The sequence below is a fragment of the Vibrio sp. YT-18 genome, assembly GCF_033337345.1.
GTDB lineage: Bacteria > Pseudomonadota > Gammaproteobacteria > Enterobacterales > Vibrionaceae > Vibrio > Vibrio alginolyticus.
This window is the reverse complement of the sequence record NZ_JAWOQO010000006.1, coordinates 230687-288357: the sequence shown is the minus strand read 5'-3', so window position 1 is coordinate 288357 and position 57671 is coordinate 230687. Positions and strand designations below refer to the sequence as shown.

General features: G+C 45.0%; 61 protein-coding genes (2 of these 61 running past the window's edge). 22 read left to right on the top strand and 39 right to left on the bottom strand.

Translation table 11 applies throughout. The features are described from left to right. The 3 genes from R7M72_RS11115 to R7M72_RS11105 all read right to left on the bottom strand — a co-directional run. Positions 1 to 158 carry the beginning of a flagellin gene (locus R7M72_RS11115; protein ID WP_053349786.1) on the bottom strand. 982 nt of this gene lie to the left of the window's left edge, so the window shows 158 of its 1140 coding nt (coding positions 1-158); the start codon lies at positions 156 to 158; its stop codon lies off the left edge, out of view. Between the two features lie 142 nt (positions 159 to 300). Beyond that, entirely contained in the window at positions 301 to 1203 is a 903-nt protein-coding gene (locus R7M72_RS11110) for a Dyp-type peroxidase (RefSeq protein ID WP_262631817.1), read from the bottom strand. A 46-nt stretch (positions 1204 to 1249) separates the two neighbouring features. Continuing rightward, positions 1250 to 1735 carry a DUF2919 domain-containing protein gene (locus R7M72_RS11105; RefSeq protein ID WP_025768263.1) on the bottom strand — a complete coding sequence of 162 codons (486 nt, stop codon included), beginning with the start codon at positions 1733 to 1735 and terminating at the stop codon, positions 1250 to 1252. Positions 1736 to 1879: 144 nt separating this feature from the next. Between R7M72_RS11105 and R7M72_RS11100 the strand changes: the two genes are divergently transcribed. After that, complete coding sequence (locus tag R7M72_RS11100) at positions 1880 to 2233, top strand: DUF2956 domain-containing protein (protein WP_005380437.1); 354 nt, start codon at positions 1880 to 1882, stop codon at positions 2231 to 2233. A gap of 3 nt (positions 2234 to 2236) precedes the next feature. Further along, on the top strand, positions 2237 to 2569 hold the full coding sequence (locus tag R7M72_RS11095) for a DUF4156 domain-containing protein (RefSeq protein ID WP_005380435.1): 333 nt from the start codon (positions 2237 to 2239) through the stop codon (positions 2567 to 2569). Between the two features lie 34 nt (positions 2570 to 2603). Here the strand turns inward: R7M72_RS11095 and R7M72_RS11090 are convergent, their stop codons facing one another. After that, on the bottom strand, positions 2604 to 2891 hold the full coding sequence (locus R7M72_RS11090) for a helix-turn-helix domain-containing protein (RefSeq protein WP_005380433.1): 288 nt from the start codon (positions 2889 to 2891) through the stop codon (positions 2604 to 2606). 291 nt (positions 2892 to 3182) lie between these two features. Between R7M72_RS11090 and R7M72_RS11085 the strand changes: the two genes are divergently transcribed. The 4 genes from R7M72_RS11085 to R7M72_RS11070 are packed head-to-tail and all read left to right on the top strand — an operon-like array spanning position 3183 to position 5601. Further along, complete coding sequence (locus tag R7M72_RS11085) at positions 3183 to 3533, top strand: ArsC family reductase (protein WP_005380431.1); 351 nt, start codon at positions 3183 to 3185, stop codon at positions 3531 to 3533. Positions 3534 to 3551: 18 nt separating this feature from the next. Beyond that, positions 3552 to 4688 (top strand): succinyl-diaminopimelate desuccinylase, encoded by a 1137-nt coding sequence (gene dapE / locus R7M72_RS11080; RefSeq protein ID WP_005380429.1) that lies wholly within the window; start codon positions 3552 to 3554, stop codon positions 4686 to 4688. Between the two features lie 14 nt (positions 4689 to 4702). Further along, positions 4703 to 5401: a M15 family metallopeptidase gene (locus R7M72_RS11075; RefSeq protein WP_193837306.1), complete on the top strand. Its 699-nt coding sequence runs from the start codon at positions 4703 to 4705 to the stop codon at positions 5399 to 5401. Then, positions 5398 to 5601: a DUF2897 family protein gene (locus R7M72_RS11070; protein ID WP_005380425.1), complete on the top strand. Its 204-nt coding sequence runs from the start codon at positions 5398 to 5400 to the stop codon at positions 5599 to 5601. The genes R7M72_RS11075 and R7M72_RS11070 overlap by 4 nt, the downstream gene beginning before the upstream one ends. A 106-nt stretch (positions 5602 to 5707) precedes the next feature. Here R7M72_RS11070 and bamC read toward each other — a convergent pair whose 3' ends face one another. Next, positions 5708 to 6727, bottom strand: coding sequence for an outer membrane protein assembly factor BamC (bamC, locus tag R7M72_RS11065; RefSeq protein ID WP_005380424.1), 1020 nt, complete (start codon positions 6725 to 6727; stop codon positions 5708 to 5710). 80 nt (positions 6728 to 6807) lie between these two features. After that, entirely contained in the window at positions 6808 to 7686 is an 879-nt protein-coding gene (gene dapA / locus R7M72_RS11060) for a 4-hydroxy-tetrahydrodipicolinate synthase (RefSeq protein WP_005380422.1), read from the bottom strand. A gap of 474 nt (positions 7687 to 8160) precedes the next feature. Here dapA and R7M72_RS11055 point away from each other — a divergent pair, with 474 nt between their 5' ends. Together R7M72_RS11055 and bcp are read left to right on the top strand one after the other, a co-directional pair. Beyond that, complete coding sequence (locus R7M72_RS11055; protein WP_005380420.1) at positions 8161 to 8703, top strand: glycine cleavage system protein R; 543 nt, start codon at positions 8161 to 8163, stop codon at positions 8701 to 8703. Between the two features lie 16 nt (positions 8704 to 8719). Then, positions 8720 to 9190 (top strand): thioredoxin-dependent thiol peroxidase, encoded by a 471-nt coding sequence (bcp, locus tag R7M72_RS11050; protein ID WP_005380418.1) that lies wholly within the window; start codon positions 8720 to 8722, stop codon positions 9188 to 9190. A gap of 77 nt (positions 9191 to 9267) precedes the next feature. On the opposite strand, the gene R7M72_RS11045 is transcribed toward bcp, so the two are convergent. Both R7M72_RS11045 and R7M72_RS11040 read right to left on the bottom strand, forming a co-directional pair. Then, a complete protein-coding gene (locus R7M72_RS11045) occupies positions 9268 to 10341 on the bottom strand; it encodes an AI-2E family transporter (RefSeq protein ID WP_238975041.1) in 1074 nt (357 codons plus the stop codon). A gap of 1 nt (position 10342) precedes the next feature. Further along, entirely contained in the window at positions 10343 to 10579 is a 237-nt protein-coding gene (locus R7M72_RS11040; protein WP_005380414.1) for a sulfurtransferase TusA family protein, read from the bottom strand. A 257-nt stretch (positions 10580 to 10836) separates the two neighbouring features. Here R7M72_RS11040 and R7M72_RS11035 point away from each other — a divergent pair, with 257 nt between their 5' ends. From R7M72_RS11035 to R7M72_RS11020, 4 genes are read left to right on the top strand one after another with little or no spacing between them, the layout of a single operon-like run. Further along, positions 10837 to 12288, top strand: coding sequence for a tetratricopeptide repeat protein (locus tag R7M72_RS11035; protein WP_005394337.1), 1452 nt, complete (start codon positions 10837 to 10839; stop codon positions 12286 to 12288). Positions 12289 to 12304: 16 nt separating this feature from the next. Then, positions 12305 to 12655, top strand: a complete 351-nt coding sequence (arsC, locus tag R7M72_RS11030) for an arsenate reductase (glutaredoxin) (RefSeq protein WP_005380410.1) — start codon at positions 12305 to 12307, stop codon at positions 12653 to 12655. Continuing rightward, entirely contained in the window at positions 12656 to 13225 is a 570-nt protein-coding gene (wrbA, locus tag R7M72_RS11025) for an NAD(P)H:quinone oxidoreductase (protein ID WP_005380409.1), read from the top strand. 22 nt (positions 13226 to 13247) lie between these two features. Beyond that, positions 13248 to 13688 carry a DUF2069 domain-containing protein gene (locus R7M72_RS11020; RefSeq protein WP_318056172.1) on the top strand — a complete coding sequence of 147 codons (441 nt, stop codon included), beginning with the start codon at positions 13248 to 13250 and terminating at the stop codon, positions 13686 to 13688. 140 nt (positions 13689 to 13828) lie between these two features. On the opposite strand, the gene R7M72_RS11015 is transcribed toward R7M72_RS11020, so the two are convergent. Next, positions 13829 to 15037: a DUF2066 domain-containing protein gene (locus R7M72_RS11015; protein ID WP_318056171.1), complete on the bottom strand. Its 1209-nt coding sequence runs from the start codon at positions 15035 to 15037 to the stop codon at positions 13829 to 13831. A 365-nt stretch (positions 15038 to 15402) separates the two neighbouring features. Here R7M72_RS11015 and R7M72_RS11010 point away from each other — a divergent pair, with 365 nt between their 5' ends. Then, positions 15403 to 16656 carry a uracil-xanthine permease family protein gene (locus tag R7M72_RS11010; protein WP_005389855.1) on the top strand — a complete coding sequence of 418 codons (1254 nt, stop codon included), beginning with the start codon at positions 15403 to 15405 and terminating at the stop codon, positions 16654 to 16656. A gap of 116 nt (positions 16657 to 16772) precedes the next feature. On the opposite strand, the gene upp is transcribed toward R7M72_RS11010, so the two are convergent. After that, entirely contained in the window at positions 16773 to 17399 is a 627-nt protein-coding gene (upp, locus tag R7M72_RS11005; protein WP_005380401.1) for a uracil phosphoribosyltransferase, read from the bottom strand. 179 nt (positions 17400 to 17578) lie between these two features. Between upp and purM the strand changes: the two genes are divergently transcribed. Together purM and purN are read left to right on the top strand one after the other, a co-directional pair. Then, on the top strand, positions 17579 to 18619 hold the full coding sequence (gene purM / locus R7M72_RS11000; protein WP_005389861.1) for a phosphoribosylformylglycinamidine cyclo-ligase: 1041 nt from the start codon (positions 17579 to 17581) through the stop codon (positions 18617 to 18619). A 151-nt stretch (positions 18620 to 18770) separates the two neighbouring features. After that, positions 18771 to 19427 carry a phosphoribosylglycinamide formyltransferase gene (purN, locus tag R7M72_RS10995; protein ID WP_318056170.1) on the top strand — a complete coding sequence of 219 codons (657 nt, stop codon included), beginning with the start codon at positions 18771 to 18773 and terminating at the stop codon, positions 19425 to 19427. 389 nt (positions 19428 to 19816) lie between these two features. On the opposite strand, the gene R7M72_RS10990 is transcribed toward purN, so the two are convergent. After that, the gene (locus tag R7M72_RS10990; RefSeq protein ID WP_005380394.1) at positions 19817 to 20662 is read right to left on the bottom strand and encodes a class II glutamine amidotransferase; all 846 of its coding nucleotides are present in this window, start codon (positions 20660 to 20662) and stop codon (positions 19817 to 19819) included. A gap of 50 nt (positions 20663 to 20712) precedes the next feature. Beyond that, complete coding sequence (gene lpcA / locus R7M72_RS10985) at positions 20713 to 21288, bottom strand: D-sedoheptulose 7-phosphate isomerase (protein ID WP_005380392.1); 576 nt, start codon at positions 21286 to 21288, stop codon at positions 20713 to 20715. 376 nt (positions 21289 to 21664) lie between these two features. Here lpcA and fadE point away from each other — a divergent pair, with 376 nt between their 5' ends. Beyond that, on the top strand, positions 21665 to 24109 hold the full coding sequence (gene fadE, locus R7M72_RS10980) for an acyl-CoA dehydrogenase FadE (RefSeq protein ID WP_005385392.1): 2445 nt from the start codon (positions 21665 to 21667) through the stop codon (positions 24107 to 24109). 202 nt (positions 24110 to 24311) lie between these two features. Continuing rightward, complete coding sequence (locus R7M72_RS10975) at positions 24312 to 26087, top strand: SulP family inorganic anion transporter (protein ID WP_005380390.1); 1776 nt, start codon at positions 24312 to 24314, stop codon at positions 26085 to 26087. A 73-nt stretch (positions 26088 to 26160) separates the two neighbouring features. Here the strand turns inward: R7M72_RS10975 and R7M72_RS10970 are convergent, their stop codons facing one another. The 5 genes from R7M72_RS10970 to dnaQ form a co-directional block, all read right to left on the bottom strand. Further along, entirely contained in the window at positions 26161 to 26571 is a 411-nt protein-coding gene (locus tag R7M72_RS10970) for a GNAT family N-acetyltransferase (protein ID WP_005391824.1), read from the bottom strand. A gap of 84 nt (positions 26572 to 26655) precedes the next feature. Then, complete coding sequence (locus R7M72_RS10965; protein WP_137282304.1) at positions 26656 to 27048, bottom strand: DUF1353 domain-containing protein; 393 nt, start codon at positions 27046 to 27048, stop codon at positions 26656 to 26658. Between the two features lie 51 nt (positions 27049 to 27099). Next, positions 27100 to 27657 carry a hypothetical protein gene (locus tag R7M72_RS10960; RefSeq protein ID WP_213972451.1) on the bottom strand — a complete coding sequence of 186 codons (558 nt, stop codon included), beginning with the start codon at positions 27655 to 27657 and terminating at the stop codon, positions 27100 to 27102. A 207-nt stretch (positions 27658 to 27864) separates the two neighbouring features. Continuing rightward, positions 27865 to 29115: a TIGR03503 family protein gene (locus tag R7M72_RS10955; protein ID WP_176311132.1), complete on the bottom strand. Its 1251-nt coding sequence runs from the start codon at positions 29113 to 29115 to the stop codon at positions 27865 to 27867. An 8-nt stretch (positions 29116 to 29123) separates the two neighbouring features. Beyond that, positions 29124 to 29846 carry a DNA polymerase III subunit epsilon gene (gene dnaQ, locus R7M72_RS10950; RefSeq protein WP_005380385.1) on the bottom strand — a complete coding sequence of 241 codons (723 nt, stop codon included), beginning with the start codon at positions 29844 to 29846 and terminating at the stop codon, positions 29124 to 29126. A gap of 59 nt (positions 29847 to 29905) precedes the next feature. Here dnaQ and rnhA point away from each other — a divergent pair, with 59 nt between their 5' ends. Continuing rightward, positions 29906 to 30370, top strand: coding sequence for a ribonuclease HI (gene rnhA / locus R7M72_RS10945; protein WP_005380384.1), 465 nt, complete (start codon positions 29906 to 29908; stop codon positions 30368 to 30370). On the opposite strand, the gene R7M72_RS10940 is transcribed toward rnhA, so the two are convergent. Continuing rightward, positions 30367 to 31113: a class I SAM-dependent methyltransferase gene (locus tag R7M72_RS10940; protein WP_017636046.1), complete on the bottom strand. Its 747-nt coding sequence runs from the start codon at positions 31111 to 31113 to the stop codon at positions 30367 to 30369. The two genes, rnhA and R7M72_RS10940, sit on opposite strands and share 4 nt — an antisense overlap. Positions 31114 to 31150: 37 nt before the next feature. Between R7M72_RS10940 and gloB the strand changes: the two genes are divergently transcribed. The 3 genes from gloB (at position 31151) to R7M72_RS10925 (ending at position 34430) form a co-directional block, all read left to right on the top strand. Further along, entirely contained in the window at positions 31151 to 31909 is a 759-nt protein-coding gene (gene gloB, locus R7M72_RS10935) for a hydroxyacylglutathione hydrolase (protein WP_005380380.1), read from the top strand. Between the two features lie 254 nt (positions 31910 to 32163). Beyond that, positions 32164 to 33747 (top strand): LysM peptidoglycan-binding domain-containing protein, encoded by a 1584-nt coding sequence (locus R7M72_RS10930; protein ID WP_017820746.1) that lies wholly within the window; start codon positions 32164 to 32166, stop codon positions 33745 to 33747. Further along, on the top strand, positions 33744 to 34430 hold the full coding sequence (locus R7M72_RS10925; protein ID WP_005380375.1) for a YIP1 family protein: 687 nt from the start codon (positions 33744 to 33746) through the stop codon (positions 34428 to 34430). Before R7M72_RS10930 ends, R7M72_RS10925 begins: the two co-directional genes overlap by 4 nt. Position 34431: 1 nt before the next feature. Here the strand turns inward: R7M72_RS10925 and R7M72_RS10920 are convergent, their stop codons facing one another. From R7M72_RS10920 to rpsB, 21 genes are all read right to left on the bottom strand, one after another. Next, complete coding sequence (locus tag R7M72_RS10920; RefSeq protein WP_258474743.1) at positions 34432 to 35277, bottom strand: endonuclease/exonuclease/phosphatase family protein; 846 nt, start codon at positions 35275 to 35277, stop codon at positions 34432 to 34434. Between the two features lie 140 nt (positions 35278 to 35417). Continuing rightward, positions 35418 to 35756, bottom strand: coding sequence for a nitrogen regulatory protein P-II (glnB, locus tag R7M72_RS10915; protein ID WP_005380372.1), 339 nt, complete (start codon positions 35754 to 35756; stop codon positions 35418 to 35420). A 188-nt stretch (positions 35757 to 35944) separates the two neighbouring features. Further along, on the bottom strand, positions 35945 to 36259 hold the full coding sequence (locus R7M72_RS10910; RefSeq protein ID WP_017636043.1) for a c-type cytochrome: 315 nt from the start codon (positions 36257 to 36259) through the stop codon (positions 35945 to 35947). A 70-nt stretch (positions 36260 to 36329) separates the two neighbouring features. Beyond that, complete coding sequence (gene tilS / locus R7M72_RS10905; protein WP_318056169.1) at positions 36330 to 37640, bottom strand: tRNA lysidine(34) synthetase TilS; 1311 nt, start codon at positions 37638 to 37640, stop codon at positions 36330 to 36332. A gap of 106 nt (positions 37641 to 37746) precedes the next feature. Further along, positions 37747 to 38706 (bottom strand): acetyl-CoA carboxylase carboxyl transferase subunit alpha, encoded by a 960-nt coding sequence (accA, locus tag R7M72_RS10900; protein ID WP_005380365.1) that lies wholly within the window; start codon positions 38704 to 38706, stop codon positions 37747 to 37749. A 46-nt stretch (positions 38707 to 38752) separates the two neighbouring features. Further along, entirely contained in the window at positions 38753 to 42232 is a 3480-nt protein-coding gene (gene dnaE, locus R7M72_RS10895) for a DNA polymerase III subunit alpha (protein ID WP_005385364.1), read from the bottom strand. A gap of 81 nt (positions 42233 to 42313) precedes the next feature. Further along, positions 42314 to 42949, bottom strand: coding sequence for a ribonuclease HII (gene rnhB / locus R7M72_RS10890; protein WP_017820749.1), 636 nt, complete (start codon positions 42947 to 42949; stop codon positions 42314 to 42316). Positions 42950 to 42958: 9 nt separating this feature from the next. Then, positions 42959 to 44098 (bottom strand): lipid-A-disaccharide synthase, encoded by a 1140-nt coding sequence (gene lpxB, locus R7M72_RS10885; protein WP_017636041.1) that lies wholly within the window; start codon positions 44096 to 44098, stop codon positions 42959 to 42961. 119 nt (positions 44099 to 44217) lie between these two features. Then, positions 44218 to 45006, bottom strand: a complete 789-nt coding sequence (gene lpxA / locus R7M72_RS10880; RefSeq protein WP_005380357.1) for an acyl-ACP--UDP-N-acetylglucosamine O-acyltransferase — start codon at positions 45004 to 45006, stop codon at positions 44218 to 44220. 1 nt (position 45007) lies between these two features. Further along, positions 45008 to 45460: a 3-hydroxyacyl-ACP dehydratase FabZ gene (gene fabZ, locus R7M72_RS10875; RefSeq protein WP_005380349.1), complete on the bottom strand. Its 453-nt coding sequence runs from the start codon at positions 45458 to 45460 to the stop codon at positions 45008 to 45010. Between the two features lie 232 nt (positions 45461 to 45692). Further along, complete coding sequence (gene lpxD, locus R7M72_RS10870; RefSeq protein WP_170894017.1) at positions 45693 to 46724, bottom strand: UDP-3-O-(3-hydroxymyristoyl)glucosamine N-acyltransferase; 1032 nt, start codon at positions 46722 to 46724, stop codon at positions 45693 to 45695. 6 nt (positions 46725 to 46730) lie between these two features. Beyond that, positions 46731 to 47240 carry an OmpH family outer membrane protein gene (locus R7M72_RS10865; RefSeq protein ID WP_005391804.1) on the bottom strand — a complete coding sequence of 170 codons (510 nt, stop codon included), beginning with the start codon at positions 47238 to 47240 and terminating at the stop codon, positions 46731 to 46733. Positions 47241 to 47253: 13 nt separating this feature from the next. After that, positions 47254 to 49668 carry an outer membrane protein assembly factor BamA gene (gene bamA, locus R7M72_RS10860; protein WP_005391802.1) on the bottom strand — a complete coding sequence of 805 codons (2415 nt, stop codon included), beginning with the start codon at positions 49666 to 49668 and terminating at the stop codon, positions 47254 to 47256. A 44-nt stretch (positions 49669 to 49712) separates the two neighbouring features. Further along, complete coding sequence (gene rseP, locus R7M72_RS10855) at positions 49713 to 51071, bottom strand: sigma E protease regulator RseP (protein WP_005380334.1); 1359 nt, start codon at positions 51069 to 51071, stop codon at positions 49713 to 49715. Next, positions 51071 to 52276 (bottom strand): 1-deoxy-D-xylulose-5-phosphate reductoisomerase, encoded by a 1206-nt coding sequence (gene ispC / locus R7M72_RS10850; protein ID WP_005391796.1) that lies wholly within the window; start codon positions 52274 to 52276, stop codon positions 51071 to 51073. Before ispC ends, rseP begins: the two co-directional genes overlap by 1 nt. Before the next feature lie 50 nt (positions 52277 to 52326). Next, complete coding sequence (locus R7M72_RS10845) at positions 52327 to 53169, bottom strand: phosphatidate cytidylyltransferase (protein WP_005385351.1); 843 nt, start codon at positions 53167 to 53169, stop codon at positions 52327 to 52329. Between the two features lie 12 nt (positions 53170 to 53181). Further along, positions 53182 to 53937 carry an isoprenyl transferase gene (locus tag R7M72_RS10840; RefSeq protein ID WP_005380331.1) on the bottom strand — a complete coding sequence of 252 codons (756 nt, stop codon included), beginning with the start codon at positions 53935 to 53937 and terminating at the stop codon, positions 53182 to 53184. A gap of 96 nt (positions 53938 to 54033) precedes the next feature. Beyond that, positions 54034 to 54591, bottom strand: coding sequence for a ribosome recycling factor (gene frr / locus R7M72_RS10835; RefSeq protein ID WP_005385348.1), 558 nt, complete (start codon positions 54589 to 54591; stop codon positions 54034 to 54036). Between the two features lie 100 nt (positions 54592 to 54691). After that, complete coding sequence (pyrH, locus tag R7M72_RS10830) at positions 54692 to 55417, bottom strand: UMP kinase (protein WP_005380329.1); 726 nt, start codon at positions 55415 to 55417, stop codon at positions 54692 to 54694. Between the two features lie 147 nt (positions 55418 to 55564). Continuing rightward, a complete protein-coding gene (tsf, locus tag R7M72_RS10825; RefSeq protein WP_005380328.1) occupies positions 55565 to 56410 on the bottom strand; it encodes a translation elongation factor Ts in 846 nt (281 codons plus the stop codon). Between the two features lie 132 nt (positions 56411 to 56542). Then, positions 56543 to 57271, bottom strand: a complete 729-nt coding sequence (rpsB, locus tag R7M72_RS10820; RefSeq protein ID WP_005380327.1) for a 30S ribosomal protein S2 — start codon at positions 57269 to 57271, stop codon at positions 56543 to 56545. Between the two features lie 385 nt (positions 57272 to 57656). On the opposite strand from rpsB, the gene map reads away from it, so the two are divergent. After that, positions 57657 to 57671: the 5' end (the start) of a type I methionyl aminopeptidase gene (map, locus tag R7M72_RS10815; protein WP_005380326.1), read on the top strand. Its footprint extends 864 nt past the window's final position; only the first 15 of its 879 coding nucleotides appear in the window; its start codon is at positions 57657 to 57659; the stop codon falls past the right edge of the window.

Below are 57671 nucleotides of genomic sequence, written 5' to 3'. Positions count from 1 at the left end.
CGGTTGGAGATTTGCAGACCCGCCGCGTCATCTTTTGCGCTGTTAATACGCTTCCCTGAAGACAAACGCTCCATGGATTGGTTCAGCATGTCAGTTGCACTGGTCAAATGACGCTGTGCGACAAGTGCTGCAACATTGGTATTAACGGTGATCGCCACGAATAAAGAGTCCTAAAGTTAAGGCTTTGAGTACTTATCGACCAAGTAACAGAAAAGTTTAGTGTTTTTTGAAAAGAGATTGGAATAGAAATAGAAAACAAAAGCCCTCCATTGGAGGGCTTAAGAAATAAAGTCTGAGAACTTACTTGATGGCTAGCTCTGCGAGCATTTCTTGCGAAGGCGCGAAGAAGTACGCACCAGTTACCGCTGTTGTGAAACGAAGCATTTGGTCTGTTTTACCATCTGTCACGCCGTACATACTTTCTAGCATCACTTTAATGTTATGAAGTGTATTGCAGTAAGAAATAAACAGCAGGCCATGAGGCCCTGTCACCGTCCCGTATGGTAAGCTGTGGCGAACAATCTTCAAACCTTTACCTTCTTCTTTGATATCAACGCGACCAACGTGTGATGCAGCAGGAACGTCTTCTAGCTCTATAGAGTCTGGTTTGGTACGACCAATCACTTTTTCTTGCGCTTTGACATTCAAGCGATTCCAAGCGGCAAGGTTATGTTCGAAGCGTTGAGCCATGACATAACTGCCTCCAGCAAATGGGCCCTCTTTTACTAGAGCCACATCAGCGCGAGCCTCCCCTTTCGGGTTTTCTGTCCCATCAATAAAGTCTGTCATATCACGAGCATCAAGGTAACGGTACCCATATGTTTCGTCCACAATGGTGACATCTTGTGCCGTCTCTTCTAGGAACTTACGCAACACGTAAAAATGCAAGTCGTGACGAGTCGAGTGACAGTGAATCAGTACATCTACGTCTGTTGCTGGAGCAACGATGTCGCCTTCGCCAAGTTGAGTAAAATCAATAAGCTCTTCTGGCGCGTCTACATTAAGGTGTTCCCAAAACGATTTTGTGAATGCGATAGAAAGCGTCAGCGTTGCACCCGGCTGGGTAATGTTTAACTCTTCCACCAACTTTGGCAGTGCTTTCAGTTTTTCTAATACGTTTTCACGGTTTTGGTTCACTTTGAGTTGAGTGTACAGTGCAAATGGCCCGGCTTCTGGCACGATCGCCGTTTGAGCTTGTGACATTGAGGTTTCCTCTATTACTTTGCCCCAGAGTGGGAAGTTATTGTTTTTAATTCTTTGAATGCTGCTGTTCATCGTGCGCCAATTGTGGCACATGAAAACAGTCTTTTACCCATCTTCCATTTAGAAGATAGATCATAAACCAAGCTAATAAGGTAATGGTAAGGGCGTTTGCCCAATTAAACACTCCATGTTCTAGGTACACATGATACATGGTCTGAGCAAGTTGAATACCGCACAAGATCAAAGTGATCTCGCGACCATAGCGAGTAATTCTGTTTACCCATCCTCTGTCGGGATGACGAAGCCCCATTAACCACATAAGAAGCAAACTTGGAATGCCCATCGCCAAACCTAAATACAACGTACTTGAATCTGGGTAAACAATAGCGAGTAGCTTACTGCCACTATCACGACTTACACCAGCCATGGCAAACACCACCCATGAACGCACAAGAAACATCCATCCCACCCATAAAATGATCGGCGCCTTTAAAAATCCATGAGCGTCATATTGGTCAAACGAATAGCGCACAACATCTTCTTCTTTATGTGATAAAAACGTCACTTTAACCTATCGTTTCAGAGTTGCAAGCCAACAAAGATGAGAACTGAAGTTCATTTCAGCACCTTACACAGGTAAACTAAACAAAGATTTACAGCGACGTTGATGAGAAACATGAAAAAAAGAACTCCTGCCACCCCTGTGCCTTCTCAAGAAACACAAGCCGAAGCGATGAGAATTGCTAAATCCACGCAAAAGCCCGGCCAAACCAAAGAGCAAACCAAGCTCATCGCTCAAGGTATCGAAAAAGGCATCGCGCAATATAAGAAACAACAAAAAGAGCGCAACCGCCAAGCCGATAAAGCGAAGAAAAAACAGCAACGTGAAAAACAACGTCAGCATGAAGAGATTATCGAACAAGACAATATCACCGACGATGCGCCAAACCATTCATCAAGCAAACTGCCTTGGACACTACTTGTCCTGAGCTGGATTGGCTTTGCTGCTTACATAGTATTGGGGAAATAGCTAATGAAACGCCTGTTACTTGGACTTTTTGTCGTGCTTCTAACGGGTTGCACGATGCCTTCTCACCTTACTCATGCTCAAAGTCAAGATGTTCATATTCGCATTGACGCGCAATTCGACCCTGAGCGATGCGAATACAAAGGCGAAGTCACCGGAAGTGAAGGCCATTGGTATAACTACATTTTCATGACTAATGACGCGATGATGCAAGGCGCGATGAACGATTTAAAAAACAATGCAGCGGCTATCGATGCGGACACCGTTTTTATGGTCTCCCCACAAGATTTTATCACTTCATTTAGCGTGCTGGGTTCCGCTTACCGCTGCAATGGATGAGGCCTGAATATGAAAAAAGCCAGCAATTGCTGGCTTATGCACGAAATCCAAGACTGCTAGCGATATCTCTCTCCCGCTCTAGAACCCATTGGCTATCAAAAGGCCCCCAATCTGAAAGTTGATAATAGCCGTCATTATGACGTCGGCCATCTTGAACGAATATGAGTTCAATGCCGATCCCAGGTAACGCCTTGAGTACATCTTGAATAGTACGACGAGGCCACCCCGTTTTTTCGATCAACTTTGGCACATTCGGCCTTTCTAGGTTTTCCACCAACAAGGCCAAATATAGCCGCCTTGCAAAAACAGGACTCAATTCCATTGACACCTCCTAAAATTGTGCTGATTCATTATTTCGTTTTTGCTCAGCGAGGTGTTGCGTTTGATCAATAACTCGACTTTTCCATTTGATTTAGACGAATTTTTATTCGATTTATAGCGCATTCATCGTAAATAAGTTATGTGACATTAGTTATCTCAATCTATCTGAAAATATTTTCCACCGCATTTTGTCAGTTTGATTGCTTCTTGATAGGATGCTTTAACAGCCCAAATCACTTAAGTGCGTCTTAACCGCGCCAGTGAAAAATAGAACAAAGAAAAAGGAAAGACTATGTCGATTACCATGTTTGGTATTCCCAACTGCGATACGATCAAAAAAGCCAAGAAATGGTTAGAAGCCGAGGATATTGCTTACGACTTCCATGACTACCGTAAGCAGGGCATTGATGCAGAAATGGTAAGTGAATTTTGTCGCGCTTTAGGTTGGGAACAGGTGCTCAATAAACGTGGCACAACCTACCGCCAATTAGCGCAAGAGCAGAAAGACACACTTAACGAGGAAAACGCCATCGCTCTTTTGGTAGAAAACCCTGCGATGATTAAACGCCCAATTTTAAAAGTGAATGATCAACTTCATATCGGTTTTAAAGCTGATCAATACGCTAGCATTTTCAACTCTTAAATAAAGGAATACTCAAGGATGACAGACAGTCCAGTATTGGCACTTGCTAAAGATCTGATCAGTAGACAGTCCGTAACGCCGGAAGACGCAGGTTGTCAGGATTTGATGATCGAGCGCTTAAAAGCACTCGGGTTTGAAATTGAAGTGATGGTATTTGAAGACACCACGAACTTCTGGGCTCGACGTGGTTCAGAAGCGCCGCTATTTGCGTTTGCTGGCCACACCGATGTGGTACCAGCTGGCAAATTGGAACACTGGAATACACATCCGTTTGAACCGACCATTATTGATGGTTACTTGCATGGCCGCGGCGCAGCTGACATGAAAGGGTCGCTAGCTGCTATGGTCGTTGCTGTCGAACGCTTCATTGAAGAAAACCCAGACCACAAAGGCTCAATTGGCTTTTTGATTACGTCAGATGAAGAAGGGCCATTTATCAATGGTACCGTTCGCGTTGTAGAAACGTTGATGGAACGTGGTGAGAACATCGATATGTGTATTGTTGGTGAACCATCCAGCACCGACGTGGTTGGCGATGTAGTGAAAAATGGACGCCGTGGATCCATCACTGGTGATTTAACGGTAAAAGGAACACAAGGTCACGTGGCCTACCCTCACCTAGCCAGCAATCCAGTGCACGAGTCTCTACTCGCGATTCATGAACTCGCGACGACAGAATGGGATAAAGGGAATGATTACTTCCCACCGACTAGTTTCCAGATCCCGAATGTATCGGCTGGCACTGGTGCGTCTAACGTTATTCCTGGCGAGTTCCATGTTCAGTTCAACCTACGTTTTAGTACTGAGCTTAACAATGACGCAATTGTTCAGCGTGTTACCGAAACATTGGACAAGCATGAGCTGGACTACGACCTAAAATGGACATTCAACGGAGACCCATTCCTGACCGATACGGGCGCACTGCTAGACGCAGTTGTAGCTGCTGTGGCCGAAGTCAATGATACGAAGCCAGCGCTACTTACAACTGGCGGTACGTCTGATGGTCGTTTTATTGCTCGAATGGGAGGCCAAGTCGTAGAGTTAGGCCCTGTTAACGCTACGATTCATAAAGTGAACGAGTGTGTGAAAGTCGACGATCTTGAAAAGTTGACGGACATGTACGAAAACACGTTGAAACACCTATTGGCGAAGTAATCAGCGAGAACACAATGACACCAGAGCAACTCACCGGAATCACTGATTCCCATCTTCAATCCACACTAGTGGGGCAAAAGGCATTTATGCTTCACCCTAAAGTAGTCAATGACTTATTGAAGATGATTAATGCCGCAACCGAAGCAGGTTTCAAAATGGAAATCGCCAGTGGTTTTCGTGACTTTAATCGCCAAAAAGCCATCTGGAACGGGAAGTTTTCTGGTGAGTTGCCAATTCTCGACATCAACTCCCGCCCTTTGAATAAAGCAGAGTTAAATGACAAAGAGAAATTGATGGCCATTTTGCGCTGGTCGGCATTGCCCGGAGGAAGTCGTCATCATTGGGGTTGTGATTTTGATGTCTATGCGCGCAATTTATTGCCTGCTGACACAAAACTCAAGTTGGAACCTTGGGAGTATCTTGAAGGCCACCAGCAGGCGTTCTACCAATGGTTAAAAGCCAACCTTGGTCGGTTCGGTTTCTTCTTTCCTTATCAGCATGATTTAGGTGGCGTTTCGATTGAGCCTTGGCACATTAGTCACCGCGCTGTCGGGCAGCAATGCCTCGAGCAGTTGACGCTTGATGTACTCAGAAGCCAGTTGATTAAACAAAATCAGACCGACAACATTGCAGGGATTGACGTCATACTGAATAATTTGGATAACGTCGTTGCCAAATTTATTCACAATATCACGCCGCCGGAGGCTCTATGATAGAAATACTAACCAATCCTTGGGTCATTATTATTGTAGTGTTGAGCGTGGTCATTGGTAATATTGCCGCACTCAAATATACCGCAAAAATGAAGTTTGGTCAGATGGATAAAAGCCGTAAGAACGATTTAGATAAGCTGAACACATTGGATAAACAGCGCTACGCTGAAGAAGATAAAAACAAAAACGAGCCTCGTTAGTTACTCACCAGCTTCATCTCGACACATTTAATCTAAACATCAAAAAAGGGACCACTAGGTCCCTTTTCTATCATTAAGTAAACACGCCGCGTTAAGCTCGCTTTGTTTACTGCTTCACTGTTGCAGCCAATACAGGCGCTAGTGATTTCAAAAACTCTTCTTCTACTGGCTTGCCAGAGGAGTCGGTGATATTGATAGACGTACGGTTGCCTAAATCACCAAGTAAGAATGTGTACTTACCAGCGGCTAACTCCACTGGTTTAACGCCGATATCGTTCCAGAATTCATCATCCGGAGATGCATATTTCGCAGTGATTGTGCCCTGAGACTGGCTACGCTCTTCAATCTTAAAGCCCATCTTAGGTAGAATATTAGGCAGACGTTGCCAAAGCATGTTGTATTGCGCACGCGCGATAATCACAGGAAGTCCGCTGCGGTCTTTACCCATTGTGATTGGGATCTGTTTAACCAACTCTTGCGCTTTACGCTGTGCTTCTTCACGCACTTCTTGATCGTAGCGAGCGGTGACCAAGTTCGTCATGAACACATTGTAGCGCTCACGGTTGGTCGCCGTTACTTCTTTCACTTGATTGCCTTCACGCCAGTCAATAAGGCTCACCTTAAAGCCGTGTCGACCGTTTGCTTCAGCGCGTACGATTTCATATCGGCTGCCAATTTCTAGCTCTTCATCTGGCGAATCCCAAGTCACCCACCCTGTCTCGATGCGAGAGTCTGTTTGGCTTTCAACTGGAATCTCGTTAGCCGCGACCATGTTTTGCACCGTTTGCCAAACTTTATCTAGTTCATCTTTACGAAGTAGCCAAAGTGTCACTTCACCATCACTGCTGCGGTCCAAACGTGCACCGGGAATAAGCTCTAGGACTTGTTGAGGTGGACGAATGTCGACATCTTTACCTACACCACCAGCGTAGTTACCCTGAGGGATCTCGTAGTTAGGGTAAAACTGAGGCTGTGCACCCTGTGGGACATTCCACTCACCCAAATTTGGGGAGTTCAAATACTCGAAGTCATCTTTTGCTTGACGACGTTGATTGGCACCACCTGAACAGGCAGTCAATACGAATACAGCTAATGAACTTAACACTAACTGGCTTGAAAGCTTCATCTATACTCCTAAAACACCGAGGGCGCTTTGGCCCCCAGTATGAACTTCAATCCTAGTAACTCAATCTTAATAGCTCAATCTTAATAAATATGGGCGTCTGTTAGCGCCTGCTCGACGATCGGCTGCGATTTTTCAGAAAGCGTAGTTAAAGGAAGACGCAAACCACCTTCTTCAATCAAACCAAGCTTTTGCGCTGCCCATTTTACTGGGATAGGGCTTGCTTCGATGAAAAGGTTTTTGTGTAGAGTCATCAAGCGTTGGTTAATCGCTTCTGCTTCTTCGTACTTACCTTCACTTGCCAAATGGAACATGTCTGCCATGTCTTTAGCTGCAATATTGTTCGTTACCGAGATAACACCATTGCCGCCAAGTTTCACAAAATCCAGCCCTGTCGCATCATCGCCACTTAGTAAGATAAAATCTTCGCCACAAAGTTCACGATGAATTGCAATTCGTTCCAAATCGCCCGTTGCATCTTTTAGAGCTACGATATTATCAAGCTTTGACAAGCGTGCCACTGTTTCTGGCTGCATATCAACAGCAGTACGGCCTGGTACGTTGTACAAAATTAGAGGCACATCACTCGCTTCGGCAATTGCCTTGTAATGTAGAAACAAACCCTCTTGAGTTGGTTTGTTGTAATACGGTGTCACACTCAGGAAGCCAGCAATACCAGAATCAGCCAGTAATTTGCTAAATGTTACTGCCTCATGGGTTGCATTTGCACCCGTGCCAGCAATCACAGGGATGCGACCGTCGGCAAACTCAACAGTTTTATTAACGACCTTTACATGCTCTTCAATGGTCAGTGTCGCTGACTCACCTGTTGTGCCTACTGCCACAATACCGTCTGTACCCGCTTCAACGTGGTACTCTACTAGCTTTTGCAGACCGTCAAAGTCTACTTCGCCATCTGCTTTGAATGGCGTAATCAGCGCTACGATACTTCCTGAAAACATGTTTATCTCCCTCATTTAACTCTTTCTGCATGGTACTGTAATGCGATTGAAAAACACAAGAGCGTAAACTCGCTTACAAAGTACAAATGAATGAATAATTACCAGTTGTTAGAGGTCTAGCAACTTAATTGCTCTATTTGGTTTGATTAACGGCAATATTGATAATCGTGTTGGGCTTTCGAGTGACTTTAGAATCTATCAGTGATTTGGAAAATACTGAAGAGCACAAGCAAGGAAAATATACTCTTTGGTCTTGTTAGCCAAGTCAGATCTAAGTGAATAAAACGGCCAGACAATAGGCAAGCACATCATGCAAACGTTTTGTTTATCCTACAGCCTGCATTTACTGTTTATTTCCCACCACTCCCCTCAACATCCTCCTGCTTTTTATAGACTAAAAAGAACTGGCTCGATATTTCTTCGCAATATCTGTGCTAACATCTCTCTATTGAATAAAGGACAAGAAGCTCATTTATGAAGCAACATCTGGTACTTACAGCAGTTGGAACGGACCGTCCAGGCATTTGTAACCAAGTCGTACAGCTCGTTACTCAAGCTGGTTGTAACATAGTCGATAGCCGTATCGCTATCTTTGGCAGCGAATTTACGCTGATCATGCTCCTGACTGGGAACGCCAGCAGCGTGACTCGAGTTGAAACGCAATTGCCCCTGCTTGGCCAAGAACATGACCTTATTACGATCATGAAACGCACAGCGGCGCACGAACTGCTCGATAACAGCTACACCATGGAAGTGTTTATTGAGTCTGAAGACCGCCCTGGGTTAACTGAAAAATTTACTAAGTTCTTCGCTGATCAGCAGATTGGTTTAGACTCTCTTAGCGCGCAAACCATCAGCAAGTCGAAAATTCAACTCGATTCTGACCAGTTTCACATTGCGATTACTGCATCTGTAAGCGCGGATTTTAATTTGATGCAGTTACAAGAAGACTTCGATGAACTTTGTAAGTCGCTCAACGTACAAGGTTCTCTGAATTTCATTAAAAACACACTATAAAGTAAAGGAAATCAAAATGAATACGCTGACAGCAGGCTCGCCAGCGCCAGCCTTCTCTTTGCTCGACCAAGACGGAAATACCGTTTCTCTTGAAGACTTTAAAGGCAAGAAAGTACTTTTCTACTTTTACCCTAAGGCGATGACGCCGGGTTGTACTACACAAGCAAAAGGCCTTCGTGACATCAAAGCTGAACTCGATGCACATAACGTGGTGGTACTCGGCGTAAGCATCGACCCTGTAAAGCGCCTAGGCAAGTTCATCGAGCGCGATGATTTAAACTTCACTCTGCTTTCTGATGAAGACCATGCCGTTGCTGACCAGTTCGGCGTTTGGGGCGAAAAGAAATTCATGGGCAAAGTATACGACGGTCTTCACCGCATTAGCTTTCTGATCAATGAAGAAGGCGTGATCGAACATGTGTTCAACAAGTTCAAAACCAAAGATCACCACGAAGTCGTATTAAACTACTTAAACGAAAACGCTTAAACGCTATTGTTTTTCTACAAACAAAAAGCCCAGCAAACTGCTGGGCTTTCTTTTAACCATCGTACCTTTGGTAACAACTACTCTTGATCGACAGGTTCGTTTTCTTCCGTGCTTGGTAATGCATGCCATACGGCTTTGACTAATGTCGCTAAAGGAATGGCGAAGAACACCCCCCAAAAACCCCACAGCCCACCAAAGACTAATACAGCCACAATGATAGCAACTGGGTGTAAGTTTACTGCCTCGGAAAACAGAACAGGAACCAACACATTACCATCCAGCGCCTGGATAATACCGTAAGCAAGCAACAACCAATAAAACGGAGGCGTTAAACCCCATTGGAACAAACCAACGATAGCAACAGGTACAGTAACAGCCGCCGCACCGATATAAGGAATCAAAACCGACAGACCAACGGCTACGGCAAGCAACGCCGAGTAACGAAGATCTAAAAGGGCAAAAGTCACGTAGCTCACACCGCCCACGATTAAAATCTCTAACACTTTACCGCGAATGTAATTTGATATCTGCTCGTTCATTTCATGCCAAACTTTATTCGCCAATTTACGGTTTTTCGGCAGAATACCGCTTGCGATTCGCAGCATTTCTTCTTTGTCTTTAAGCAAAAAGAAGATAAGGAGTGGCACTAAGATCAAATATACCGCTAGCGTTGCAATGCTAACTAATGAAGCAAGCGACCCTTTGACGACACTTTCACCCAGCCCCAGTGCTTGGTTTTTGGCGTTCGTCACCACGGTTTCTACTATTTCTAAATTGGCTAGTTCAGGATGGCGCTCTGGCAATGTGACAATAAACTTTTGTAGCCCGTTGTACATGTTCGGAATATCGTTAATTAGATTACCGACCTGAGTCCAAATCGTCGGAACCAAGCCAAACAACGCAATTAACATCAACCCGACAAAGACCAAGATAACGATAATAACCGACAAGGTGCGCGGCACGCCTATACGACACATTTTGACAACTGGCCATTCAAGTAGATAAGCCAAAACGATCGCGACAAGTAATGGCGCAATCAAGTGTCCAAAGAAGTAAATGGTGATAAAGCCAAACAGCAAGATCGCGACGAGACTTACTGCGTGAGGGTCAGAGAAACGTCGTTTATACCAACGACTAACCATTTCAAACATCTTATGCGGATTCCTTATTGAAGACAGTCAATGTGTAGTGCTCTGATGTAGATTGGCAATCAACTGAGTACCCTTGGGCACTAAGATAGTTCACAATGTCTCGTTTAGAGCTGTTGTCCACCACTTGAATGACAAGTTGATGATACTGCTTTGCTTCTCCTTGAAAGACCTCAGCAGCATGACGCTTTGCAAGTAACAGTGCCATAGGACAACGTTGCTCACGCAAATCAAGTAACATGGATTCCATTGTATTGCTCTGCACTTATGATAGGGTTGTATTGTAACGGCTTTTTGAGCTGGTGCTAGCACTTCTGACATGATTTAACCACATGCTGAAATAGCTCGGATATAAAATAATTTACGAAACCAATTCATTTATTTCCGGTCTTACTGTTAGCTTATATCCTCACGGATAACCAAAACGTATGTGGCGCTGTTAATAGGCTCTCGACCTGTAACCACATGCTTATGTATTTTGGAGAACCTTGTAAACGTATGTTAAAACGCACTCGCTCGCTAGTTTGCTTATGTCTTGCTGCTGCCATCAGTTCGCCGACAACTTATGCCAATAGCATTGACTTGCCAGACATTGGCACAGCTGCTGGTGGCACGCTTTCAATAGACCAAGAGTTGATTTATGGCGACGCCTATATGCGTATGCTCAGAGCCAGTAAACCTATCGTTAATGACCCTGTCATCAATGAATATATTGACTCTCTTGGGCACAAATTAGTAGCCAATGCGAATGATGTAAAAACACCGTTCCACTTCTTTATGATTCGCGACCGTAATATCAACGCATTCGCGTTTTTTGGTGGCTATGTAGCGCTGCATTCTGGGTTGTTTCTTCATGCTCGTTCAGAAAGTGAGCTGGCCTCTGTTGTCGCTCACGAGATAGCGCACGTCACACAACGTCACCTTGCTCGGAGTATGGAAGAACAAGCGCGTCGCTCTCCGGCCACATTAGCCGCACTTGCGGGGGCACTACTACTTTCAATTGCCTCACCCGAAGCGGGGATGGCTGCAATTACAGCAGCAACCGCGGGCAACATGCAAAGTCAAATCAACTACACTCGTGCAAACGAAAAAGAAGCGGATCGCTTTGGTATTTCGACACTAGCAAAAGCCGGCTTTGATGTTCAAGCAATGCCAAGGTTTTTTGGCCGTCTTGCTGATGAGTATCGTTATGCGAGTAAACCGCCACCAATGCTCCTGACTCACCCTTTGCCTGAAGATCGAATTACCGATAGCCGTGCGCGAGCAAGAACCTATCCTCCAATGCGTGTTGTGCCTTCAATAGACTATCATCTAGCTCGCGCGCGCATTGTGGCTCGTTACGCTGGCATTGATGGACAAGCCGCCCTGAGCTGGTTTGAGAGAACCCAAAAGAAAGCCTCTGCGGACATTACACCTGCTTTTGATTATGGTCGAGCACTCGTGCATTTAGACAATAAACGCTTATCTCAAGCGGAACCAATTTTGAAAAAGTTACTGGAACAAGACCCAAGTAACCCGTTTTACTTGGACGCTATGACGGATTTATACATCGAGAAGAAGCAGCCAGAAAAAGCAACCGAGATGCTCCGCAAAGCGTTATCTCGTAACCCTCAAAATAAAGTATTGACCATTAACTACGCCAATGCGCTACTTGAGGACAATAAAAACGATCAAGCCACGCGAGTTCTTCAAAGATACACTCATGACTATCCTGAAGATACAAATGGCTGGCACCTAATATCGAAGAGCTACCACGCGCTGGGGCGTAGCGATGAAGAGTTGGCTGCTCGAGCAGAAATTTTGGCATTGCGAGCAAATTGGAATAAAGCGATTCAATATTATAGTGAAGCAAGTAAAATGGCCAAGTTGGGCAGCTTAGAGCAAGCACGATACGATGCCCGTATCGACCAACTCATGATCCAAAGAGATCGATTCATGGCATTACAATAACGAAATGGAGAAAACCATGTCAGTCGTGATTTATCACAACCCTCGTTGCTCAAAGAGCCGTCAAACACTTGAACTGCTTGAGCAAAATGGTGTTACACCGGAAGTCGTCAAATACCTAGACACACCACTTAACGTGGATGAACTAAAAGCGCTGTACGCCCAGCTTGGCTTTTCATCTGTACGTGAAATGATGCGCACTAAAGAAAGTGAATATAAAGAGCTTGGCTTAGGCGAAGACTCCGTCAGCGATGAGCAATTATTCGAAGCAATGGCGAAGAATCCAAAGTTGTTTGAGCGTCCGGTTGTCGTTGCTAACGGCAAAGCAAAAATTGGTCGCCCACCAGAGCAAGTGTTGGATATTTTATAAATGGATTGCCAGATCCTTATTTTGTATTTCAGCCGTCATGGCTCGACAAAACAACTGGCAAGACAAATAGCAAGAGGAGTCGAATCGACTCCTCAATGCCAAGCAATTTTGCGTACAGTTGAAGAATTGTCACCTCACTCACACTCCCCTTCTGATCCAATTGTTACTCTAGAGGAACTAAAAACGTGCGACGGTCTAGCGTTTGGCAGTCCCGTCTGGTTTGGCAACATGGCTGCGCCTTTAAAGCACTTCTGGGATCAGACTACATCTTTATGGGTCAGTGGTGACTTAATCGATAAGCCTGCTTGTGTCTTTACCTCTTCGTCCTCGATGCATGGTGGTCAAGAAACAACGTTACAAAGCATGATGACCCCTTTATTGCATCACGGGATGATGGTTTTGGGCATTCCTTATTCCGAGCCAGAGTTACACACTACGCAGTCCGGAGGCACTCCGTATGGCGCCAGCAGTGTAGGCCATGAGGCAACCCTAAGCAGTGAAGAGATTCGCCTGGCACAACAATTAGGCAAAAGGCTGGCAACTGCAGCGTTAAAACTAAAAGTCTGTTAGTAAAATCAAGGATAGTTAATCGATGTCTGACTCTTTAGACCAAACACCACTCGGTACACAGGCTAAAACCTATCGTTACCTGGCTTTATTTGGCAACTTAGCCTTATTAGCCTGGGTCGCTATTTGGCAGCTTGCGTTATCCCCTCACCCTCACCTCAGCAGCACAACACTTGCTATTGCTTGGTGTATTCCGCTACTACTTCCGTTGCCTGGTATTTTAGCTGGTAAGCCTTACACTCATGCTTGGGCTAACTTTGTTCTTATGCTGTATTTCTTGCATGCGCTGACCATCCTTTATGTGGATGGGGGTGAACGCTGGCTTGCGGCAGTGGAGCTGATACTGACTTCACTCGGTTTCGCTGGCAATATTTTGTTTGCTAGAGCGAGAGGCAAAGAGCTAGGTCTTACGTTGAAACGCCTCTCTCAAGTAGAAAAAGAAGAAAAAGCGAAATTCAATAAATAACGCCAATCGCAGTCAATCACTGATCATTGGTTCGAATACGAATTTAGAAAACAAAAAGAGTCGCTATTGCGACTCTTTTTTATGCTTACCACATTGGTCTTTGATCCTTGCGTTTCACGCCTGGAACGCTACCAAGGCGATTACGATTCCGAGCGCCACTCGTAGATCAAGTCATACTGTTCTCGGACAGGCTCCACAATCATCGGCTGAGTTGGCTGTGTTTCGTCACTTGCTTCTGCCACAACATTTACTGGTACTTCAGGCTGCGCTTCTTTTGGCGTCGCGGCGTCTTTTGCTTCATTACTCTGAACCAATGGCTCTTCTTCTTGAGTTGAAGCTGGGGCATCAACTTCACCTAAAGGATCTTCAAAAACCATTAATTGAGAAATAGAAGAAGCTTCTTTCTCAAAAGCTTGTTGTGATGCCAAAAGGTGGATGTTGAGCGTTAACTCGTCCCCTTGAACACGCTTAATCTCTGTACCCGCAACCGAATTAAGTTGTTTTAACGCATTCTCTAAACGGAAGAAGTCCGTGGCAGAGGTTACATTAAGGACTTTCACTGCTAGCGCTTTTGAAGACTTTCCTGAAACCACAACTGCACTCTTACTTGCATAGTAGTCTGCGATGCCATCCACCATTTCTGCAATAGCATTAGCACCTGATGCAGACCCGCTGCGCGGAGAACGTTGCGCTTCTACAATTCTCGTTGGCGACTGGTCGTAGAGTGTCCAACGAATTTGTTCACCTTGAGCTCGTACAACCAAAACGGCGTCAGCTGGGTAGCGCTGGCTGGCTTGACCAATTGGCTCAATAAAGCCGCCCCAAAGATCAGAGACATTAACACCGGTTACATCATCAAAATCCCCAACCGGGATAGTGATTGGTAGGCCTCTTAATTTCGCTGCGCTACGAAGTGCTGCAACATTTGAAGATTCAGAATGCTCCCACGCAATGTTACGATCGTAACCCTGTTCTTCAACCATCCAAACTAAAATATTGGCACGATTTGGCGACCAAGATGGCAATTGTGCTTGTGTTAAAAGAGAGCTGATTTGGTCGTTGTTAAACAACATTTTTAGGCTCGCTTTTCCATCAACCTGCCCATAGCTCAGTTGAGAAATGTAACGCGCACTTGAGCTAAGTGCCTTTTTAATCACTGGATTGCTTAAAGAGGATTGAGAACCGGTCGCTCGAACAATCACATCCTGCATACCTTGTTGACGAGCCAAAGACTCACCGTCGTTCTGCTCACTGTCGATAACCACTTCGGCACGATAGATATCCACCTGAGTTAATGCATATACTGGTAGGGACAACCAACCTATCAGTAAGAGAGCTAAATAGCGCATAGTTTTTATAATCCTCTGAACAAGAACCCGAATAATAAGCAACTATCAAACCTTGAGCAAGGTAAGTACTGAGTAAATTGTCTGTATTATGACCAGCTTTGTTAACTCGGGCCTCAACCAGCGCTTCAGTGCTATTTTTTATAATAAACTCATTGCTTATTAAGCTATCTCAACAAGTTAGGCTGTCTATTTTTCATCTTCACGCAAGACACGTAAAAGAGGACAATTTGCAAGCAAGCAACTCTCAAAAGTGCTATTTATGAGAAAAATTCAATCGAAAGTTTGATCTATGCAACATTGCAAACGATTGCAGGATGATAGTATTCGCCGGATTTGTCTGCGTATCTTGAAAATAGGGAATTATTATGAAAAACGCGTTACAAGGCGCTCAAATGCTCTTTGTCGCTTTTGGTGCTTTGGTGCTTGTGCCGCTCCTAACTGGCCTTGATCCAAACGTAGCCCTCTTTGGTGCCGGTGTCGGTACTCTCCTCTTCCAGTTAATGACTAAACGTTCTGTTCCCATCTTCCTTGCCTCTTCTTTTGCGTTTATTGCTCCTATTATGTTCGGTATCCAAACTTGGGGTATCGGTGCAACGATGGGCGGCTTGATGGCAGCGGGCTTAGTTTATGTGGCTCTAGGGGCGATGATCAAAGTGCGCGGTGTTGGATTTATCCATAAAATTCTCCCGCCTGTTGTCGTTGGCCCTGTGATCATGGTTATCGGCCTTGGCCTTGCCCCAACAGCAGTGAACATGGCGGTAGGTAAAACTGGTGATGGAGCTGCACAGCTAGTTAATGGTGATGCTGCGATCATTATCTCGGCGGTCTCACTGCTCACAACCATTGTACTCAGCGTTTTTGCAAAAGGCTTTTTGAAGCTCGTTCCTATTGTTGGTGGTATTCTTGCTGGTTACTCTGTTTCTCTATTCTACGGTGTGGTTGATTTCACTCCCGTAGAACAAGCGGCTTGGCTAGCCATGCCAAACTTCACCGCGCCAGAGTTCAATATCAACGCAATTTTGTTCATGATTCCTGTCGCTATCGCACCTGCGGTTGAGCACGTAGGTGACATGCTTGCTATCTCAAACGTTACAGGTAAAAACTACCTGAAAAAACCAGGCCTTCACCGCACAATCGCAGGTGACGGGGTGGCAACTATCGCAGCTTCGATGGTGGGTGCTCCACCAAACACCACTTACAGTGAAGTAACAGGAGCGGTAATGCTAACCAAAGCATTTAACCCTGTGATCATGACTTGGGCAGCAATCACCGCAATCGTACTTGCATTGGTAGGTAAGCTAGGTGCGGTTCTTCAAACGATTCCAGTTCCTGTTATGGGCGGCATCATGATTCTGCTGTTCGGCTCCATCGCAACGGTAGGCCTCAACACACTGATCAAGAATAACGTTGATTTACATAAGTCTCGTAACCTAGTGATTGTTGCCGTAACACTTGTGTTTGGCATTGGTGGTATGGCTTTCGGTATTGGTGAGTTCAGTCTACAAGGTGTGAGCCTATGCGGTATCGTGGCAATTATTCTTAACCTTGTGCTACCAAACGATTTAGGTGAAAACCACGTTGTGGATAACGCACAAATGGAAGAAGAAAGCGCGAAATAGTTCGTTTGCGCCGCTTTATTAGTTGGCGTGTCTTACTCTTCTCCTCTTGTAGATACAAAAAAGGCTTGGTTTTCACCAAGCCTTTTTCTGTTCAGTCATAGTAATACATCAAAGAATTACTTAGTACCGAAGATCTTATCACCTGCATCGCCTAGACCCGGAACGATGTAGCCTTTGTCATTAAGCTTCTCATCGATTGCCGCAGTGTATAGCTCAACATCTGGGTGTGCTTTTTCTAGCGCTTCAATACCTTCTGGTGCAGCAACAAGTACTAGCACTTTGATTTGGTTACAACCTTTCTCTTTTAGGAGATCGATCGTAGCAATCATAGAACCACCTGTTGCAAGCATTGGGTCAACAACAAGCGCAATACGCTCCTCGATGTTTGAAGCAAGCTTGTTGAAGTAAGGAACTGGCTCAAGCGTTTCTTCATCACGGTAAATACCCACAACACTGATACGTGCGCTTGGCATGTGCTCAAGAACTCCATCCATCATGCCTAGACCTGCACGTAGGATTGGCACTACGGTTACTTTTTTACCTTTAATCTGGTCTACTTCTACCGGACCGTTCCAACCATCAATGGTCACTTTTTCTGTTTCAAAGTCTGACGTTGCTTCGTAAGTAAGTAGGCTACCGACCTCAGTCGCTAACTCACGAAAACGTTTTGTGCTGATGTCACCTTCTCTCATTAGACCAATTTTATGTTTTACTAGAGGGTGCTTTACTTCAACAACTTTCATGTCCATCTCCGGCTATAGTTGGCAATATTTAAACAAACCTTCAGATTATACATGATTTTCACAGGGATATCAGGATAAATCACTAAAGAAAAAAACAGACGCAAACGTTTGCTATCTATGTTTAAGCACTGTTAGAATAGCGCCGTTTTCATATCCAACTTAATACCGAGGACTTCCCTGTGAGTGGTAACAACTCTTCTCTTAGCTATAAAGACGCTGGTGTAGATATTGATGCAGGCAACGCGCTTGTGGATCGTATTAAGGGTGCGGTAAAACGCACTCGTCGCCCTGAAGTTATGGGTGGTATCGGTGGTTTTGGCGCGCTATGCGAATTGCCAACTAAATACAAACAACCTGTACTGGTTTCTGGTACTGATGGCGTTGGCACAAAACTTCGCCTAGCACTGGATATGAACAAGCACGACACGATTGGCATCGACCTAGTGGCAATGTGTGTAAATGATCTTATCGTGCAAGGCGCAGAGCCACTGTTTTTCCTAGATTACTACGCAACAGGCAAACTAGACGTTGATACCGCAGCGGATGTTGTTTCAGGTATCGCAGAAGGGTGTGTTCAAGCAGGTTGTGCCCTAATTGGTGGCGAAACTGCGGAGATGCCGGGCATGTATGAAGGCGAAGACTACGACGTAGCTGGTTTCTGTGTTGGCGTAGTAGAAAAAGAAGACGTGATTGACGGCACGAAAGTCGCTGCTGGTGATGCACTTATCGCTGTTGGCTCAAGCGGCCCACACTCAAACGGTTACTCCCTTATCCGTAAGATCCTAGAAGTATCTGGTGCAGATAAGAGCGAAGAGCTAGCAGGCCGCACTATTGGTGAGCACCTACTAGAACCAACAAAAATTTACATCAAGTCAGCACTTAAGATGATTGAGAAACACGACATCCATGCGATTTCTCATATCACTGGTGGTGGTTTCTGGGAAAACATCCCACGCGTACTGCCTGAAGGCACGAAAGCAGTTATCGATGGTAACAGTTGGGAATGGCCAGTTATCTTCAAGTGGCTACAAGAGAAAGGCAACGTCGACACACACGAAATGTACCGCACATTCAACTGTGGTGTAGGTCTAATCGTCGCACTACCGAAAGACCAGGCAGACGCAGCAGTTGCTCTTCTTAAAGAAGAAGGCGAAAACGCGTGGGTGATTGGTCAAATCGCACAAGCAGACGCGAACGAAGAGCAAGTTGAAATCCAATAATTTGCAAATCGAGCTCAAAAGATAAGAAGAATGAGGACACTAGATGACTAGGTCCTCATTTTGCTATCTAGAACACTAAAAACCATTCTATTAGTAGGTAGTTTAGAAGCTACATAACTCCAACCTACAATACCAAGGCGCTCTCGACATCATGAAAAACCATACCCTAAAAAACTTTGTGGTCCTCATCTCGGGTAACGGAAGTAACCTGCAAGCTATCTTGGAAGCTTGCGAAGACAGCATGCCAAACGCACGAGTGGCAGCCGTGTTCTCTAACAAAGCAGATGCTTTTGGTTTAGAACGTGCAAAAAAGTTTGATGTAGAGGGTCACTTTGTCGACCCTAAAGCATTCAGCTCGCGTGAAAGCTTTGATGCAGAGCTAATGAGTCAAATAGATGAATACCAACCAGACGTGATTATTCTTGCTGGTTACATGCGCATTCTGAGCAGCGCATTTGTTTCTCATTACATGGGTAAGATGATCAATATCCACCCTTCTCTTCTGCCAAAATATCCTGGGCTACACACACACCAGAGAGCAATTGATGCTAGCGACAAAGAACATGGTACGAGTGTGCACTTTGTAACGGAAGAGCTTGATGGTGGCCCTGTCATACTGCAAGCAAAAGTTCCTGTGTTCGAAGACGATGATGCTAGTGTACTTGCGGCACGTGTTCAGGCGCAGGAGCACCGAATCTACCCTATGGTGGCTAAGTGGCTGGTAGACGAGCGGTTGATCATGAAGGATGGTAAAGCCTATTTAGATGGCGCAGAGCTTGGCGTACATGGGTACGCCTCAGATGAGTAGCCCTGAATAATAAACTCCAAGCACAAAAGAGCAGCCTGAGGGCTGCTCTTGGTTGTTTTAATACTTATAAACTTGATTCAAGAAAGCCGTAGTGAGACTAGAAACCTAAAACCCAACATTCTAAAAAATCCCATAACCACTTGAGTAACATAACACTCGGAAAGTAGATTCTGAATCTGGTTCGTTCTTCACCGTTCAGACTGACGAGGTGTTTTATGAGAAATTTCTATCAGTTACGTCTTTACAGCAAGCCTTAGCGAGACTAGGACTCTACTACCAGCACTCTAGAAAGTAAGAATGCTCATCCGTATCCGCCCTCGGTTTAAAACGCATAAAAATAAAGCTCGCGATTAAGCGAGCTTTATTTTTATATTCAGAGTAAGAGACCATCACTCTAACGGTTCGGTTGGCGCTTGATTGCCCGGCTTAGCCGCCGCAAACGGCACATTTACCAGTTCAGAGGCATTATTTTTGACTAGTTCACCTAGGTGAAACAAGCCGTATTCGCCAGGTTTCATACGCTGCCAAGCTTCGTTGCCCGTCAAAGGTTGAGTTGCAATCACAGAAACGATGTCGTGTGGCGTTGTTTCTTCTTGGAAGTTAATTTCCACATCTTCATCAAGCAACGCGGCTTTTCCAAACGGTGCGCGTCTTGTGATCCAATACAAATGATTGGTGCAATACGTCATTACATACTCACCATCACTCAGAAGCATGTTAAATACACCCTTCTCTCTTAGCTCATCACAACATTTAGCAACATATAAGAATACCGACTCCATATCCTTTGGTGGCTCAGGATATCGATCTTCCATTTGCTTCAATAACCAGCAAAATGCCAGTTCACTATCTGTTTCACCGACAGGTCGATGTCGACCTGTATGCAAGTCTTGATAGCCAGAGAGCTGACCGTTATGCGCAAACGTCCAATACCTACCCCACAGCTCACGTGTAAAGGGATGAGTATTTTCTAAATTAACACCACCACGATTCGCCTGTCGGATATGACTAACGACCGCACGACTTTTGATGGGATAATTTTGTACCAACTCTGCTATTTTAGACTCACAACTTGGCTTGGGATCTTTGAAGGTTCGAAAGCCCTTCCCTTCGTAGAAGGTGATCCCCCATCCGTCACGGTGTGGGCCGGTTCGGCCTCCACGCTGCATGAGCCCAGTAAAACTGAAACAAATATCCGTTGGAACATTAGCGCTCATACCGAGCAATTCACACATGGTTTAAAAAACTCCCTAACAACACAGCTCGAAACGGTGGCCGTAAACGATTATTCCATCTCTTTTTCGATCAACTGAATGATGATATGAATAATCTTAATATGAATTTCCTGAATGCGGTCTGCATAACCAAAGTGTGGCACGCGGATTTCAATATCTGCAAGGCCTGCCATTTTGCCGCCATCTTTACCTGTTAGCGCAATCGTCTTCATGCCTTTCGCTTGTGCTGCTTCAATCGCTTTCAGGATGTTACCTGAGTTACCTGAAGTCGACAGACCAAACAGTACGTCACCTTTTCGACCAACCGCTTCTACATAACGTGAAAACACGAAGTCATAACCAAAGTCATTACTCACACAAGAAAGGTGGCTTGGATCTGAAATAGCAATACCAGCATAGCCAGGACGATTTTCTCGGTAACGGCCTGTTAGCTCTTCGGCAAAGTGCATTGAATCACAGTGAGAACCACCGTTACCACATGACAATACTTTACCATCTTGTTTGAATGAGTCAGCAATCATTTTCGCCGCTGCTTCGATTTGCGCAATGTTATGGTCATCGCTTAAAAATTTGTTGAGCACTTCAGCAGCTTCGTTTAATTCACTTCTAATCAGATCATGGTACATAAGACGTTCTCTTTATTATTTCGGCTTCAGTCAGCTCTTGACTCACTGAGCAAATTGTTCTGATACCAATTTGGTATCGGACATTTCATAAACCTGAACTCGGGTTTGATTACTCTGAGTTTACCCACAAACGAGAATTAGTGTCGATAGTGAACCAACAGATTTAGATTAGTGATGGTAATAAACTTGTCAACTTGCTCATGAAACCATCACTCAAATCTCAACTTTAGAATTTTAACTCTACTTAGATCACTTTTTATCCAATCTTATGTTTTACATTTCCTTAATATTTTGATTACACTTAAACCAACTGGTTAGACCTCTTACCTAACATACAGACGTACAAAACTTATAAAGTCTGAAAAGGAAAATACATATGGACATCTTGCTCTCAATCATCACGATGGCGATCGTGCTAGGCATTACGCTCTACCACCGCATGTCTCTCGTGAAATCTATTAGCTTACTCACCGCAGCCATGCTGGCTCTTACAGTAGCTGGTACTGTCGGCGTTATTGGTTGGGCTATTTACGTTCTCGCCGCAGCTGTGCTCGCGGTTCCTGGCGTACGTCAGTCTTTAATTAGCCGCAAAGCGTTAGTGCTTTTCAAGAAAGTGCTGCCAGCTATGTCTCAAACCGAAAAAGAAGCGTTAGACGCAGGTACCGTCTGGTGGGAAGCCGAACTATTTAAAGGCAAACCAGAGTGGCAAAAGCTACACGCAATTCAAGCACCTAAGTTAAGTGCGGAAGAACAAGCCTTTTTAGACGGCCCTGTGAATGAAGTGTGCGCCATGGTGAGTGATTTCCAAGTGACCCATGAACTCGCGGACTTACCGCCAGAAGTTTGGCAATACCTGAAAGATCATAAGTTCTTCGCCATGATCATTAAGAAAAAGTACGGTGGTCTTGAGTTCTCAGCATACGCGCAATCACTAGTACTACAAAAACTAACGGGTGTTTCTGGCGTTCTATCGTCTACCGTTGGTGTTCCTAACTCTTTGGGTCCTGGTGAACTACTGCAACACTACGGTACTGAAGATCAGAAAAATCATTACTTACCGCGTCTAGCTGAAGGTAAGGAAATCCCTTGTTTCGCCTTAACGAGCCCAGAAGCGGGTTCTGACGCTGGCTCTATTCCAGATTACGGTGTGGTCTGCAAAGGCGAATGGGAAGGAAAAGAAGTACTGGGTATGCGCCTGACTTGGAACAAGCGCTACATCACCCTAGCGCCAGTCGCAACGGTACTAGGCTTAGCATTTAAACTTCGCGACCCTGAAGGTTTACTTGGTGACAAAGAAGATCTTGGCATCACTTGTGCGCTTATCCCAACTGATGTCAAAGGTGTTGAGATTGGTAACCGACACTTCCCACTCAATGTGCCATTCCAAAATGGTCCAACGCGCGGTAAAGACATCTTTGTTCCTATCGATTTCATTATCGGTGGCGAAAAAATGGCGGGCCAAGGTTGGCGTATGCTGGTTGAGTGTCTGTCGGTTGGACGTGGTATCACGCTACCTTCAAACTCAACAGGTGGCATCAAAACTGCAGCAATGGCAACCGGTGCTTACTCACGTATTCGTCGTCAGTTCAAACAGCCTATCGGCCATATGGAAGGGGTTGAAGAACCATTAGCACGCTTGGGTGGTAATGCTTACGTGATGGATGCAGCAAGCAACTTAACCGTTGCGGGTATCGACTTAGGTGAAAAGCCTTCAGTAATCTCAGCTATCGTGAAGTATCACTGTACGCACCGCGGCCAGCAAAGCATCATCGATGCAATGGACATCGTAGGCGGTAAAGGTATCTGTATGGGACCTTCTAACTTCCTAGCTCGTGGTTACCAAGGTGCGCCAATCGCAGTAACGGTTGAGGGTGCTAACATTCTAACACGCTCAATGATCATCTTTGGCCAAGGCGCAATCCGTTGCCATCCGTACGTTCTTGAAGAAATGAACGCGGCGTATTCTGAAGCAAGTAATGCTGTCGAGAAATTTGATAAAGCGCTTGCTGGTCACGTGAGCTTTACAATGAGTAACCTAGTGCGCAGTATCTGGTTTGGTTTGAGCGATGGTCTGGGCTCTTCATCACCAACCAAAGATGCAACCAAGCGTTACTACCAACAATTGAACCGTTACAGTGCAAACCTTGCTCTGCTATCGGATATCTCAATGGCAGTGCTAGGTGGCTCTTTGAAGCGTAAAGAGCGTCTATCAGCACGTCTTGGTGACATTCTAAGCCAGCTATATTTGAGCTCTGCGACGTTGAAACGTTTTGAGCAAGATGGCCGTCCAGTCGAAGATTTACCATTAGTACACTGGGGTCTACAAGACAGTTTGAAACAAGCGGAAGTGGCAGTAGATGAATTCTTAGCAAACTTCCCGAACAAAGTAATTGGCCGTGCGCTACGCGTATTAATCATGCCATTTGGTCGCGTACGCAAAGCACCAAGCGATAAACTAGACAGTAAAGTGGCGCGCATTCTACAAACGCCAAGTGCAACGCGCTCACGCATTGGTCGCGGTCAATACCTTGAACCAACCGAGCACAACGCAGCAGGTAAGATTGAACTTGCACTATCAGTCATTCTTCAAGCTGAGCCTGTGTTTGACAAAGTATGTAAAGCGCAGGGTAAGCGTCGCCCATTCTTACGTTTGGATATGATTGCTCAGGAAGGGCTAGAGCAAGGCTTTATCACGCAAGAAGAAGCCGATCTACTCAGAGAAGCGGAGCAGCATCGTCTAGATACAATCAACGTTGACGATTTTGAGCCGGAACTGCTTGCCGCAAAGCCGCTATACCCTCAGATGGATAGTGTCGCGTAACTCTAGAATCTGAGATCACAAACGGGAGTATCAGCTCCCGTTTTTTATTGCTTCCAGAATCGGATTCATAACACCTCACACTACAAAGCCCCCCTGCGCAATAAAATCCTCGCACTCCAATCTTTTCCCCGATTTCCAGTGATAACTAACTCACAGACGTTCCAACTAAGCGGTGTATACTTTAAGTAACTCACTCACATATATGGTAAATCCGTTGGCTAAAATATTACTCGCACAGTGGTTCCCAGGGCTTGTTCAGCTTAAGCATTATCAAAAAGAATGGTTTGTTAACGACTTTAGAGCCGCCTTTTCTGTTGTCGCGGTTGCACTGCCAGTTGCCATAGCTTACGCACAATTAACTGGTGTATCCGCAATTGTCGGTCTGTATTCGTGTGTACTGCCAATGTTGGTTTACGCCATGATGGGCACATCTCGACAACTCATTGTCGGACCCGATGCAGCAACCTGTGCAGTGATTGCTGCTGTTGTGACACCACTTGCCGCAGGTGACCCCACAAAACATTGGCAGTTGGTTATGACCATGACAGCGATGACGGGGATTTGGTGTGTACTGGCAAGTCGTTTCAAGCTAGGGGTATTTGCAGATTTCCTTTCTCGTCCGATTCTTTTGGGTCTACTCAACGGTGTTGCTCTCACAATTATCGTTGGTCAGTTTGCGAAAGTAGTCGGTTTGAAATACGAGCAACGTTATTTACTGGAACGTTTATGGGAAGCTCCACAACGATTAACCGATCTTCATTGGCCTACTGTAACTCTGAGTATCGTGACAGTTGTCGTTTATTTGCTCACCAAACGCTACCGACCAACTTGGCCTGCTGCCATGCTGGCGATCCTCGTAACTACTGCGTCAGTTTGGTTTTTCCATTTACAAGAGATGGGCGTATCGGTTGTCGGACTCACTCAAGGTGGCTTCCCTCAGTTTCAAACACCGGAGTTTGAGCTAGGTGAAGTTCGTGAACTAGTGGTCCCGGCTCTCAACCTTGCGATTGTCAGTTTTGTTAGCATGATGCTCACCGCCCGCAGTTTCGCTGCTAAAAACGGTTATGATATTGATGCTAATAAAGAGTTTCAGGCGTTGGGTTTTGCCAACATTGCCTCAGCGTTTTCGCAAGGTTTCGCGATAAGCGGCGCTGACTCACGCACAGCCGTCAATGATGCAAATGGCGGTAAATCTCAATTAGTTTCGATTGTCGCCGCAATCACCATTGCCATTATTGCGGTATTTATTTACGAGCCTTTGCAGTTCATCCCTATCGCTTCACTTGGTGTTGTATTGATCATTGCGTCCCTATCGCTGCTCGATCTTAAAGCAATTTGGAAATTAAAATCTCGTGACAAAGATGCATTTTATCTGGCCATCATTACTTTTATTTCTGTGTTGATCGTGGGTGTAATACCGGGGATCACTTTGGCGGTATTGCTAGGGCTGTTTCAATTTTTACGGATTGTCATGCGACCGAGTGATCAGCTACTTGGCTTGGATGAAAAAGGTACCATTCGGACCATCGACGACTCAGGAAAAGCTTCGCCTATTCCTGGAATGGTGATTTACCGCTTTAACTCACCGCTAACTTACTTCAATGCTCCTTACTTTAAACGTAGAGTGTTAGAGCAGGCAGAGCATCACAAAGACGCAAGTTGCGTTGTCATCGACGCCGTATCGAGCTTTACTCACTTGGATCTCAGTGTGATGGCCACTCTGGCAGATATTCACAATACTTTGAAAAAGAGAGGCGTACGTTTAATCCTCGCAGGAAGGAAACGACGTCTTCGTCAATGGTGTGAGCTTACTGGTATCAGCACCAGTGAAGGAGGCATCTTACTGCGAGCTGATATGTACCTTGCCATTAAACTTAGTGGCTGTTACATCAGTGCTGTGGGTGAGGGACAGATTCCTACTGTTCAAAAAGAGCCTGATTTAGAGCAGCCACCCAAACCAATTCCAGAAGTGGCTTAAATAGAAATTTAATATAGAAAACAGGAAATTAAACTCCTGTTTTCTAGTGCTTATCTTCACAGCTGAATACGTGTTATGCCTTTGGCTTAAACTTTTTTGTCATCCCTTGGCTTTTAGGAGCCACCAGCCTATAACCAAGCTTTTCGTAAAAAACTGGTTCATCAGCAATCATAGAAACGTAAGAGCCTTCAAGTGCAACAGAAGAAAGATAACCGTCGATGTATTCCATGACTTTTCTACCTAAACCGTTACCTTGATAATCAGAATCAACGGCAACGTCGACAATTTCGAAGTTACACGCCCCGTCACCAACAACCCGACCCATTGCAATGAGCTTTCCTTCATCCCGAACAGATACGCCATATAACGAATTGGGTAGGCCAATTTCAGCAGCTTTCAACGATTTGGGTGATAGCCCGGCTTTGATACGCATATCACAGTATTCTTTCGGGCTTGGCACATGCTCTTCATATCTTATTGTCATTATGTACGACTCCTTTGTATCACCTTGGAGCTTACATAACTAAACTGTATAAATAAACAGTTAAACGTTAGAAAGATGTTCCCATTAAGCACACAAAGTATCGGGTCTAGAAAAGAAGCCACCGACAACTCTGACGCCATAATAGATATAAGTTGCTCTGAAGCTAGACATTCCTTTTTCTAAACACGTTTCTCTCAACAACGTATCCGCATGCTTTCGAGCACTTTGAGGCAACACCTCTTCCCTCATGAGTTGGTAAAGAGCATCATGCACTAAAGAAGCTTTCATAATGTTTTTTGTGTCTAACGCTGGCCCACTCGCTCCATCCCATGCATAGCCCTTTTTAATCGTTAACACGCCTTGTTTGGACAAACTAAGAAAAGGGCTGTCATACGCCTGACTCACTGAAATGTGCGTCTCAATCTTTTCTTCAGAATGGAGAGTGTATTTATACTTCTGACGCTTTTTGTATTTCATAACCTAACCGCCTAGCTAACTTCAGTGGGAGGAACGGAGATGACTCTCAAATTAGAGTTTCTTAGAGAGTTTTTTCAAGTAGGACTTAGCAAGCTCATGGTTATCTCTGCTCAACCACTTAATACAATCAAAGAGTTCCCAGATCAGGCCTTGATCACCACTGGTATAAACTGGGAACTCTTCATGCTTTGGCGCAGGTTCATCAGTAACCATGCCCGCAATCACATCAGCTTTATCAAATAAAGTCTTAAATGGCTTAGAAAGTTTGAAGGGGTCACAGAGATCTAAACAATGAATCTCTGCACTGGTTAGGTCATTAAAAATGTATTTTTTGAAACACGCATTTTCGTTGTGCTCTCCCTCAAGGCGATAAAAAATGTCTTTATTAGCTTCAAACTGGGTAAAGCAAGGCGCTGAGGCTTTATGGAAGTTGTTTTGAGTAAATACAACAACATCAGCGTCCGAAATACGGTCACCTTGTCCTGATGACAAGGAGCCAAGCAATACCGCGGCAACAACGTCTTTTTCAGAATAAAAGGCATCATAAGCTGACTCAACCAAGGCCTTTTGTCGTGGTAAATGTTCTAGTCCTAACTCTCCAATTGTCATAACTCACTCCGTCTATACGCACTAAAATCAAGTCGAAACGTAAACAGTATCATGCGAGCTTTATTATGATTAATCAACGTTAAATCATGGTGTTACTTTAAAATAAAATGATTAATGACCATGAGAAACATCAAACTCTGTCTCAAACTTAAACTGAAAAAAACGGAGCCGATTGGCTCCGTTTCTCGCTTTATGTGTGTGTTACTACTATTTCTTTGGTACTTCTAATTGCATCTCTGGCATGGCATCGCGCTTCGCTTTAATTTTGCGCCAGACTATCCATGCAATGATCACAATCAGCAGCATTATCACATTACCCACCGCAATAATAATCATGCTGCGCTTACGCTCAGCCTCCCGCTCAGCGATAATTTGCTTTTCCATTTCAATACGACGCTGCTCGGCTAATTCAGCTTCTTTTGCAATTCGAGCAGCTTCTAGATCAACTTCATCAACAACACTGAAGGTTTGCTCTGGGATAGGAAACGCCAACGAGCGCTGGGTTGCAAAATCAGTGGCAAAGATCTCGCCGCGCCAGGCGTACTTACCAAGTTCAGAATCGTTATTGAGGTTCAACGTAACTCTCATTCCATCTTTAGAGACCTGTCCTTGGCTGTAACTAATGAAACCATCGGGAGCGTCCTTTTTCACTGTGACTGCTATAGAGCCTGGTGCAATCATACCTTGCTCGCCACTCACCACTAATTGGTGTGGCTTATCGGAATTACGAGCCTGAATAAAAGTACGAGAGATTGGGTTCGGATAAACCAAGATGACTTGTTCTTGCGCTCGTAAGAATACGCCATTGCCAGACGTGATGCGCGCGCGGTACTTACCAGGCTCAACGTCTATTGGGAGCTGAACCGTAAACACACCATCCCCTGCTTTTTCATCCAAGCCTCGGCCGTCATCAGAAAACTCACCCACAACCATCGGCACTGGACGTGCTTCTTTGATCAGCTCATCTTCATTTTCGACAAACTTGGTAAATGTCACGCGCAGATTCACGCGATCAAGGAAGTCGCGCAGTACAAGAGGTTTGCCGTCGGAGGTCAGGCGAGCTGTAAACTTAAGCGCTTCCCCATTATATAATCGGTTTGGGAACAGATCCGTACTGAGCTTTAGGTGAGAAATTAAGCGGATGTTATTTTTAGGCGTAACTTTCCCCACAGCCTGCCATGGACCTGGCATAGGGTTATCAACGGAAATAATATCGAGTGAGGCTTCTTGATACCAACGTACATTGTCGTAAGAGCCCCAAGCATAGTATTTTTTACCGTCAGGACGGACTAAAACAACTGGCTGAGAACTTTGCTCACGATAAACCAAAAACGTGATCTGCTCGATGGTTGGATCAACTCGAAAGCGATTGTCTAACAAAGACATTGTAGATTCACTCGCAGCACTCGAGAGACTACTCCATATCGCTAAAAACGCGACCAACAAAGCCCTCAACATAGCTTCTCCTATTGATGCCAAATACAGTCGTTCACCAACTCTAATCTTTTTTGGTGAGCTTCTAGTTCATCGGCACTTGCGCGCAAAACCTTTAGCGCTTTTCTTCCTTCAATACGACGAATGGTTTCTACTCCACCCTCTTGTTTATTCGCGTTAAATTCTAGACTCGTTTGACCACCCGTCATAAAGAGGTAAACGTCGGCTAGAATCTCCGCATCGAGCAAAGCTCCGTGGAGAGTACGGTGCGAGTTATCAATACCGTAACGTTCACATAAGATATCAAGGTTGTTTCGCTTACCAGGGAAGATTTTCTTCGCCATAGCAAGGGTGTCGGTCACCTTGCAGTAGTCGTCCGTTTTGCCGATGTTAGGATCGAGCATGCCAAACTCGTAATCCATAAAGCCGGTATCGAAGGGCGCGTTGTGGGCAACAAGTTCTGCGCCTTTAATAAACTCAAGAAACTCTTGGTGCACGCTCGCGTATTCCGGTTTATCAACCAAGAATTCATCCGTAATACCGTGAACTTCAACCGCTTCTGGTTGGATTTCACGATCGGGTTTTAAATAAACGTGGAAGTGACGACCAGTCAGCTTACGGTTGATGATCTCCACGGCACCGATTTCAATAATGCGGTGTCCCATGTAGTGAGGACCACCCTCGCGGTTCATACCTGTGGTTTCGGTATCGAGAACGACAATGCGGTTATATTCAGAATTGCTGCTGGTATTCATAAGGTTATGTATGTCAGACTATGCTTTATTAAATGTTTCGGCTAATAGTACCAAAAAATATGACCAAACACGTTGAGATTTTCACTGACGGTTCTTGTTTAGGTAACCCAGGACCAGGTGGTTACGGCATAGTATTGCGTTACAAAGACGTAGAAAAGACACTTTCCAAAGGCTATACGTTAACTACCAACAACCGCATGGAAATGTTGGCGGCTGTCGTCGCGCTGCAGACGTTAAAACAACCTTGCAAAGTCACTTTAACGACTGACAGCCAATATGTGCGCCAAGGTATTACTCAGTGGATCCATAACTGGAAGAAGCGTGGTTGGAAAACAGCGGATAAAAAACCCGTGAAGAATGCCGATTTATGGCAAGCTCTAGACAAAGAAACCGCACGCCATCAAGTTGAATGGCATTGGGTAAAAGGCCACGCAGGCCATCGTGAGAACGAAATGTGTGATGAGCTAGCCCGTACTGCTGCAGAAAACCCAACTGAGGAAGATACAGGTTACCAACCCTCTTAGCGAGATTCTTTCCTCATAGTGTTACCCTCTCGATTCATCACCCCAAGTGGTGTGAGCTTTTTCTTCAAGCGCCAATGCGGTTTGATAGGCTTGAGAGGGTATGTCCGTTTCCGCGCGACTATGTAATACAAACTCCCAGCGGGTGATGCCCAATCACCAAGACTATTTTCCAACCATGTCCACATCGTACGGTAACGTTTCATCGGAAACAGCGCATAACGATCACAATGAATCACTTGATAATTAAGTAACCCTAACCAATCTTTGATGCGGTTCGACGTAAACATTCGTCCACTCCAAGGCAAATTATGTTTACGCCATGGAAGCAAACTCGCTAATCCAGTCAAGCTTAATGGGTTGAATCCAGTAATAATTACATAGCCATCATCCATCATCACTCTATCGACTTCACGCAACAAACGGTGTGGATCGCTTGCATAGTCGAGCTGATGAGCGAGTATCACAACATCAAAGCTTTTTTCCAAAAAGGGTAATTCGTAACCATCTGCAATCACATTATGCAACGGGTTCTGGATATCTACGTTGACTTGGTGTTGAATGTTACAATTACAGCTGGTTAGCTCACAGCTCAACCCGCCCAGTTTGAGCATATGGTAGCCGAAGAGTTTCGGGCACCATTCATCAAGTCGGGTCTGGATTGACTCAAGCACCCACGGACCGTTGTTCATTGCTGACCAAGTCGACGGGTGTGGTATAGTTTTGTTGCTGAGTGCTGGTTTCATTAACCACCTGACTAAAATGGGTGACGGAGAACGAATCGTGTTAGAGATCAAAAGCATACCCGCATTTAATGATAATTACATCTGGCTGATACAAAATAGCGATAAGCGCTGCGCAGTCGTTGATCCGGGCGATGCGAAGCCAGTATTAGAATTTCTGCAGGCTAACGAATTAACTTTAGAAGCGATTTTAATTACGCACCACCACAACGATCACATTGGTGGCGTTCCAGACTTAGTGCGTGCATTTCCTAACGTCGCCGTTGTGGGCCCAAAATCAGAGCCAATTCCAACCCTAACGACACCAATGGAAGAAGGCGACAAGCTAGAGTTGTTTGGTGAGATTTTCTTAGTACTTGGGTTACCCGGTCATACTTTGGGCCATATCGGTTACGTTGGGGACGGAAAACTGTTTTGCGGTGATGTGCTCTTTTCTGCTGGCTGCGGTCGTATTTTTGAAGGTACGCCTGAGCAAATGTTTGAATCACTGAGCAAACTAACGTCTCTACCAGAAGAAACTCAAGTCTTCTGCGCACATGAATACACGGCGAGTAACGTGGCGTTTGCTCTAGCGGTTGAACCTGACAATGAGCAACTTCGCCAATATCGCGACGATGTAAACCGACTGCGAGCACTCAACATTCCGACACTTCCAACAACAATACGCAAAGAAAAGTGGATTAATCCGTTCTTGCGAACCTCTAACCCTGACGTGGTTCAATCTGTTGCTAGTCGCATTAAAAATAGCGATCCATGCTCGGTTTTTACTGCTTTACGCGAGTGGAAGAACGAATTTTAACCATTTTCTGCTTGTAAGTTTGCAAGACCCCAGTATTATCAGGGACTGATTTTTCGAGAAGCGCCACTGGCGCTTCTCTTACGTTTGGGGTTGATATAAATCTATTTGAATTTCTCCCCATTGCATAATTAGAAGCTCTTTGCCTCTATAAATTAGTTAGTGTTTAAAAGATGTCTATTATCTTGCGACTGCCACGCACATTACGTTGCGCGACAGGCAGGTGAAGATAAACAGGCCCTAAATAGGCTGAATCCATGCGTTTGAAGTATACTTGGGCGTTGGCGTTGTTATTATCTGGCTGTCAATTGACTCAGTCAGATTCAACGTCTTCTACACCAGAAACCAATAAATCTGAGCAGACTGCAAAGCAAAATGCAGTAAAAGCTCAACCGGGCAATAAATCGTCACTAGCAAAAAAATCCGCTAACGACGCGCCTAAAGTTCTCTCCCCCCAAGAACAAGAAGATGTGTGGCAACGTATCGCCATGCAGCTGGACATGGATATCCCAAACCACAAGAAAGTGGACTACTACCGTACGTGGTATTTAAAGCACCCAAATCACCTTTACACGGTATCTAAGCGTGCTACTCCTTTTCTATACATGATCACAAAACGTATCGAAGAGCGCGGACTCCCAATGGAGCTTGCTTTACTTCCTGTAGTGGAAAGTTCATTCGATGCCTTTGCCTACTCACATGGTAGCGCGGCTGGGTTGTGGCAATTTGTCCCTGGCACCGGAAAAATGATGGGACTAGAGCAAAACTACTGGTATGACGGTCGCAGAGATGTGGCAGCAGCAACGGATGCAGCGCTGGACTACCTAGTACAACTAAACGAGCGTTTTGATGGTAACTGGGAACATGCAATCGCCGCTTATAACAGCGGTGGAGGCCGAGTTTCTAGCGCAATTCGTAAGAATAAAAAGCTCGGTAAACCTATCGATTTCTTCTCATTAGACTTACCAAAAGAGACCAGCAGTTACGTTCCTAAGCTATTGGCCTTGGCTGACGTTATCGCAAACCAAGACAAGTACGGACTTAATATTCCTGCAATTCCAAACAAGCCTGTTCTAACGCTTGTTGATCCAGAAGAGCAGTTAGATCTGGCTATTGCCGCAGATTATGCCGGCATTAGCGTAAAAGAGTTGCAGAGTTACAACCCAGCATACAACCAGTGGTCGACAGCGCCTGAGGGGCCGCACCAACTTTTGATTCCCGTAGAGAAAAAAGAGACTTTTCTCACCAAGGTGGAGAAAAATCGCGGTAAAGGGATGAAGGTCGCTCGCTACAAGGTGAAATCTGGTGACTCTTTAAGCGTGCTAGCTAATAAATACGGCACAACCACGAAAGTCATTCGACGTGCCAACGGCCTATCGAATAACAACATTCGTATTGGTCAATACCTATTGATTCCGACATCAACAAAAGACGATGCAAAATATGCATTAACGGCACAAAACCGATTAAACAAGACTCAATCTCGTGCTCGTGGTCAACTCAAGCTCACCCATGTCGTTCAGTCTGGAGAAAGTTTGTGGTCAATCGCACGTAACAATAAAGTGTCGTATAAATCGTTAGCTAAATGGAATGGTATGGGCCCTAAAGATCCATTGCGTGTGGGTCAAAAGCTAGTGATTTGGAAAGACTCAGACAAAGGTTCTGTGATCCGTACCGTTTTCTACAACGTTCGCTCTGGCGACACCATTAGCGGCATTGCAAGCAAGTTCAAAGTAAAAACGAACGACATCGTGAAATGGAACTCGCTACACAAGAAAAAATACTTACAACCAGGTCAAAAGCTTAAGTTGTACGTTGACGTAACGAAGGTAAGTGTATGAACCCATCAAGCAATCCACTTGTGATGCTGTTGGACATTTTTCGTTCTCCAACATCTTGTTTTCTTGCGCTTTATCAACGCGGTGGATGGGGATGGCAACCGTTCATCTTCCTGATGCTTAGTCCGTTTTTATTCTGGGGTGCTTACTTTTCGAATGTCGATTTCACGTGGCTCAGTGACCAACTTGCTGCGCAATTTCAGCAAATCGACCCGAAGCAGATTGAGCTATTAGAACCAAACACGCTAATGGCAAGCGCGATCATCAATGATGTATTCAACCGCTTTGCCACCTTACTATTGCTCGCGCTTTGGTTCTTTCTTGCAACAAAGGCAAGCAAACAACAATACGGTTACTGGAAATGGTTTGCCGCATCGTGTGCTATCTTATTCCCAGCAGTATTGGGCGATGTAGCAAGCTACGCGAGCTTGCTACTCAAGCATGGTCAGGTAATGACTTACGCTGCCGATTTAAATAGCCTCAATGGTCTATTAAAGCTGCCTCTTACTAACGAATGGTCTCATTTCGCTAGCTCGTTACCTTTGCTTCTGCCTTGGTACATTGTGCTCGGCTACGGCGTTGTACTGACGTGGACGGAGTTTGAACGTGGCCAAGCTTTGGTGATAGCAAGCCTGCCATGGGTATTCTTCTACGTTATTTGGGCACTTTATATTGTGGTAACCTAAGCTAGTTATTTAACGTAAATGACAATAACAATGGGTTATGATCGGAAGCGTCGCTCTGCGGCGCTTTTGCGTACTTAAGCGTCAGACCTCGGTAAAACACATGGTCCAGTGGTAACCCTGTTATAAATTGGACTCGATGATCCGGCAAGAACGTCACCTCTTGTAAGTCCGCAGCCTTTAAGGCCTGCCTCATCGCATTAACGCGAGATTCACTCCAGCTATTGAAGTCTCCAGCGAATAGGATTGGCCCCACATGATGCTTTAAAAGCATTTCAAGCGCCGTTAACTGAGATGTATACTCTTTTGTACCTACGGTGAAGTTAATCGCATGTACATTCACCACTGCGAGTTTCTCGCCATTACTCAAGTGATACTGGCTATATAATGCAGACTTAGGTAAGCGCAGCCACGGCTCTTTAGAGGTGTAAGCGCAGGCTTTTTCTGGTTGCCCTTGAGCAATACTAATTACACCTGCACCGCTACCCAGCGCCTTAAAAGCACTCACTTGATTACTAACCCAGCGACCATCCACCAACCACTGCTTAAATGATGGTGTCATGCTGGCTTCTTGCAATAAGAGCAACTGCTTATCAGCAGAAAACTCATCGAGTGCACGTTGCCAGTTAGCCCGGTTCTGTTTGTAGATATTCCAGACAAGTACATTGATTTCACCGCCCTGATCCAGAGCTTTTGAGCCGCTAAATTCGATACACCTAATATCCTGCGTCAACTCTGAGCCTGTTTGAGTAATGATTTGCGGCTGATCTGGTACGGTGAAAATAACCTGGAAGCCGACCAATACCGCCATAATAAGAAAAGCTAACGCCAGAAAAAAACGCTTAAACATACGACAAACCTGAATGTAGGCACCCGAAATCTAGAACAACAAATCTCGGGTTAAATGATTTCACTAATAAGCAAACAACAAAAAAGGAGCCACTTGGCTCCCTTTTAGCATAATAAATACGAAACAGGTGACAAGAAACCTTAGATCGCGTCTTCGTCTTCTTCACCAGTACGAATACGAACCACACGCTCAATATCAGTGACGAATATTTTACCATCACCAATCTTACCAGTTTGCGCGGTTTCAATGATTGTCTCTACGCATTTATCAGCCACATCTTCCGTTACAACGATTTCGAGCTTCACTTTAGGTAGAAAGTCCACCATATACTCTGCACCACGGTAAAGCTCTGTGTGACCTTTTTGGCGACCAAAACCTTTCACTTCAGAGACGGTCATCCCTGTAATGCCAACTTCAGCTAGCGCTTCTCGAACATCATCCAGTTTAAATGGCTTGATAATCGCTTCAATTTTTTTCATGTTCATCCCTTAAGCTTCAATCGATTGCGCTTATTATCGTTTAGCGTTTCGCAACATTCAATGTTTGTCTCTGCTCCACCAGCGAAAATCCAGGCTGAGCAAATTAACATAGCGAATATCGTGAGTTGATAAAACCCAATGAGGACTGCTCAATGCCCAATCGTCCAAGCTTTACTTCAGGCTCACGTTTACTTCAAACTTGCGTAGTAAGCCGCTAGGTTAGCGATGTCTTCATCAGACAACAATGAAGCTTGAGCTTGCATCACAGCAGCAAGTCCACCTGTTCGCTCTTTATTTTTATAAGCTTTAATTGAACTGATAATATATTGCTCATTTTGCCCTTTCAGATTTGGGTAACCCGGAATGACAGCAATACCATCAGCGCCATGACACGCCGCGCATACTCCCGACTTTGCTTGACCTGCTGCAGCATCTCCCGCAGCTAGAGCTTGCCCACTGAACATGGTTAGCGCCACCATTGCGCCCATGATTGTTTTCTTCATTGCTTCACCTAATCAATTATTATTTAAGGATTTTTATATTTTATAATCGACATTGTGGCATGAATTTTCATTACCTGCGCCAAATAAGTTCACAATCTTGACCATTAAACGCCTGATCAACGAACAGATCTGCCACAGCAACGACTCGGTCTTGATACATCAAAATCGGAATTTGACGACGCAGCCAGCTTGGCACATTGTATTCTTGGAACAACTTCTTCAGTTTTCGACTGTGATTACGCGTGGTTGGATGCGCTGATAAGCCTTCCGGATTAAAGGTCACGCGAAGCAATTCTGGCTGACTCGGAAGCGCAATCGTTGCGTTGCTAGAACTCGTCGTTAAGGTCAGCTCCCCTAGCCGCTCTGGAAGCGATAAAACGGTATCGACTTGAATCGTACTTTGCCACTCAGTGACGTCAGCGATTTCCGTTACCCAATAGAGACGATTTCGAAAACGGCGCACTTCACCTTGTTTAAGTTGTAGTTTGGGGTTGGCATCTTGCTGAGCTAATGCCACTTCATTCCAGATGAGATTGAGTTGTACCTGAGTCGGCATACTAGTATTAAGATTAGCTAGCCACATACGAATCAAGCGCGCACGAGCTAACTCACTGTGCTTAGCCAGCTCTTCAATACTCAAACTTAGATCCGTTTGTAAAGCGCGTTCAAACACCGCGCTCAATAGTTCATCCAATAGCGCTTCTTGTTGAGCACATAAACTTGCACTGCGCTGAACCGCTTGATGGATACTCGGCCAACGACCAGACAATTCAGGAATAACACAATGACGAAGAAAGTTACGATCATAACGGGTATCTTGATTGCTTTCGTCTTCCACCCACTCCAAGCCTAATTTAGTAGCGGCTTCTTCGATGGTCTTCCGCTTGATAGTAAGCAATGGTCGAACTAGAGATCCGCAAGAAAACGGCATACTCTCCGCCATCGAAGATAACCCTTTAGGCCCGCTGCCGCGCTTAAGCGCAAGGAGAAAAGTCTCTATTTGATCGTCGGCATGTTGACCAGTCAACAGTATATCGCCTTCTTGAATGTACTTAGTTAAGGCTTGGTAGCGAGCTTCACGAGCAAGAAGTTCAATACTTTCACCATTGCTGATGTCTAAGCTCACTCGCTCGATCGAGCACGATATCCCCACTTGTTGTGCCCAAAGTAAGCATTTATCGGCCCAATTATCGGCATTCGAGCTTAAACCATGGTGCACATACACAGCGTGACACTCTACAGAGTGCGCTTGTTGGTAGCGACTGAGTAATTCGAGTAAAAGACGTGAATCCACTCCTCCGCTAAACGCTAAGACAACCTTAGTGCCTAATTGATAGTAGCGGTCGAGAACTTGAGCAAAATGCGGGTAAAGCGATTCCATAAACGATCCGATAGGTGCAAAAAAGGGCTGGACTCTCATCCAACCCTTTCTATTTTAACTGTTATCAATTGAGATATCAGCTAACGCTTAACAGCAATCACCGAAATTAACAGTAACCGTAGCTCATTAGGCGCTGGTAACGACGTTCACGTAGCGTCTCTTCATCCAGTTGTTCTAGATCTTCTAGCTGACGAAGTAGTGTCGCTTTCATATTCGCTGCCATTTGAACATGATCGCGATGAGCGCCGCCTAGTGGCTCTTCGATGATTTCGTCGATCAGTTCAAGCTCTTTAAGACGCGGAGCAGTTAGGCCCATTGCCTCTGCCGCTTGTGGCGCTTTGTCTGAATCACGCCATAAGATTGAAGCACAACCCTCAGGAGAAATTACTGAGTACGTAGAGTACTGAAGCATGTTCACGTAGTCGCCTACACCGATTGCTAATGCACCACCAGAACCGCCTTCACCGACAACGTTACAGATTACTGGTACTTTAAGACCAGACATCACTTTTAGGTTTTTCGCGATAGCTTCAGATTGACCACGTTCTTCTGCGCCCACACCTGGGTATGCGCCAGCCGTGTCAATAAATGTGATGATCGGCATGTTGAAACGCTCTGCCATTTCCATCAAGCGTAGAGCCTTACGGTAGCCTTCTGGTTTCGGCATACCAAAGTTACGTTTCACCTTTTCTTTGGTCTCACGACCTTTTTGGTGACCAATGATCATCACAGGGCGGCCTTCAAGGCGAGCCATGCCACCCACAATCGCTTTGTCGTCTGCAAACGCGCGGTCACCCGCTAATTCATCAAACTCCTCAAAAGCGTGTTGGATGTAATCCAGCGTGTAAGGACGTAGTGGGTGACGAGCCAGTTGAGCTGTTTCCCATGCACCTAGGTCACTGAAGGTTTTTTTCTTCAGCTCTAAGCTTTTCTTCTCAAGCTGTTCGATTTCTTTATCCAGGTCAATCGCAGAATCACCACCGTGACGAGAGACATCACGTAATGCTTCAATTTTCGCTTCTAGTTCTGCAATTGGCTTTTCAAATTCAAGAAAGTTTAGGCTCATCTATGAATCCTTGTTTACTCAGCGTCTAACATATTGCGCTGAATTTTTAGTTAAATTCGAGTTCTACCTGGCTTTTGCCAAGCAACTGTTTTAAATCGTCGAGTAATGTATCACTTGGCGTAACTCGCCACTCGGTGCCCAATGTTAACCGCGCTCTGGCGTCGGCACGCTGGTAGTATACATTGACGGGTACGGTTCCGGCTTTGTGCGGTTCTAAAATACGGCTGAACTGCTCAAAAAACTGATCGTTGATCTGATTTGCATCTATCGATACCGACAAACCACGAGCGTATTTCTCGCGCGCACTGCCGAGATCCATAACTTCACGCGCCGACATTTTAAGGCCACCGTTGAAGTCATCAAAGCTGACCTGTCCAGAAACGACCAAAATTCTGTCTTTTTCGAGAAGTTCAGCGTATCGATCCAGCGCATCTGAGAACAACATCACTTCCATGCGACCACTTCGGTCATCCAGTGTCATAATACCAATTCGTGTACCACGCTTGGTCGTCATTACACGAGCGGCAATAACCAGGCCGGCTACCGTGACAGATTGATCGCGGCGAGTGGGCGTTGCGTCTTTTAGTCGACAACTGGTGTATTTGTTTAGTTCCTTTACGTAGGCGTTAATTGGGTGCCCTGTCAAATATAGACCTAGGGTATCACGCTCGCCCTCTAACCACACTTTTTCTGGCCAAGGCGGAACCTGCGTATACTTATGCTCTACTTCTTCAGGTGCATCCGTTAGCACACCAAACATATCCGTTTGACCAAACGCTTCAGCTTGGTGATGTTGACTTGCTGCTTTTACCGCATCATTGAGTGACGCCATCATCGCCGCGCGGTGTGGGCCTAGCCGATCCAACGCGCCCGCGTAAATCAGCTTCTCTATCACTCGTTTATTGACACGTTTTAGATCAACTCGAGCACAGAAATCAAATAGGTCTTTAAAGTGACCACCTTTATTTCTCGCCTCAAGAATCGCATCGATAGGGCCCTCACCAACCCCTTTTATCGCACCAATACCGTAAACAATTGCGCCATTTTCATCAACATTAAAGCGATATAGGCCAGAGTTGATGTCTGGTGGCAGCACGGTAAGCTTCATACGGAAACACTCATCGACCAAGCCAACGACTTTTTCCGTGTTATCCATATCGGCTGTCATTACCGCAGCCATAAATTCGGCAGGATAATGTGTTTTCAGCCAAAGAGTTTGATAAGAAACCAATGCATAAGCAGCAGAGTGCGATTTGTTAAAACCATAACCGGCGAACTTCTCTACCAAGTCGAAGATTTTCATCGCCAACTCGCCATCGATACCGTTCTTTATCGCACCTTCTTCAAAGATAGCACGTTGTTTTGCCATCTCTTCTGGCTTTTTCTTACCCATTGCACGACGAAGCATGTCCGCACCACCTAGCGTGTAACCTGCTAAGATCTGCGCAATCTGCATTACCTGCTCTTGGTACAGGATGATGCCGTAGGTTGGATCAAGCGTCTCTTTTAGCGACTCGTGTTGCCACTTTTCATCTGGATAAGAGATCGCTTCTCGACCATGTTTACGGTCGATAAAGTTATCTACCATGCCCGATTGCAAAGGACCCGGACGGAAGAGTGCTACCAATGCGATGATGTCTTCGAAACAGTCTGGCTGAAGTCGTTTGATCAGCTCTTTCATGCCTCGAGATTCAAGCTGGAATACTGCTGTCGTTTCAGAGTTTTGCAACAAACGGAAAGAGGCAGGATCTTCTAACGGTATGGATTCAATTTGAACCGGTTCTTTCCCTTCTCGCTCTAGGCGTGGGTTAATCAGTCCTAACGCCCAGTCAATAATGGTTAAGGTACGTAAACCCAAGAAGTCAAACTTAACTAGGCCAGCGGTCTCGACATCGTTTTTATCAAATTGAGTAACCGGGAAATGACCTTCAGCGTCTGCATAAATTGGCGCAAAATCGGTAATTGTTGTAGGTGAAATTACAACACCACCAGCGTGTTTACCGGCGTTTCGCGTACAGCCTTCCAAAATATGACACATGTCGATGAGTTCTTTAACTTCCTCATCAGCCTCATACAATTCAGGTAGTGCAGGTTCAGCTTTAAACGCTTTATCTAGCGTCATTCCTGGATCGGGCGGGATCAGCTTTGAAATACGATCAACAAAACCAAATGGATGACCCAATACGCGGCCAACGTCACGGATTACCGCTTTTGCCGCCATGGTACCAAACGTGATGATCTGAGACACCGCGTCGCGACCGTACATTTCTGCAACGTGGTCAATAACCTGGTCACGTTTATCCATACAGAAATCGACGTCGAAATCGGGCATCGAAACACGTTCTGGGTTCAAGAAACGTTCGAACAGCAAGTCGTATTCTAATGGATCCAGGTCGGTGATTTTTAATGCGTAAGCCACCAAAGAGCCAGCACCGGAACCACGTCCAGGACCTACAGGAATTCCATTATCTTTTGACCACTGGATGAACTCCATTACGATCAAGAAGTAACCAGGGAATCCCATTTGGTTGATAACATCTAGCTCTATCTGAAGACGTTCATCATATTCAGGGCGGCGACGTTTCCTCTCTTCCTCATCTGGAAATAGGAACTCTAAACGCTCTTCCAAGCCCTCTCGGGATTTCATGACTAAGAACTCAGTCTCTTTCATCCCTTCAGTTGGGAAGGCTGGTAGGAAGTACTCCCCTAAGCGTACAGTCACGTTACAACGCTTCGCTATCTCGACACTGTTTTCTAACGCTTCAGGAATATCAGCAAACAGCTCGCACATTTCTTCTTCTGTACGAAGATATTGCTGCGGACTGTAGTTTTTTGGCCTGCGCGGATCTTCTAATGTGTAACCATCGTGAATCGCTACGCGTATTTCATGAGCATCAAATAGGTCAGGACTCAGGAATACAACTTCATTGGTCGCCACTACTGGCAAGTCTTGCTGCTCTGCCAATTCAACTGCAAAGTGAAGATAAGTTTCTTCATCTGGACGACCGGTACGAAGTAACTCAAGATAAAAGCGATCTGGAAAATGCTGTTTATAGAAATCAACACACCCTTGCACTATTTGACGGTTGCCTTTCAAAAGGCCGCGACCAATTTCCCCGCTTTTACCGCCGGATAATACAATCAGGCCTTCAGACATTTCAGCCAACCAGGCTTTGTCAATCACTGGGTGGTGTTGAACATGTCCACGTAAGTACGCTTTTGATATCAATAACGTCAGGTTCTTATAACCTACATTATCCGCCGCAAGCAAAGTCACTTGTGTCAGCTCTTCACCAAACTCGTCCGACTGCATTTTAAAGTCAGCACCAATGATCGGTTTAACACCACTGCCATGCGCCGTACCGTAAAACTTCACCAAACCACATAGGTTGGTAAAGTCGGTCAACGCCATTGCGGGCATACCGAGCTCAGCAACTTTCTTTACGATTGGCGGAACTTTGTTGAGGCCATCCACCATCGAGAAGTCACTATGAACACGCAGGTGGATGAATTTGGGATCTGACATTAACAGGTACCGTGTAACTCTATTTTGTTGGGGATTCTAACCTAAAGAGGTTGGGTTTATAACACCAATTAGATCGTTTGATTATTCTATGCCTAACGCTTTTTTTACTGGCTTGAAACTCTTGCGGTGTTCACTGATCACTCCGTGTTGCTCAATCGCTTCAAAGTGCGCTTTAGTTGGGTAACCTTTGTGCTTCGCGAAGCCAAATTGTGGATGAAGTTTATCCAACTCTTCCATCTCTTGGTCACGCACGACTTTGGCAATAATTGAAGCCGCACTGATTTCGGCAACACGTAGATCGCCTTTTACTACAGCTTGAGCATCCATTGGCAGCTCCGGACAACGGTTACCATCAATCAACACCAAATCAGGTTGAACCTGTAACCCCGCCACTGCACGCTGCATCGCAACCATAGTCGCCTGCAAAATATTCAGTTGATCGATTTCTTCAGGAGAACAACGCCCGACCGCCCACGCCAATGCTTTTTCTTTGATTTCAGGAAGCAGCGCCATGCGTTTCTTTTCGGTCAATTTTTTCGAATCGTTCAACCCTTCAATAGGATTGTTAGGATCAAGGATAACCGCAGCGGTGACGACGTCTCCTACCAAAGGGCCACGTCCTACCTCGTCGACTCCGGCCACAAGCTGATAACCTTGCGGATATTCAAACGGAGGGAGTTCAACTTTGGTTTTGGTCACTTTTGGTTTAACAGCCATGATAAATCTCTATTTCTCAATCAGTTTTAGAACCGCGTTTGCGGCTTGTTGGTCCGCATCTTTACGAATCCAATGATGCATTTCCGTAAACTTATCTAACATCGGTTTATTGTCGCTTTCCAATAAGCGAGAAACCTCAGTAAACAAATTGTCTGGTGTGCACTCATCTTGTAGATATTCTTTGACGAGCTCATCATCCGCCAAGATATTCGGCAATGACACATACTTCGTTTTCAATAGACGTTTAGCTAAAAAAGCAGTAAATGCATTCACACGATAACCCACCACCATTGGACGCTTGAGAAGCATACACTCCAACGCTACGGTACCGGAGGCCAACATCACGGCATCGGATGCGGTGATGACGTTGCGTGCGGTGTCATCAACTAACTTGAAGTCCAACTCTGGCGCTAGCTCTTTCCATGCTTGTTCAAACTGCTCACGGCGTTTTTGATTAACAAGCGCGACAACAAACCCCAGTTCTGGAAATTTTTTATGGAGTAACTTGCAGGTTTCAATAAATGGCTCTGAGAGCATTTTTAACTCGCTACCACGACTGCCTGGCAGGACAGCAAGCCACTTTTTATCTTGTTCTAAACCAAGCAACTCACGTGCAGGCGCTTGTTCTGATTCTAGTGGGATGGCATCAGCCAAGGTATGACCAATGAACTCGCAAGGTACATTAAATTTGTCGTAGAACGCTTTCTCAAACGGAAGAAATGCTAGTACCAAGTTCGTTGCCGCTTCTATTTTAAAGATGCGCTTCTGACGCCAAGCCCAAACAGACGGACTCACGTAATGAACGGTTTTAATGCCCGCTTGCTTGAGGTCAAGCTCCAAGCGTAAGTTGAAGTCAGGAGCATCGATCCCGATGAAAACATCAGGCGGATTCTGAGTAAAATACTGAACGAGCTCAGCTTTCACTTTAAGAAGTCTCGGTAAGCGGCCTAAAACCTCGACTAATCCCATCACCGCAAGCTCTTCCATATCAAACAGAGACTCGCAACCTTGGGCTATCATTTTCGGACCGCCAATGCCTACGAACTCTGCGTCTGGATATTGCTGCTTTACTGCTTTGATAAAGCCTTCACCTAGCGTATCGCCAGACAATTCTCCGGCAATGATGCCAATACGTAATGGTCTTTCCATATCTACTTCGCTATTTTTCCTGTGCGCTATGGATAACGGTTTGCCTTATCCATAAAACACAAAAAGATCGTAACCTCAAATTCGGTCACGATCTTTTTATTTATTGGTTCATTCGCCAATTAACGAATAATGCCACGTTCCGTCGTTTCCAGAATATCTGAGAAACGCTTCACTGCTGGCCACTCTTGAGCCATTTCAGCTAGAATAGGCTTCACTTCTTCTAGCGTCTTACCTGAACGGTAGATTTCTTTATACGCTTTTTGTAGCGCACGAATCTCTGGTTTCTCAAAGCCATTACGCTTCAAGCCAACAAGGTTCAAGCCGAAAGGTGTGGCGTGGTTACCTTGCGCGAGTACGTAAGCTGGGACATCTTGCACCACTGCTGAACAGCCGCCAATGTACGCGTAAGCGCCCACTGTACAAAACGGATGAATCGCAGACAGTGCCATCACACCGGCATAATCATCAACAGTAACGTGACCACCAAGAATCGAGTTATTACCGATATGAGTGTGGTTACCAATAACAACATCATGCGCAACGTGTGCATTCACACACAATAAGTTGTCATCACCAATGATCGTGGTTGCTTTGTCTTGCACTGTGCCGCGGTGAACTTGGACCGCTTCACGAATGACGTTACGATCACCGATAACCACAGTTGTGTCTTCACCACCGTATTTTTTGTCTTGGTTTTCTTCACCAATGACAGCATGTGGGAAAATACGGTTATCTTTGCCAATAGTTGTGTGACCTTTGATCACAACGTGAGACATCACTTCTGTGCCTTCACCAATTTCAACCGTAGAGGTGATGTACGTAAAAGGACCTACTGTTACGTTAGCACCAATTTTGGCGCCCTCTTCTACCACCGCTGCCGGGTGGATTTTAGCGGTTTCATGAATCATATTAAAACTCTCGACGAGCACACTTCAGTTCTGCAGAACATACCACTTCGCCGTCAACTTTTGCTACACCGCTAAATGCAGCAATGCCGCGACGTTCTTTCAGAAATTCTACCTCAATAACCAATTGGTCGCCCGGAACCACTGGTTTACGGAATTTCGCGCCGTCTACGCTTGCAAAGTAGTACAGTTCATTTTCTGTTGGTGCACCAAATGATTTAAATGCAAGTAAGCCTGTTGCCTGAGCCATTGCTTCTAAAATCAAAACACCTGGGAATACTGGTAGTTGAGGAAAGTGACCTGTGAACTGAGGTTCGTTAACCGACACGTTTTTAATCGCGTGAAGGTACTTCTCTTCTTGGAAGTCTATCACTCGGTCGATCAATAAGAATGGGTAGCGATGAGGTAGTAGCTCTTGAATTTCAGAGATGTTCATCGTTTTCTTTTCAGTAGTCAAAGTCGTCTTCCTATATCAATTTTTTGCCGCCAAGATGGCAAACGTGGCAACAGGTCGTAAAGCCGAATCGCTTTGCAATATACTAGCAAAATACGCACCATCTTGGAGTTAAATCTACTTAGAGCGCGTCATTATAGAAGAAAAAGACCCGCATTTCGCGAGTCTTCTTACAGAATATGGAACTAGAACTTGTTAGCTTTCACGTTAAATACAGAGCGAAAGATAACTTGTTCTAAATTTCTTCTTTCTGTTCCAGCTGTTTTTCAACCGCTTTCAGGCGCTTATTCATCTCATCAATACGGTGAACTCGAGTTGCAGTTTTACGCCACTCTCTGTTCGTTTGTAGTGGAATACCTGATGAGTAAAGGCCTTTTTCTTCGATACTGCGCATTACCATGCCCATACCTGTAATCGCCACACCATCTGCGATAGTGATATGGCCATTCAGAACAGACGCGCCGCCAATCTGGCAGTACTTACCAATTTTTGTACTGCCCGCGACAATAGTACCACCAGGCATCACGGTACCATATCCGATCTGCACGTTGTGCGCGATTTGAAGTTGGTTATCCAGAATGACATTGTCTTCAATGATAGTATCTTCGAGTGCACCGCGGTCAATCGTAGTACAAGCACCAATCTCAACGCGGTTACCGATACGCACTGAACCAAGCTGAGGAATTTTGATCCACTCGCCTTTGTCATTCGCATAACCGAAGCCATCAGAGCCAATGACGGTACCCGATTGAACGAGACAGTCATCACCCAATGACACTTCATGATAGATAGTGACATTAGCCCAAAGCTTGGTGTTATTCCCTAGCTTGGCGTTCTTACCGATAAAACAACCAGCTCCAACGCTTACGTTATCGCCGAGTTCTACGCCCGTTTCAATCACAGCGTTAGCGCCGATTGTAACGTTCTCACCCATCTTAACGTCAGCGGCAATCACAGCACTTGGTGCAATATCGTCTGCCGGTTTTGGTGTGGTATCCATCGCTTGGACCACACGAGCAAATGCGACATAAGGGTCTGAAACCACTAGCGTATTTCCAACGCATTGATCTTTATGCTCAGCCTTTACCATAACGACGGTAGCTTGGCACTCAGAAAGGTGTTTTGCGTATTTTGGGTTAGACAAGAAGGTTACGTCACCTTCTTGTGCTTTATCCATTGGAGCAACACGGCTTACAACGAGAGACTCGTCACCAAACAGCTCACCCCCGGTAATTGTCGCCAATTCGGCTAATGTTAATGTCTTCATAACTTCTTATTTTAGAGCTTTAATTACGTCTTCAGAAATATTGTATTCTGGCTTGCCGTACTGCAAAGCAGAGATATCAATCACAAGATCGTAACCATTTTTGTCTGCGACTTTCTTAACTGCATCTTGAATCGTTTTGAAAAGCTTCGCTTTTTCTTCAGCTTCACGACGCGCACTTGCTTTTTCAAGTGCTTGTGCTTTCACTTTGTACTCGCTGTCTAGCTTCGCGATATCGATACGTAGCTTTTCTACTTCGTCTTGACCCAAAAGCTCACCGTCACGTTGTAGCTTTTCGATCTTTGTTTTAGCTTGCGCTTGGATTGACTTCAGTTCATCAGCTTTGCTTTTGAAGTCTTTCTGCATTTTTTGTAGTACAACTTCACGTTGAGGAAGAGCTTGGAAAACTTGAGCTGTATTTACGTAAGCAATTTTCTGTGCAGCTTCTGCCGCATTTGCAAACATTGAAGAGCTCAGTACAAGAAGGCCAATCCCAGCCGCTTTGATCATTTTATTCAAAATATTTTCCTCTTTAGAAAGTTCTACCGATAGTGAATGTGAAGAACTCTTCATCATCGCCATCAAATTTCTTAATTGGTTTCGCTAGTGAGAAGACTAGTGGCCCCATTGGAGACATCCACTGCAACGCCGCACCGTAAGAAGAGCGGTAGTTGGTTGGATCTGAGTAATCGTAGTAGTAACGGTCACCATATTCCGCACCTGAATCGCGGTAGTCAAACTCCGTATCCCAAACACTTGCCATATCAAAGAAGATACTGGTACGAATTTGGTTTTGTACTTCTTCTGATGCAAATGGTGTTGGGACAATCAACTCAACACTTGCTAGCGCTACGGCGTTACCACCAACAGAGTCATCTGTTGCTGTATCTGCGCCATTGTTTGAACCAGATGTATCACGGTAAACCGCTTTAGGACCAACAGAGTTTGAGCCAAAGCCACGAAGCGATGTAAAGCCACCTGCGTAGTAGTTTTCGTAGAATGGGAACAAGTTATCGTTACCATCCGTTTGACCGTAACCATTACCGTAACCTAAGCGGCCACGGAACAAGAGGGTAAACTCGTGCTTTTTAGTCAATGGCACATACTGGCGAACATCGTACTGCATTTTGAAGTATTGAACGTCAGAGCCAGGTACGGTCATTTTATAGAATGCACGTTGATGGTTACCTGCTGTTGGGAAATAGCCACGGTTTAAGTTATTACGTGTCCAAGAGATATTGAAGTCGAAGTCGTTTGTGTTCAACGCTCCACTAGAATCAATGTTGTCTGCTTGTGCTCGTAAGAACTGCTCTACCTGCAAGTAAGGCGATAAGTTACCGATCTTGTTGTGCGTATAACCGACACCGAATTCAAAACGGTTCAACTCATCGAATGGGAAGCCCCACGTTAAGCTCGCGCCATAGCTTTCGTTGGTATAGTCAACGATATTGGCTTCTTTAGCTTCAAATTCGTTATAGAAAACCTTACCACCTAAGCTTACACCGTCTAAGTTCCAGTACGGATCACGGTAATCTAGACTGATGTTTTTCTGGTAGTCATTCATCATCGCGTTGATACCAACACGGTTACCGCTACCAATAAAGTTATCTTGTTGCAGGCCAACCTGGAAGCTCACACCCGATTCTGTACCGTAGCCAACACCGAAGTTAACGCTACCAGAGTTCGCTTCTTTGACAGAGTAAACTAGGTCAACTTGATCATCACTACCAGGAACTCGAACCGTCTGTACTTCAACATTTTCAAAGTAGCCCAAACGATTTAGACGAGTTTTACCCGTTTCAATCGATTTCGAGTTCAACCAACTGCCTTCCATCTGACGCATTTCACGACGAAGGACTTCATCTTTGGTTGAGTTATTACCCGTGAAGCGAATGTCACGAACATAAATTCGGTTACCCGGATCTACGTTAACGACCAAAGAAACTTCTTGATTCTCGTCGTCAAACTCAGGAATGGTATTCACTTGAGGATAAGCATAACCGGACTCACCAAGCACACGCTTAATCCCTTCTTCCATTGAAGTCACCAACGAGCCGTTGTATGTCTCATTGTCTTCAAATGGCACAAGTCTTTCGAACGTCGCTTCCTCGCCAATCAAATCACCACGGAACTTCACGTCCTTAACGGTGTAAACCTCGCCCTCTTCTAGACCAAGAGTAATGTATACCCCTTTCTTGTCAGGAGAGATTGCAACTTGTGTCGAGTCAACGTTAAATTTTAAGTAACCACGATCCAGGTAGAATGATTTGAGTGCTTCAATATCACCTGCAAGAACTTGCTTTTGATACTTTTCATCAGAAAGGAAATTCCACCACGGCACATCAACATTTAAGTTAAAGCGCGAAAGCAGTTCTTCATCACTGAACACTTCATTACCGATAAAGTTGATTTGCTGAATTTTTGCCGACACACCTTCAGTAAAGACAAACTTAAGATCAGAACGATTACGTGGTAGTGGAGTCACCACCGCTTTTACTGTTGCGTTGTATTTACCTACGCTGTAGTAAAAGTCTTCTAAGCCTTTTTCAATGTTGCTTAGCGTGGTGCGGTCAAGCGCTTCACCTTCACGAACGCCAGACGCGTTCAGGTTTTCTTGTAGCTGCTCGTCCTTGATTGCTTTGTTACCTGAAAAAGAGATGCTTGCAATGGTAGGACGTTCTTTGACTTGAACCATCAGAACACCACCGTCACGCAACACTTTCACATCTTCAAAGTTACCAGATGCATACAGGGCGCGGATAATTTCTGCAACATCGCCTTGGCCAATGGTATCACCGACACGTACAGGCATTTTCAACAATGCAGCACCCAGTGCTACACGCTGCAATCCATCGATTTCAATATCTTGAACTACGAAGTTCTCTGCTCCATTTGCAGATACACTGGTCGCCAGTAAACTTGCAAATAGAATTCGCTTAATCGCCATACTTGTTCTAATTATTCCTTGCTACTGCTTTTGTCTCTGAACTATCACAGACGAGTAAAATCATTAAATAGCGCTAACGCCATGAGCGAGAAGATGATCGCACCACCAATTCTAAAGCCCATTTCCTGCACTTTCTCAGGAACAGGACGTCGAATGACTGCTTCAATTGCAAAAAACAACAAATGACCGCCATCCAACATTGGTAAAGGAACGAGATTAATAATACCTAGGTTAACACTAATTAGAGCCAGAAAACCTAAAAAGTAGACCAAACCATAATCTGCTGTCGCGCCTGCGCCTTTGGCTATTGATATTGGTCCACTCAGATTATTCAGACCAACGTCTCCAACAATCAGCTTCTTAAGCATGCTGATTGTCAAACCAATGACTTGGCCAGTTTTGTCTACTGCTTTACCTATTGACTCGAATACACCAAACTGAAGATCGAAGCGATAACTTTCTGGCCATTCTGCGACTTTAGGTGCAATACCTGCAAAACCAACGACTTCTTTGTTAGCTAGCTCACGGCTACCAGGTGTCAGCGTCAATGTTTGCTCATAACCCTGACGTAACACCGTCAATTCAAGCGGTGTATCAGGATTAGAACGAACCGCTTCAACCACTTGCTTCCATTCGGTCACGCGTTGTTGACCAATTGCGACAACCTCATCACCTGGAAGCACACCGGCTTTTTCCGCCGCTCCACCTTGCGAGACCTGCTCGATAACTCGATACACCTCCGGTGTATACGGAGCAAAACCTAACGACTGCATCGCTGACTGAGTTTCTGGGTCGAACTTCCACTCACGTAAATCGAGCGTTTTCGTTACTTCTGAACCAACTTCATTCGCTGACGTTAGTGTTACCGTCATCAAATCATCGCCAATATGAGAAATCAATCCCATATTTACTGATTCCCAATCCGGAGTTTTGATACCAGATATCGATTTAAGTTCCATTCCAGATTCAATTCCAGCTTCCGCAACAATCGAATTGGGCGTAACTTCACCAATTACAGGCTTAACAGCAGGGATGCCAATTAGAAATACCAGCCAATAGGCAAAAATTGCGAAAAGAAAATTAAAGATGGGGCCAGCCGCAACAATAGAGGTTCGCTTCCATAACGGCTTCTTATCAAACGCTAAGTGCTTCTCATGTTCTGGCACCTCATCGACACGGCTATCAACCATTTTCACATAGCCGCCGAGAGGGATCATTGAGATGCTGTACTCCGTTCCGTCTTTGCCTACTTTACTCCAAATAGACTTGCCGAAACCGATTGAAAACTTTTCAACTTTAACGCCGCAACGGCGAGCAACCCAAAAATGCCCAAATTCGTGCACGGCAACAAGAATGCCCAGTGCGACGATAAAAGAAATGAGATTCCACAATATACCAGTCATCAGCTACGCTCGCGTATGGTTTCTAGGGCAATAGTTCGTGCCATTCTATCTAGCTCGAGCAAGCTTTCCAAGCTATTCGCATTCTCAGCTTTGCAGCTTGCGTTGATTTTATTCAACACAGACTCATTGATGCGAGCAATATCGGTAAAACCTAGTCTGTTATTTAAAAATGCATCAACAGCGACTTCATTAGCTGCATTCAATGCCGTTGTTGCGTGTTGACCTTCATAACAAGCATCAATTGCGAGTTTTAAACATGGGTAACGAGCAAAGTCAGGCTGCAAAAACGTCAGCTCACCAACTTTCGTGAAGTCTAGCGGCTTAACCCCAGCTTCTACTCTTGACGGGTATGACATGGTGAGCGCAATTGGCGTCGCCATATCCGCTTCTCCCATTTGTGCCAAGACCGAACCATCACGATACTGAACCATAGAATGAATCACAGATTGAGGATGAATAACCACCTTCAGTTGTTCGCGAGCAGCATTAAATAGCCACTTAGCTTCGATATACTCAAGGCCTTTATTCATCATCGTGGCAGAATCAACAGAAATTTTTGGCCCCATCGACCAGTTTGGATGAGCGATCGCCTGAGCGGGTGTCACCTGCTCCAGTTCTGCGATGTCAGTGTAACGGAAAGGACCACCAGATCCAGTCAACAAAATATGAGAAATGCCATGTTCTTGTAAATTGCAACGACCAAGATTGGTTTGTACTTGCTGTGGTAAACATTGGAAAATGGCGTTGTGTTCACTGTCGACGGGAAGTAGCTCTGCGCCAAATTCTTCTACAGCATCAATAAATAGCTGGCCTGACATTACAAGTGCTTCTTTATTTGCCAACAAGACTCGCTTACCTGCTTTCACGGCAGCCATGGTAGGCAATAAGCCAGCGGCTCCTACAATAGCAGCCATTACACTGTCGACCTCGTCCAGCGAAGCTATATGACATAGCGCATCAGTACCACCTAGCACTTCGGTACCTGGCGAAACCGAGTGTAGCTCAGCTTGAAGTTGAGACGCTGCAGCTTTATCTGCCATGACCGCATATTTAGGTTGCCACTGACGACATAGACCGATCATCTTTTCAACGTTAGTGCTTGCCGCTAAGGCAACGACAGAAAACAGATCTGGGTTTTGTTCGACCACTTTAAGCGTGCTTGCACCAATTGATCCAGTAGCACCAAGAATCGTTAACTTTTGCATGTTGTAAGACCGTTAGAAAGCTCAGGAGCGACGACGCCGCTCCTGATAAATTAGAATACGTAGTAAAGAAGAGCAAAAACTGGGAATGCTGCGGTTAGGCTGTCGATACGATCTAGCACACCACCGTGCCCTGGGATAATGTTACTGCTGTCTTTAATGCCTGAGACACGTTTGAACATACTTTCAACCAGATCACCAAGCACTGAAATAACGACAGTCACTAGCGTAATCAGCACCATATGGACAGGGCTAGTGAACTGGATGTCGAACCAATCAGCAAATGCCCACGCTACGATTAATGCCGTGATAATGCCACCAATTAGCCCTTCAATAGTTTTATTGGGGCTTACATGAGGAGCCATCTTACGTTTGCCTAAGCTTTTGCCTGCAAAGTAGGCGCCGCTATCTGCAGCCCATACCAAGAAACAAACGTACAACACAAGCTTTGCGCCGTGGTATGGATCTACAGTGATGTCATACGCTCTGAGAATAATCACACTCCAAAGGAATGGGATTAATGTCAGAAAACCAAATACATGACGTAAAACAAAATTACTTTGCCAAGATTTCGTCGTTTTGGGGTAAGTAATCGCCATTAAGCTAGCAATAATCCACCAAACAAAACCAATACCCAAGACGACATAATGAGGTGTCGTTAAGTGATTGAGGCTATATGCATCAGGCGAGATGTATAGAAAACTAAGTCCGGTAATAATGATTGCCGGCACAAGGGCAGCAATGCGAGAGTTGCTTCCTGTAAACTGAGTCCACTCCCAAAAACCTAATAGCGTTATTGCAGTTAAAGCGGCAATAAAGCCCATTAGCGGTAATTTAAAAATGCCTAAAATAACCAGGGGAGCTAAAATTAGTGCTGTTATTATTCTCTGTTTCAAACTAACTAGTCCTTATTGAGCTGCCATCAATGCCTTTATTTGTTCACCTGTACAGCCAAAACGACGTTCTCGGTTGATAAACCAAGTCACAGCTTCTACCAAACTGTCTTCATCGAATTCTGGCCAGTACTCTGGTGTAAAGTACATTTCTGCATAAGCCATTTGCCACAACATAAAGTTGCTGATGCGGCACTCTCCACTGGTGCGAATTAAAAGATCCACTTCCGGTAGGTCTGCCATGGTCAAATGCTCAGTGATTAGCTGCTCATTGATATCCTCTACACGAATTTCACCGTTACGTGCTTTTAGCGCTAACGTTTTAGCAGCTTCTGTGATGTCCCATTTACCGCCATAGTTGGCTGCAATGTTGATCACCATACCCGTGTTATCTGCCGTTAGGTTTTCTGCTTCTACAATTTTCTTTTGTAGACGCTCACTAAATCGACTGGTATCACCGATCACGCGCAACCGTAAGTTATTTTTGTGTAGTTTTTTTACTTCACTAGACAGGACCGTGATAAACAGTTCCATCAAAAGACCCACTTCTTCCTCCGGACGACGCCAGTTTTCACTACTAAAAGCAAACAGCGTCATGGCTCTAATGCCTAGTTTTGAAGCAGCAGCCACGGTCTTACGAACGGCACTAACGCCTTTTTTATGACCAAATACGCGAGGTTTTCCTTTGGACTTAGCCCAACGGCCATTACCGTCCATAATGATGGCAATATGCTTAGGAAGGGAATCAGAGAAGGCTTGAGAATTTTGCATAGGGAGTTAATTGAGTTCCATCAGTTGGATAGACTAACATAAAAAAACGCTGAGCTGTGAGCACAGCGTTTTCCAACAGTGATGTGTGTGGGAGTATTAAACTTCCATCAACTCTTTTTCTTTTGCAGCAAGAACTTCATCGATCTTCTTAACTGCAACGTCAGTTAGCTTTTGAATTTCGTCTTGTGCTTTACGGTCTTCATCTTCAGAGATTTCTTTATCTTTTAGAAGCGCTTTAAGATCGTTGTTTGCGTCACGACGGATGTTACGAACAGCAACACGACCACCTTCAGCTTCACCACGGACGATCTTAACTAGGTCTTTACGACGCTCTTCCGTTAGCGGTGGAAGTGGAACGCGGATGATAGTGCCAGCTGACATAGGGTTTAGACCAAGGTCAGACGTCATGATCGCTTTTTCTACTTTCGGCGTCAGCTCTTTATCAAAAACCGTGATTGCAAGTGTACGTGCATCTTCAGCAACAACGTTTGCTACTTGGTTTAGAGGTGTTGCTGCACCGTAGTATTCTACAGAAATACCAGATAGTAGGCTTGGGTGTGCACGACCTGTACGAATTTTAGAAAGGTTGTTCTTAAGCGCTTCAACGCTTTTATCCATGCGCTCTTGCGCGTCTTTTTTGATTTCGTTAATCACAGTTTCACCTTAAAAATGTCATCTTTCCTGAAGAAAGCCTAAAACGGTTGAGCAAAGCAAGCACCACCCTAACGCTTTGGAGTGGCACCTTAAGCCAAGCTTATTCGTTGATGAGCGTGCCTTCTGCTTCGCCCATAACCACGCGACGTAGTGCGCCTGGCTTGTTCATATTAAATACGCGGATTGGCATTTTGTGGTCACGAGCTAGCGTAAACGCAGCCAAGTCCATAACTTTCAGCTCTTTATCCAGAACTTCTGCATAAGATAGCTTATCATACAGCTCTGCGTCTGGGTTTGCTACAGGGTCAGCAGTAAATACACCATCAACTTTCGTCGCTTTTAGTACGACATCCGCTTCAATTTCGATACCACGTAAACAAGCAGCAGAATCCGTTGTAAAAAACGGGTTACCAGTACCAGCAGAGAAGATGACAACTCGGCCTTGGCGAAGCTCACGGATCGCATCAGCCCAATTATAGTCGTCACATACGCCTTTTAGAGGGATTGCAGACATAACGCGCGCATTTACGTATGCACGGTGAAGAGCATCACGCATCGCTAGGCCATTCATTACTGTAGCAAGCATACCCATGTGGTCACCAACTACGCGGTTCATACCAGCTTCAGCTAGGCCTGCACCACGGAACAAGTTACCGCCACCGATAACTACACCAACCTGAACACCCAGTTCAACCAGTTCTTTAACTTCTTGTGCCATACGATCAAGGACCGCAGGATCAATACCAAAACCGTCTTCACCTTGAAGAGCTTCACCACTCAGTTTTAATAGAATACGTTGATACGCTGGTTTAGGGTTCGTAGTCATGGAGTTTACCTTCCAAAGAGAGTTGTTGATTAACAGTCATGAATAGACACAATTTCAGTTATGGCTATTCATCACGGCTAATCGTTCACTGCTCATAAAAAGACCGCAGCCTTGGCTACGGTCTAATCTTTATACAGTCTCTAAGGATTAACCTTTTTGAGCTGCTGCAACTTCTTCAGCGAAGCTCATTTCTTCTTTCTTCTCGATACCTTCACCTACTTCTAGGCGAACGAACGTAGAAACTGAAGCGCCTTTTTCTTTCAGCATTTCGCCTACAGTTTTCTTAGGCTCCATGATGAAAGCTTGACCTGTTAGAGAGATCTCGCCAGTGAATTTCTTCATGCGGCCAACAACCATCTTCTCAGCGATTTCAGCAGGCTTGCCTTCGTTCATTGCGATTTCAACTTGAACCGCTTTCTCTTTTTCTACTACGTCAGCTGGTACGTCTTCTGGGTTAACGAACTCTGGCTTAGAAGCAGCAACGTGCATTGCAACGTGCTTAAGAGTTTCTGCGTCGCCTTCACCAGCAACAACAACACCGATTTTCTCACCGTGACGGTAAGAAGCGATTGCAGTGCCTTGAACGTATTCTACGCGACGGATAGTGATGTTTTCACCGATTTTAGCTACTAGAGCTACACGTGCGTCTTCGAATTGTGCTTGTAGTTCTTCAACAGAAGCTTTTGAAGCTAGAGCTGCAGCTGCAACTTCTTCTGCGAATGCAGTGAAGTTACCGTCTTTAGCAACGAAGTCAGTTTGGCAGTTAACTTCAAGAAGAACAGCAACGCCGTTTTCTTCTTTGATGATGATTGCGCCTTCAGCTGCAACGTTACCAGCTTTCTTAGCTGCTTTCGCTGCGCCAGATTTACGCATGTTTTCAATTGCTAGTTCGATGTCAGCGTTTGCTTCTACAAGCGCTTTCTTACATTCCATCATGCCAGCGCCAGTACGCTCGCGAAGTTCTTTAACTAGAGCAGCAGTTACAGTTGCCATTCTGTCTTCCTCGTTTGATTCGAAATAAGGTAAAAAACAGGGGCCTAACATTGTCGGCCCCCATTGCTAACTATAACTTAGTTTATGCTACACAAAGGTTTCACATAGACCAAGTGTGACACAGAGCCGCTATTATTCAGCTTCTACGAAACCGTCTTTTTCAGCAACTGCAGCTACGTCTTTGTTACGACCTTCAGATACTGCTGAAGCAGCAGCGTTCAGGTATAGCTGTACAGCGCGGATCGCGTCGTCGTTACCTGGGATTACGTAGTCAACGCCGTCTGGGTTAGAGTTAGTATCTACCACAGCGTATACTGGAATACCTAGGTTGTTAGCTTCTTTAATTGCAATGTGTTCGTGATCAGCGTCGATTACGAATAGAGCGTCTGGTAGGCCGCCCATGTCTTTGATACCACCAAGAGATTTCTCTAGCTTCTCCATTTCGCGAGTACGCATTAGAGCTTCTTTCTTAGTTAGTTTGTCAAAAGTACCGTCTTGAGATTGAGTCTCTAGTTCTTTTAGACGCTTGATAGACTGACGAACTGTTTTGTAGTTTGTAAGCATACCGCCTAACCAGCGGTTGTTTACGTAAAACTGGTTGCTTGCGATTGCAGCTTCTTTAACAGCTTCAGATGCAGCGCGCTTAGTACCTACGAATAGAACCTTACCTTTCTTCTCGCCAACTTTAGCTAGTTCAGCTAGAGCGTCGTTGAACATTGGTACAGTTTTTTCTAGGTTGATGATATGAACTTTGTTACGAGCGCCAAAGATGAATGGCTTCATTTTTGGGTTCCAGTAACGAGTCTGGTGACCGAAGTGAACACCAGCTTTTAGCATATCGCGCATTGATACAGTTGCCATTTTAAAATCCTCTATGGGGTTAGGCCTCCACATTCCCCATAACTCCGACCAAGCTTCTGCTCAGCACCCCGGAATATGTGACGGAATGTGTGTGATTTAAAGATAAAAGGTTATTCGGATGAAGCTTGCTTCGCCGCTCAACTTTGCTAAGCGAAGAGAACAGTCCTCTATTCCGGCGCGCTTTATACCATATTTTAGCTCACTGTGGCTAGTAAAAATTATTTCTTCACCGTGCCACTTTCTCTTATTTTATAAGCAAAACTTTAAACATATGATCGAATTAAGAATGATGCATATTCCTATCTAACTTGGGTTAACGCCCCGATGTCTGATAGAATGCGGCCATTCGCACGTTTACGTGCTTAGGAATAAGTAGAGAAAGCCAATGTCAATCAAGATT

Bases quoted from the DNA above. Each gene is read 5' to 3' on its own strand.
- rseP (WP_005380334.1), bottom strand. From the start codon at position 51,071: ATGACTGGTATATTGTGGAATCTCATTTCTTTTATCGTCGCACTGGGC.
- lpxB (WP_017636041.1), bottom strand. From the start codon at position 44,098: ATGGAAAGACCATTACGTATTGGCATCATTGCCGGAGAATTGTCTGGC.
- wrbA (WP_005380409.1), top strand. From the start codon at position 12,656: ATGGATTGCCAGATCCTTATTTTGTATTTCAGCCGTCATGGCTCGACA.
- accA (WP_005380365.1), bottom strand. From the start codon at position 38,706: ATGAGCCTAAACTTTCTTGAATTTGAAAAGCCAATTGCAGAACTAGAA.
- R7M72_RS10920 (WP_258474743.1), bottom strand. From the start codon at position 35,277: ATGTTTAAGCGTTTTTTTCTGGCGTTAGCTTTTCTTATTATGGCGGTA.
- R7M72_RS11090 (WP_005380433.1), bottom strand. From the start codon at position 2,891: ATGGAATTGAGTCCTGTTTTTGCAAGGCGGCTATATTTGGCCTTGTTG.
- lpcA (WP_005380392.1), bottom strand. From the start codon at position 21,288: ATGTACCATGATCTGATTAGAAGTGAATTAAACGAAGCTGCTGAAGTG.
- tsf (WP_005380328.1), bottom strand. From the start codon at position 56,410: ATGGCAACTGTAACTGCTGCTCTAGTTAAAGAACTTCGCGAGCGTACT.
- purN (WP_318056170.1), top strand. From the start codon at position 18,771: ATGAAAAACCATACCCTAAAAAACTTTGTGGTCCTCATCTCGGGTAAC.
- rnhA (WP_005380384.1), top strand. From the start codon at position 29,906: ATGACCAAACACGTTGAGATTTTCACTGACGGTTCTTGTTTAGGTAAC.
- dapE (WP_005380429.1), top strand. From the start codon at position 3,552: ATGACAGACAGTCCAGTATTGGCACTTGCTAAAGATCTGATCAGTAGA.
- glnB (WP_005380372.1), bottom strand. From the start codon at position 35,756: ATGAAAAAAATTGAAGCGATTATCAAGCCATTTAAACTGGATGATGTT.
- lpxA (WP_005380357.1), bottom strand. From the start codon at position 45,006: ATGATTCATGAAACCGCTAAAATCCACCCGGCAGCGGTGGTAGAAGAG.
- R7M72_RS10840 (WP_005380331.1), bottom strand. From the start codon at position 53,937: ATGCAAAATTCTCAAGCCTTCTCTGATTCCCTTCCTAAGCATATTGCC.
- R7M72_RS11095 (WP_005380435.1), top strand. From the start codon at position 2,237: ATGAAACGCCTGTTACTTGGACTTTTTGTCGTGCTTCTAACGGGTTGC.
- R7M72_RS10960 (WP_213972451.1), bottom strand. From the start codon at position 27,657: ATGACAATTGGAGAGTTAGGACTAGAACATTTACCACGACAAAAGGCC.
- ispC (WP_005391796.1), bottom strand. From the start codon at position 52,276: ATGCAAAAGTTAACGATTCTTGGTGCTACTGGATCAATTGGTGCAAGC.
- R7M72_RS10990 (WP_005380394.1), bottom strand. From the start codon at position 20,662: ATGTGTGAATTGCTCGGTATGAGCGCTAATGTTCCAACGGATATTTGT.
- R7M72_RS11075 (WP_193837306.1), top strand. From the start codon at position 4,703: ATGACACCAGAGCAACTCACCGGAATCACTGATTCCCATCTTCAATCC.
- dapA (WP_005380422.1), bottom strand. From the start codon at position 7,686: ATGTTTTCAGGAAGTATCGTAGCGCTGATTACGCCATTCAAAGCAGAT.
- R7M72_RS11035 (WP_005394337.1), top strand. From the start codon at position 10,837: ATGTTAAAACGCACTCGCTCGCTAGTTTGCTTATGTCTTGCTGCTGCC.
- rpsB (WP_005380327.1), bottom strand. From the start codon at position 57,271: ATGGCAACTGTATCAATGCGCGATATGCTAAAAGCTGGTGTTCACTTC.
- R7M72_RS10925 (WP_005380375.1), top strand. From the start codon at position 33,744: ATGAACCCATCAAGCAATCCACTTGTGATGCTGTTGGACATTTTTCGT.
- R7M72_RS10975 (WP_005380390.1), top strand. From the start codon at position 24,312: ATGGTAAATCCGTTGGCTAAAATATTACTCGCACAGTGGTTCCCAGGG.
- R7M72_RS11070 (WP_005380425.1), top strand. From the start codon at position 5,398: ATGATAGAAATACTAACCAATCCTTGGGTCATTATTATTGTAGTGTTG.
- R7M72_RS11085 (WP_005380431.1), top strand. From the start codon at position 3,183: ATGTCGATTACCATGTTTGGTATTCCCAACTGCGATACGATCAAAAAA.
- dnaE (WP_005385364.1), bottom strand. From the start codon at position 42,232: ATGTCAGATCCCAAATTCATCCACCTGCGTGTTCATAGTGACTTCTCG.
- R7M72_RS10970 (WP_005391824.1), bottom strand. From the start codon at position 26,571: ATGACAATAAGATATGAAGAGCATGTGCCAAGCCCGAAAGAATACTGT.
- fadE (WP_005385392.1), top strand. From the start codon at position 21,665: ATGGACATCTTGCTCTCAATCATCACGATGGCGATCGTGCTAGGCATT.
- R7M72_RS11045 (WP_238975041.1), bottom strand. From the start codon at position 10,341: ATGTTTGAAATGGTTAGTCGTTGGTATAAACGACGTTTCTCTGACCCT.
- R7M72_RS11040 (WP_005380414.1), bottom strand. From the start codon at position 10,579: ATGTTACTTGATTTGCGTGAGCAACGTTGTCCTATGGCACTGTTACTT.
- R7M72_RS11100 (WP_005380437.1), top strand. From the start codon at position 1,880: ATGAAAAAAAGAACTCCTGCCACCCCTGTGCCTTCTCAAGAAACACAA.
- lpxD (WP_170894017.1), bottom strand. From the start codon at position 46,724: ATGAAGACATTAACATTAGCCGAATTGGCGACAATTACCGGGGGTGAG.
- R7M72_RS11020 (WP_318056172.1), top strand. From the start codon at position 13,248: ATGTCTGACTCTTTAGACCAAACACCACTCGGTACACAGGCTAAAACC.
- R7M72_RS10965 (WP_137282304.1), bottom strand. From the start codon at position 27,048: ATGAAATACAAAAAGCGTCAGAAGTATAAATACACTCTCCATTCTGAA.
- R7M72_RS10930 (WP_017820746.1), top strand. From the start codon at position 32,164: ATGCGTTTGAAGTATACTTGGGCGTTGGCGTTGTTATTATCTGGCTGT.
- upp (WP_005380401.1), bottom strand. From the start codon at position 17,399: ATGAAAGTTGTTGAAGTAAAGCACCCTCTAGTAAAACATAAAATTGGT.
- R7M72_RS11010 (WP_005389855.1), top strand. From the start codon at position 15,403: ATGAAAAACGCGTTACAAGGCGCTCAAATGCTCTTTGTCGCTTTTGGT.
- bamC (WP_005380424.1), bottom strand. From the start codon at position 6,727: ATGAAGCTTTCAAGCCAGTTAGTGTTAAGTTCATTAGCTGTATTCGTA.
- bamA (WP_005391802.1), bottom strand. From the start codon at position 49,668: ATGGCGATTAAGCGAATTCTATTTGCAAGTTTACTGGCGACCAGTGTA.
- bcp (WP_005380418.1), top strand. From the start codon at position 8,720: ATGAATACGCTGACAGCAGGCTCGCCAGCGCCAGCCTTCTCTTTGCTC.
- pyrH (WP_005380329.1), bottom strand. From the start codon at position 55,417: ATGACTACGAACCCTAAACCAGCGTATCAACGTATTCTATTAAAACTG.
- arsC (WP_005380410.1), top strand. From the start codon at position 12,305: ATGTCAGTCGTGATTTATCACAACCCTCGTTGCTCAAAGAGCCGTCAA.
- dnaQ (WP_005380385.1), bottom strand. From the start codon at position 29,846: ATGAATACCAGCAGCAATTCTGAATATAACCGCATTGTCGTTCTCGAT.
- R7M72_RS10955 (WP_176311132.1), bottom strand. From the start codon at position 29,115: ATGTTGAGGGCTTTGTTGGTCGCGTTTTTAGCGATATGGAGTAGTCTC.
- R7M72_RS10940 (WP_017636046.1), bottom strand. From the start codon at position 31,113: ATGAAACCAGCACTCAGCAACAAAACTATACCACACCCGTCGACTTGG.
- R7M72_RS11055 (WP_005380420.1), top strand. From the start codon at position 8,161: ATGAAGCAACATCTGGTACTTACAGCAGTTGGAACGGACCGTCCAGGC.
- R7M72_RS11015 (WP_318056171.1), bottom strand. From the start codon at position 15,037: ATGCGCTATTTAGCTCTCTTACTGATAGGTTGGTTGTCCCTACCAGTA.
- R7M72_RS10910 (WP_017636043.1), bottom strand. From the start codon at position 36,259: ATGAAGAAAACAATCATGGGCGCAATGGTGGCGCTAACCATGTTCAGT.
- R7M72_RS11110 (WP_262631817.1), bottom strand. From the start codon at position 1,203: ATGTCACAAGCTCAAACGGCGATCGTGCCAGAAGCCGGGCCATTTGCA.
- tilS (WP_318056169.1), bottom strand. From the start codon at position 37,640: ATGGAATCGCTTTACCCGCATTTTGCTCAAGTTCTCGACCGCTACTAT.
- rnhB (WP_017820749.1), bottom strand. From the start codon at position 42,949: ATGGCTGTTAAACCAAAAGTGACCAAAACCAAAGTTGAACTCCCTCCG.